Origin of the sequence: Arthrobacter sp. YAF34 (assembly GCF_052113245.1) — a bacterium.
In the GTDB taxonomy this organism is placed as follows: domain Bacteria; phylum Actinomycetota; class Actinomycetes; order Actinomycetales; family Micrococcaceae; genus Arthrobacter.
This window is the reverse complement of record NZ_JBFRCV010000011.1, coordinates 1-55,773: the sequence shown is the minus strand read 5'-3', so window position 1 is coordinate 55,773 and position 55,773 is coordinate 1. Positions and strand designations below refer to the sequence as shown.

General features: G+C 64.2%; 56 protein-coding genes and 1 pseudogene. 28 read left to right on the top strand and 29 right to left on the bottom strand.

Annotated elements, in window-relative coordinates; genetic code table 11:
- The first annotated feature begins 137 nt into the window (after positions 1-137).
- Entirely contained in the window at positions 138-1,136 is a 999-nt protein-coding gene (locus AB4Y72_RS14345; protein WP_441426830.1) for an NADP-dependent oxidoreductase, read from the top strand.
- A 198-nt stretch (positions 1,137-1,334) separates the two neighbouring features.
- On the opposite strand, the gene AB4Y72_RS14340 is transcribed toward AB4Y72_RS14345, so the two are convergent.
- Positions 1,335-2,048, bottom strand: a complete 714-nt coding sequence (locus tag AB4Y72_RS14340) for an SDR family oxidoreductase (protein ID WP_441426829.1) — start codon at positions 2,046-2,048, stop codon at positions 1,335-1,337.
- Positions 2,049-2,263: 215 nt separating this feature from the next.
- On the opposite strand from AB4Y72_RS14340, the gene AB4Y72_RS14335 reads away from it, so the two are divergent.
- Both AB4Y72_RS14335 and AB4Y72_RS14330 read left to right on the top strand, forming a co-directional pair.
- The gene (locus AB4Y72_RS14335) at positions 2,264-2,866 is read left to right on the top strand and encodes a TetR/AcrR family transcriptional regulator (RefSeq protein ID WP_441426828.1); all 603 of its coding nucleotides are present in this window, start codon (positions 2,264-2,266) and stop codon (positions 2,864-2,866) included.
- Between the two features lie 206 nt (positions 2,867-3,072).
- Positions 3,073-3,930 carry a prephenate dehydratase gene (locus AB4Y72_RS14330; RefSeq protein WP_441426827.1) on the top strand — a complete coding sequence of 286 codons (858 nt, stop codon included), beginning with the start codon at positions 3,073-3,075 and terminating at the stop codon, positions 3,928-3,930.
- Positions 3,931-4,013: 83 nt separating this feature from the next.
- Here the strand turns inward: AB4Y72_RS14330 and AB4Y72_RS14325 are convergent, their stop codons facing one another.
- Positions 4,014-4,835, bottom strand: coding sequence for an alpha/beta fold hydrolase (locus AB4Y72_RS14325; protein WP_441426826.1), 822 nt, complete (start codon positions 4,833-4,835; stop codon positions 4,014-4,016).
- 55 nt (positions 4,836-4,890) lie between these two features.
- Positions 4,891-5,463 (bottom strand): hypothetical protein, encoded by a 573-nt coding sequence (locus tag AB4Y72_RS14320; RefSeq protein ID WP_441426825.1) that lies wholly within the window; start codon positions 5,461-5,463, stop codon positions 4,891-4,893.
- 71 nt (positions 5,464-5,534) lie between these two features.
- On the opposite strand from AB4Y72_RS14320, the gene pdxR reads away from it, so the two are divergent.
- Positions 5,535-6,932 carry a MocR-like pyridoxine biosynthesis transcription factor PdxR gene (pdxR, locus tag AB4Y72_RS14315; protein WP_441426824.1) on the top strand — a complete coding sequence of 466 codons (1,398 nt, stop codon included), beginning with the start codon at positions 5,535-5,537 and terminating at the stop codon, positions 6,930-6,932.
- A gap of 149 nt (positions 6,933-7,081) precedes the next feature.
- Here the strand turns inward: pdxR and AB4Y72_RS14310 are convergent, their stop codons facing one another.
- The 3 genes from AB4Y72_RS14310 to AB4Y72_RS14300 form a co-directional block, all read right to left on the bottom strand.
- The gene (locus AB4Y72_RS14310; RefSeq protein WP_441426823.1) at positions 7,082-7,492 is read right to left on the bottom strand and encodes a hypothetical protein; all 411 of its coding nucleotides are present in this window, start codon (positions 7,490-7,492) and stop codon (positions 7,082-7,084) included.
- A 340-nt stretch (positions 7,493-7,832) separates the two neighbouring features.
- Entirely contained in the window at positions 7,833-9,074 is a 1,242-nt protein-coding gene (locus tag AB4Y72_RS14305) for an NAD(P)/FAD-dependent oxidoreductase (protein WP_441426822.1), read from the bottom strand.
- 198 nt (positions 9,075-9,272) lie between these two features.
- Complete coding sequence (locus AB4Y72_RS14300; protein ID WP_441426821.1) at positions 9,273-9,728, bottom strand: SRPBCC family protein; 456 nt, start codon at positions 9,726-9,728, stop codon at positions 9,273-9,275.
- Between the two features lie 941 nt (positions 9,729-10,669).
- On the opposite strand from AB4Y72_RS14300, the gene AB4Y72_RS14295 reads away from it, so the two are divergent.
- The 6 genes from AB4Y72_RS14295 to AB4Y72_RS14270 all read left to right on the top strand — a co-directional run bounded on the left by AB4Y72_RS14295 (position 10,670) and on the right by AB4Y72_RS14270 (position 20,310).
- Complete coding sequence (locus tag AB4Y72_RS14295; RefSeq protein WP_441426820.1) at positions 10,670-11,482, top strand: MBL fold metallo-hydrolase; 813 nt, start codon at positions 10,670-10,672, stop codon at positions 11,480-11,482.
- 260 nt (positions 11,483-11,742) lie between these two features.
- On the top strand, positions 11,743-12,528 hold the full coding sequence (locus AB4Y72_RS14290) for an isocitrate lyase/PEP mutase family protein (RefSeq protein WP_441426819.1): 786 nt from the start codon (positions 11,743-11,745) through the stop codon (positions 12,526-12,528).
- 197 nt (positions 12,529-12,725) lie between these two features.
- Positions 12,726-16,004, top strand: coding sequence for an ATP-binding protein (locus AB4Y72_RS14285; protein ID WP_441426818.1), 3,279 nt, complete (start codon positions 12,726-12,728; stop codon positions 16,002-16,004).
- Between the two features lie 75 nt (positions 16,005-16,079).
- Positions 16,080-17,486 (top strand): FAD-binding oxidoreductase, encoded by a 1,407-nt coding sequence (locus AB4Y72_RS14280; RefSeq protein ID WP_441426817.1) that lies wholly within the window; start codon positions 16,080-16,082, stop codon positions 17,484-17,486.
- Between the two features lie 846 nt (positions 17,487-18,332).
- Entirely contained in the window at positions 18,333-18,977 is a 645-nt protein-coding gene (locus AB4Y72_RS14275; RefSeq protein WP_441426816.1) for a trimeric intracellular cation channel family protein, read from the top strand.
- 46 nt (positions 18,978-19,023) lie between these two features.
- Entirely contained in the window at positions 19,024-20,310 is a 1,287-nt protein-coding gene (locus AB4Y72_RS14270; protein WP_441426815.1) for a M20 family metallopeptidase, read from the top strand.
- 165 nt (positions 20,311-20,475) lie between these two features.
- Here the strand turns inward: AB4Y72_RS14270 and AB4Y72_RS14265 are convergent, their stop codons facing one another.
- The 11 genes from AB4Y72_RS14265 to AB4Y72_RS14215 all read right to left on the bottom strand — a co-directional run bounded on the left by AB4Y72_RS14265 (position 20,476) and on the right by AB4Y72_RS14215 (position 32,626).
- Positions 20,476-21,663, bottom strand: coding sequence for a 4-hydroxybenzoate 3-monooxygenase (locus AB4Y72_RS14265; RefSeq protein ID WP_441426814.1), 1,188 nt, complete (start codon positions 21,661-21,663; stop codon positions 20,476-20,478).
- A 140-nt stretch (positions 21,664-21,803) separates the two neighbouring features.
- Positions 21,804-23,309: an aldehyde dehydrogenase family protein gene (locus AB4Y72_RS14260; RefSeq protein ID WP_441426813.1), complete on the bottom strand. Its 1,506-nt coding sequence runs from the start codon at positions 23,307-23,309 to the stop codon at positions 21,804-21,806.
- Positions 23,306-24,046, bottom strand: a complete 741-nt coding sequence (locus tag AB4Y72_RS14255; RefSeq protein ID WP_441426812.1) for an HD domain-containing protein — start codon at positions 24,044-24,046, stop codon at positions 23,306-23,308. The genes AB4Y72_RS14260 and AB4Y72_RS14255 overlap by 4 nt, the downstream gene beginning before the upstream one ends.
- A 29-nt stretch (positions 24,047-24,075) precedes the next feature.
- The gene (locus AB4Y72_RS14250; RefSeq protein WP_441426811.1) at positions 24,076-25,401 is read right to left on the bottom strand and encodes an NAD(P)/FAD-dependent oxidoreductase; all 1,326 of its coding nucleotides are present in this window, start codon (positions 25,399-25,401) and stop codon (positions 24,076-24,078) included.
- Positions 25,402-25,403: 2 nt separating this feature from the next.
- The gene (locus tag AB4Y72_RS14245) at positions 25,404-25,724 is read right to left on the bottom strand and encodes a 2Fe-2S iron-sulfur cluster-binding protein (protein WP_441426810.1); all 321 of its coding nucleotides are present in this window, start codon (positions 25,722-25,724) and stop codon (positions 25,404-25,406) included.
- A gap of 49 nt (positions 25,725-25,773) precedes the next feature.
- Complete coding sequence (locus tag AB4Y72_RS14240) at positions 25,774-26,550, bottom strand: SDR family NAD(P)-dependent oxidoreductase (protein WP_441426809.1); 777 nt, start codon at positions 26,548-26,550, stop codon at positions 25,774-25,776.
- On the bottom strand, positions 26,543-28,417 hold the full coding sequence (locus tag AB4Y72_RS14235; RefSeq protein ID WP_441426808.1) for a PEP-utilizing enzyme: 1,875 nt from the start codon (positions 28,415-28,417) through the stop codon (positions 26,543-26,545). The genes AB4Y72_RS14240 and AB4Y72_RS14235 overlap by 8 nt, the downstream gene beginning before the upstream one ends.
- A gap of 67 nt (positions 28,418-28,484) precedes the next feature.
- Positions 28,485-29,648: a PEP/pyruvate-binding domain-containing protein gene (locus AB4Y72_RS14230; RefSeq protein WP_441426807.1), complete on the bottom strand. Its 1,164-nt coding sequence runs from the start codon at positions 29,646-29,648 to the stop codon at positions 28,485-28,487.
- 5 nt (positions 29,649-29,653) lie between these two features.
- Positions 29,654-30,931, bottom strand: coding sequence for a cytochrome P450 (locus AB4Y72_RS14225; RefSeq protein ID WP_441426806.1), 1,278 nt, complete (start codon positions 30,929-30,931; stop codon positions 29,654-29,656).
- Between the two features lie 153 nt (positions 30,932-31,084).
- A complete protein-coding gene (locus AB4Y72_RS14220) occupies positions 31,085-31,879 on the bottom strand; it encodes an IclR family transcriptional regulator (RefSeq protein ID WP_441426805.1) in 795 nt (264 codons plus the stop codon).
- Positions 31,880-31,939: 60 nt separating this feature from the next.
- A complete protein-coding gene (locus AB4Y72_RS14215; protein WP_441426804.1) occupies positions 31,940-32,626 on the bottom strand; it encodes an HD domain-containing protein in 687 nt (228 codons plus the stop codon).
- Positions 32,627-33,014: 388 nt separating this feature from the next.
- Between AB4Y72_RS14215 and AB4Y72_RS14210 the strand changes: the two genes are divergently transcribed.
- From AB4Y72_RS14210 to AB4Y72_RS14190, 5 genes and pseudogenes are all read left to right on the top strand, one after another.
- On the top strand, positions 33,015-33,206 hold the full coding sequence (locus AB4Y72_RS14210) for a GNAT family N-acetyltransferase (RefSeq protein ID WP_441426904.1): 192 nt from the start codon (positions 33,015-33,017) through the stop codon (positions 33,204-33,206).
- Positions 33,200-33,376: pseudogene (locus AB4Y72_RS14205) on the top strand (transposase); the annotation flags it as partial. The gene AB4Y72_RS14210 and the pseudogene AB4Y72_RS14205, both read left to right, overlap by 7 nt.
- 11 nt (positions 33,377-33,387) lie before the next feature.
- On the top strand, positions 33,388-34,236 hold the full coding sequence (locus AB4Y72_RS14200) for a DUF1254 domain-containing protein (protein WP_441426803.1): 849 nt from the start codon (positions 33,388-33,390) through the stop codon (positions 34,234-34,236).
- Complete coding sequence (locus tag AB4Y72_RS14195) at positions 34,175-34,711, top strand: polysaccharide deacetylase family protein (RefSeq protein WP_441426802.1); 537 nt, start codon at positions 34,175-34,177, stop codon at positions 34,709-34,711. Before AB4Y72_RS14200 ends, AB4Y72_RS14195 begins: the two co-directional genes overlap by 62 nt.
- Positions 34,712-35,594: 883 nt before the next feature.
- Positions 35,595-36,509 carry a DMT family transporter gene (locus AB4Y72_RS14190; protein WP_441426801.1) on the top strand — a complete coding sequence of 305 codons (915 nt, stop codon included), beginning with the start codon at positions 35,595-35,597 and terminating at the stop codon, positions 36,507-36,509.
- Positions 36,510-36,739: 230 nt separating this feature from the next.
- Here AB4Y72_RS14190 and AB4Y72_RS14185 read toward each other — a convergent pair whose 3' ends face one another.
- Positions 36,740-37,045: a hypothetical protein gene (locus AB4Y72_RS14185; protein ID WP_441426800.1), complete on the bottom strand. Its 306-nt coding sequence runs from the start codon at positions 37,043-37,045 to the stop codon at positions 36,740-36,742.
- Between the two features lie 78 nt (positions 37,046-37,123).
- A complete protein-coding gene (locus AB4Y72_RS14180) occupies positions 37,124-37,270 on the bottom strand; it encodes a hypothetical protein (RefSeq protein WP_441426799.1) in 147 nt (48 codons plus the stop codon).
- Positions 37,271-37,366: 96 nt separating this feature from the next.
- Here AB4Y72_RS14180 and AB4Y72_RS14175 point away from each other — a divergent pair, with 96 nt between their 5' ends.
- Positions 37,367-37,504, top strand: a complete 138-nt coding sequence (locus AB4Y72_RS14175; protein ID WP_441426798.1) for a hypothetical protein — start codon at positions 37,367-37,369, stop codon at positions 37,502-37,504.
- 316 nt (positions 37,505-37,820) lie between these two features.
- On the opposite strand, the gene AB4Y72_RS14170 is transcribed toward AB4Y72_RS14175, so the two are convergent.
- The gene (locus tag AB4Y72_RS14170; RefSeq protein WP_441426797.1) at positions 37,821-38,972 is read right to left on the bottom strand and encodes a peptidase M10A and M12B matrixin and adamalysin; all 1,152 of its coding nucleotides are present in this window, start codon (positions 38,970-38,972) and stop codon (positions 37,821-37,823) included.
- Entirely contained in the window at positions 38,965-39,264 is a 300-nt protein-coding gene (locus tag AB4Y72_RS14165; protein WP_441426796.1) for a hypothetical protein, read from the bottom strand. The genes AB4Y72_RS14170 and AB4Y72_RS14165 overlap by 8 nt, the downstream gene beginning before the upstream one ends.
- A 169-nt stretch (positions 39,265-39,433) precedes the next feature.
- On the opposite strand from AB4Y72_RS14165, the gene AB4Y72_RS14160 reads away from it, so the two are divergent.
- On the top strand, positions 39,434-39,742 hold the full coding sequence (locus tag AB4Y72_RS14160) for a DUF4190 domain-containing protein (protein WP_441426795.1): 309 nt from the start codon (positions 39,434-39,436) through the stop codon (positions 39,740-39,742).
- A 249-nt stretch (positions 39,743-39,991) separates the two neighbouring features.
- Here AB4Y72_RS14160 and AB4Y72_RS14155 read toward each other — a convergent pair whose 3' ends face one another.
- Complete coding sequence (locus tag AB4Y72_RS14155) at positions 39,992-40,282, bottom strand: hypothetical protein (RefSeq protein WP_441426794.1); 291 nt, start codon at positions 40,280-40,282, stop codon at positions 39,992-39,994.
- A 291-nt stretch (positions 40,283-40,573) separates the two neighbouring features.
- The gene (locus AB4Y72_RS14150) at positions 40,574-41,098 is read right to left on the bottom strand and encodes a GNAT family N-acetyltransferase (RefSeq protein WP_441426793.1); all 525 of its coding nucleotides are present in this window, start codon (positions 41,096-41,098) and stop codon (positions 40,574-40,576) included.
- A gap of 619 nt (positions 41,099-41,717) precedes the next feature.
- On the opposite strand from AB4Y72_RS14150, the gene AB4Y72_RS14145 reads away from it, so the two are divergent.
- The 4 genes from AB4Y72_RS14145 to AB4Y72_RS14130 all read left to right on the top strand — a co-directional run bounded on the left by AB4Y72_RS14145 (position 41,718) and on the right by AB4Y72_RS14130 (position 44,466).
- Positions 41,718-42,407 (top strand): hypothetical protein, encoded by a 690-nt coding sequence (locus AB4Y72_RS14145; RefSeq protein WP_441426792.1) that lies wholly within the window; start codon positions 41,718-41,720, stop codon positions 42,405-42,407.
- 253 nt (positions 42,408-42,660) lie between these two features.
- Positions 42,661-42,870, top strand: a complete 210-nt coding sequence (locus AB4Y72_RS14140; protein ID WP_441426791.1) for a hypothetical protein — start codon at positions 42,661-42,663, stop codon at positions 42,868-42,870.
- Entirely contained in the window at positions 42,860-43,069 is a 210-nt protein-coding gene (locus AB4Y72_RS14135) for a hypothetical protein (protein ID WP_441426790.1), read from the top strand. Before AB4Y72_RS14140 ends, AB4Y72_RS14135 begins: the two co-directional genes overlap by 11 nt.
- Before the next feature lie 506 nt (positions 43,070-43,575).
- Positions 43,576-44,466 carry a hypothetical protein gene (locus tag AB4Y72_RS14130; RefSeq protein ID WP_441426789.1) on the top strand — a complete coding sequence of 297 codons (891 nt, stop codon included), beginning with the start codon at positions 43,576-43,578 and terminating at the stop codon, positions 44,464-44,466.
- A gap of 657 nt (positions 44,467-45,123) precedes the next feature.
- Here AB4Y72_RS14130 and AB4Y72_RS14125 read toward each other — a convergent pair.
- Together AB4Y72_RS14125 and AB4Y72_RS14120 are read right to left on the bottom strand one after the other, a co-directional pair.
- Complete coding sequence (locus AB4Y72_RS14125; RefSeq protein WP_441426788.1) at positions 45,124-45,564, bottom strand: hypothetical protein; 441 nt, start codon at positions 45,562-45,564, stop codon at positions 45,124-45,126.
- Between the two features lie 42 nt (positions 45,565-45,606).
- Positions 45,607-46,641 (bottom strand): LysM peptidoglycan-binding domain-containing protein, encoded by a 1,035-nt coding sequence (locus AB4Y72_RS14120; protein WP_441426787.1) that lies wholly within the window; start codon positions 46,639-46,641, stop codon positions 45,607-45,609.
- A gap of 278 nt (positions 46,642-46,919) precedes the next feature.
- Between AB4Y72_RS14120 and AB4Y72_RS14115 the strand changes: the two genes are divergently transcribed.
- A complete protein-coding gene (locus tag AB4Y72_RS14115; RefSeq protein ID WP_441426786.1) occupies positions 46,920-47,645 on the top strand; it encodes a class I SAM-dependent methyltransferase in 726 nt (241 codons plus the stop codon).
- 339 nt (positions 47,646-47,984) lie between these two features.
- On the opposite strand, the gene AB4Y72_RS14110 is transcribed toward AB4Y72_RS14115, so the two are convergent.
- Entirely contained in the window at positions 47,985-48,548 is a 564-nt protein-coding gene (locus AB4Y72_RS14110; protein ID WP_441426785.1) for a GNAT family N-acetyltransferase, read from the bottom strand.
- A 124-nt stretch (positions 48,549-48,672) separates the two neighbouring features.
- Between AB4Y72_RS14110 and AB4Y72_RS14105 the strand changes: the two genes are divergently transcribed.
- Complete coding sequence (locus AB4Y72_RS14105) at positions 48,673-49,128, top strand: DUF6176 family protein (RefSeq protein WP_441426784.1); 456 nt, start codon at positions 48,673-48,675, stop codon at positions 49,126-49,128.
- 253 nt (positions 49,129-49,381) lie between these two features.
- Complete coding sequence (locus AB4Y72_RS14100; RefSeq protein ID WP_441426783.1) at positions 49,382-49,675, top strand: hypothetical protein; 294 nt, start codon at positions 49,382-49,384, stop codon at positions 49,673-49,675.
- An 83-nt stretch (positions 49,676-49,758) separates the two neighbouring features.
- Here the strand turns inward: AB4Y72_RS14100 and AB4Y72_RS14095 are convergent, their stop codons facing one another.
- Positions 49,759-50,214, bottom strand: coding sequence for an AAA family ATPase (locus AB4Y72_RS14095; protein WP_441426782.1), 456 nt, complete (start codon positions 50,212-50,214; stop codon positions 49,759-49,761).
- A 75-nt stretch (positions 50,215-50,289) separates the two neighbouring features.
- Here AB4Y72_RS14095 and AB4Y72_RS14090 point away from each other — a divergent pair, with 75 nt between their 5' ends.
- The gene (locus AB4Y72_RS14090) at positions 50,290-51,075 is read left to right on the top strand and encodes a hypothetical protein (RefSeq protein ID WP_441426781.1); all 786 of its coding nucleotides are present in this window, start codon (positions 50,290-50,292) and stop codon (positions 51,073-51,075) included.
- A gap of 119 nt (positions 51,076-51,194) precedes the next feature.
- Here the strand turns inward: AB4Y72_RS14090 and AB4Y72_RS14085 are convergent, their stop codons facing one another.
- The gene (locus AB4Y72_RS14085) at positions 51,195-51,398 is read right to left on the bottom strand and encodes a tautomerase family protein (RefSeq protein WP_441426780.1); all 204 of its coding nucleotides are present in this window, start codon (positions 51,396-51,398) and stop codon (positions 51,195-51,197) included.
- A gap of 210 nt (positions 51,399-51,608) precedes the next feature.
- Between AB4Y72_RS14085 and AB4Y72_RS14080 the strand changes: the two genes are divergently transcribed.
- Positions 51,609-51,935 (top strand): hypothetical protein, encoded by a 327-nt coding sequence (locus AB4Y72_RS14080; RefSeq protein WP_441426779.1) that lies wholly within the window; start codon positions 51,609-51,611, stop codon positions 51,933-51,935.
- A gap of 256 nt (positions 51,936-52,191) precedes the next feature.
- Here the strand turns inward: AB4Y72_RS14080 and AB4Y72_RS14075 are convergent, their stop codons facing one another.
- Positions 52,192-52,767 carry a recombinase family protein gene (locus AB4Y72_RS14075; protein WP_441426778.1) on the bottom strand — a complete coding sequence of 192 codons (576 nt, stop codon included), beginning with the start codon at positions 52,765-52,767 and terminating at the stop codon, positions 52,192-52,194.
- A gap of 225 nt (positions 52,768-52,992) precedes the next feature.
- On the opposite strand from AB4Y72_RS14075, the gene AB4Y72_RS14070 reads away from it, so the two are divergent.
- Together AB4Y72_RS14070 and AB4Y72_RS14065 are read left to right on the top strand one after the other, a co-directional pair.
- The gene (locus AB4Y72_RS14070) at positions 52,993-53,520 is read left to right on the top strand and encodes an RNA polymerase sigma factor (RefSeq protein ID WP_441426777.1); all 528 of its coding nucleotides are present in this window, start codon (positions 52,993-52,995) and stop codon (positions 53,518-53,520) included.
- Positions 53,517-54,737: a hypothetical protein gene (locus AB4Y72_RS14065; protein WP_441426776.1), complete on the top strand. Its 1,221-nt coding sequence runs from the start codon at positions 53,517-53,519 to the stop codon at positions 54,735-54,737. The genes AB4Y72_RS14070 and AB4Y72_RS14065 overlap by 4 nt, the downstream gene beginning before the upstream one ends.
- The last annotated feature ends 1,036 nt before the right edge of the window (positions 54,738-55,773 follow it).

Genomic DNA, 55,773 nt, shown 5'->3' with positions numbered 1-55,773 from the left:
AGACCGTCGCACACCCCCTGCACAGATGAGACCGGCCAAGCAACTGAGCCGATCCTCCTTGACAATATTTCTGAGTAGACTCACAAGCGAGTAGACTCATTTTAAGCAAGACGGACGTCATAGAGGAGCAGTACGCCATGAGGGCATTCGTCGTCACCAAGTACAAGGAGCCGCTGCGCGCAGCAAACGTCCCTGAGCCGACCGTTGGCGACCGCGACGTGCTGGTCCAAGTCCGGGCAGCTGGCCTCAACCAGTTGGACGAAAAGATCCGCCTGGGTGAGTTCAGGCAGATCCTCCCGTACAAGCTCCAGCTGATCCTCGGCAATGATGTCGCCGGCACCGTCATCCGTGTCGGGGCGAAGGTGCGCGGATTCAAGCCCGGTGACCAGGTCTACGCCCGCCCCGACAAGGACCGCATCGGCACGTTCGCCGAGCGCATCGCCGTCAGCGAGGCCGATCTGGCACTGAAGCCCGCATCGATAAGCATGGAGGAGGCCGGTTCGCTGCCGCTGGCTGCACTTACGGCGTGGCAGGCCCTCGTTGAGCAAGGCAAGGTGCGGCCGGGGCAGAAAGTTCTCATTCACGCCGGGGCCGGCGGGGTCGGGTCGATCGCGGTCCAACTCGCCAAGCACCTCGGCGCCACCGTCGCGACCACCGCAAGTGCCTCTAATGCCGACTTCGTGCGCGAGCTCGGCGCGGACACGGTGATCGACTACCGCACGCAGGACTTCGAGCAGTTCCTCACCGGGTACGATCTGGTCCTCGACAGCCTCGGCGGGGAGAACCTCGTGAAGTCACTGCGCGTCCTGAAGCCCGGCGGGAAGGCGATCGGGATCGCCGGACCGCCGGACCCGGCATTCGCGCGCAAGGCCGGTCTGAACCCTGTGCTGCGCGTGGCCATCGCGGGGCTCAGCAGTAGGATCCGGCGGCAGGCGAAGAAGCTCGGCGTCAGCTATGAGTTCCTCTTCATGCGTGCCAGCGGCGACCAGTTGCGCCAGATCACAGGCCTGGTTGACGACGGCGTGCTGCGCCCGGTTGTGGGGCAGGTCTTCGACTTTGCCCAGGCCCCACAGGCGTTCGAGTCGCTGGCCCAGGGCGGCCTCCGCGGCAAAGCCGTCGTCACCCTTCCCTGCTGACTCCCCGGCCGGCAAGCCCGCCGCGAAGGAGTTCATCAAGCGCCTCCAGGAGCGCAAGCCATTGGCGTGGGCCCCCGGCTGGTGACTGCCACGGCGGGTCAGGCCAACCCCGGATCCTCCGTTATTCAGACACTCCCCACGGCAGGGGTAGCGCCACCGCGCTCACTTTTGGTGAACGCAGTGGCGCCGGTTGTTCGCTTATGCGTTCGTGTCCACCAACTGCGGGTAGACCGCTTCGAGGGGTGCGCTGAGACCGGCCTTGAGCTGGACAGACGTGTCGTCGGCGAGGACCTCATACTCCCCCGCCTCCATGGCCTCGAATACGGTGCGCACCAGCACGGCCGGGTCGAGCTTCGGGTCGGTGGCGTGCGCGGCCATCGCGGTGTCGACGTAGGCGACGTGGACGCCGACAACGTGGACGCCGGCGGGAGCGAGTTCGAGGCGGAGGGAGTTAGTCGCGGACCAGAGGGCGGCTTTGGTGGCGCTGTAGATGCCGGCGACGGCGTACCAGCTCAGGGCCGAGTGGATGTCGATGATCGTCGCTTCGTCCTTTGCGGACAGGACCGGAGCGAACGCGCGGGCTACGAAGAGCGGACCGAGGAAGTTCGTCTCGACGTTGCTGCGGATTTCCTCGTCCGTGTGGGTGAGGATCCCGGGGCTGGAGACCGAAGCGCCGGCGTTGTTGATCAGCACGGTCACATCCGGTGCCGCCTGGACCGCCGCCTGAATGGAGGCCGGGTCGGTGATGTCCAGGGCCAGCGGAACAATGCGCTCGTCGTTCCACGTGCGGGGTGCGCGGGCGGAGGCATAGACCTTTGCAGCTCCCCTGGCGAGGGCTTCGTGCACGAACTGCGTGCCGATTCCGCCGTTGGCTCCGGTGATGAGGACGACAGCTCCGTTGAGTGAGGGCATGAGTCTTTCTTCTTTCTGAGAACAAGGCCGCATGGACGAAGTCATGTGTGCGGTCCTTTGCGTCGTGAGGTAATGGCGCCCCCACTGTGCCGGGAGGAACACTGGGGGATCGGCCCTTGCGTGGGAGAATGATCGAAGGAACATTCGAGCCCACACAGTAGTGACTATACTCATAACTGACTGCAGTCAGAATCTATTCCGGAGGATCCATCATCATGTCTCTCGCCTCTCAACCGGTCGGACGGCGCGAGCGGAACAAGCAGCAGAAGCTGGACCGCATCACGGCCGCGGCAAGCGAACTGCTGGCCGAACACGGCATCGAGGACGTCACGACCCAGCAGATCGCCGACAAGGCGGACATCGGCACCGGGACCCTGTTCCTATACGCGAAGACCAAAGGCGAACTCCTCCTCCTCGTGCAGAACGCCCACTACGCCGAAGCGCTTCAGCAAGGTCGGGCCGATGCCGAAACCACCCCGGACATCCTCGACGCGGTGCTGGCAATCGTACGGCCGATCGTGGAATGCAACCGCGCCCAGGTCGACAACGGACGCACGTACCTGCGGGAAATGGTCTTCGGTGATCCCGCCGAGCCCCGTCACGCTGAGGCCCTCTCCATCGTCGCGCAGACCGAGGAGGCCATCGCTGCCGTCCTGGGCAGGCACGAGCTTGTCAGCGCTGATGATGCCGCAACGACCGCACACGTCGTCACCGCCATCATGTTCCTCAGCATGGCGGTGAGCGTGAACGCCGCAGCGAGCATTGATGAGATCGTGCAGGACATCCGGACCCAGGTGGGCGTGCTGCTGTCTCGCTGAACCCTCCGGCAAGAACGTCGACAGAATTCGGCATGCCAATCCGTGCGGGTGCATCGTAGGACCCTCATCTTTAGCCGAGTACTCGCCACACGCTACGGCGTCGACAGTCGACCAACAGCGCATTTTCAGCCCGGACGGAGGACCCGAAGGGACACAGTGGGTGCCCAGTTGGGTGAGCTGGCCCCTGAGGTGACAGCATACGGACCATGGCCCAGAAGATTGCGTACCAGGGTGAGCCCGGCGCTAACTCCAATATCGCGTGTCAACAGATGTTCCCCGAGTTGGAAAGCGTTCCCTGCGCCAGCTTCGAGGACGCTTTCGAGCTGGTTTCCAGCGGGGAGGCCGAGCTGGCCATGATTCCGATCGAGAATTCGATTGCCGGCCGCGTGGCGGACATCCATATTCTGCTTCCCCAGTCGCACCTGCAGATCGTGGGCGAGTTTTTCCTGCCCATACACTTCGACCTCTTGGGCATCCCGGGCAGCACCATCGAAGGTGCCACCGAGGTCCACAGCCACATCCACGCCCTCGGACAGTGCCGCCGACTGATCCGCGACGCCGGGCTCCGGCCCGTCATTGCCGGCGACACCGCCGGTTCAGCCCGGGAGGTGCGGGAATGGAACGACCCCGCCAAGCTGTCCCTCGCTCCCCCGCTGGCGGCCCAGATCTATGGTCTGGAGGTGCTGGCATCGCGCGTTGAGGACGACCCCTCCAATACCACCCGCTTTGTGGTCCTCGCCCGGGAAAAGAACCTGCCCACCCGGGATGAGGTGGCCGGGCCGGCAGTGACCAGCTTTGTGTTCCGCGTCCGGAACGTCCCCTCGGCGCTCTACAAGGCGCTGGGCGGGTTCGCTACGAACGGTGTGAACATGACGCGGCTGGAGAGCTACATGGTGGGTGACGAGTTCGCCGCCACCATGTTCATGGCGGACGTGGAGGGCCACCCCGAGGATGTGCCGCTGCGGCTGGCCCTCGAGGAGCTGGACTTCTTCACCACCGAGGTGCGCATCCTGGGCGTCTACCCCGCCGCCGACCATCGGACCGCACGGGCACTCGGCAGTTGAGCGCACCTGGCTGAAGGGCCACCGGCCGGCATCGTTGACCAGCCCAAAACCCGCCCGGCACCGCCGAGGACGTTGGCCTCCGGCTACGGCCTGCCGCTTCCGGGGTTCAGTCGCCTTGTCGCGGCGTGGAACTCTGTGATGGCGCGGGCAAGCTCGTCTGGTGCCCTTAGATTGGCGGAGTGGCCCTGCCCGCGCAGCACGTGCCTCTCGGCGAGGGGCAGGGTCCGGGCGAGGACGTCCAGCCTCCGGCCCAGGTGGCCGGGGCTCTTGTCACCGCCGATTAGAAGGATGGGAGTCTGGATTTCCTTGTACAGGTCAAGTCGGTGGCCGAGCTGTTCCAGGGCGGCGTTGTCGTCCATCTGCCGCGGCGCCAGGCGGCGCATCCTGGGGCTGGCTGCGACAAACACGCGGATGATTCCGGCCTGCCAGGCCGGTAGCCCGACCATGTCGCGGGTGAAAATCTGCATGGCCTTCCCGGGTTTTCCGGCTGCGATGGCAGCCTTGGCGCTGAGCAGGGCGACCCCGCCGACGGGGCCGTCGGTTCTCAGCGGGGGCTCGTACAGGACGCCTCCAATGAACGACGTCGGAAGCGCCGACAGCGCTTCGAGCGCAACGACCGCCCCGGACGAGTGCCCCACAATGAGCATGGGTTTCCCCACCCACTGGGCCAGAGCCTTGATGTCGGCGACCTCCTCGGCGATCGACGCCGGGACACCGGAGGTGATGTCCAGCCGGTACTGTCGGCGCAGCAACGTTAGGACCCGGAACTGTCCCGCGAGGACGGCGGCAACCTTCTGCCAAGAACTGCCGTCATCCATGCCCGGATGGACGACCAGGATGGCCGGTCCCTGGCCCGAGTCAAGCGCGCGCACGTCGGTGCCGTCCGCGGAAATCGTTGTGATCATGGGGATGCCTCCAATGAATGCTTGACAATAACCGTGGGGAAGTGCCGAGAGGAGATCACCTGGCGCTGTGAACGGGTAAGTCGTAGGTGCGCCGGATGCTGTTGCCGATGCGGTTGATGTCGGTGCCGTATATGTGGAGCGATATGCCTAGCCCAACACCTGAATTGGTCACGCGGTGAATGTCACCTGGCGGGGCGAAACCGGCGACCGCGCCGGCGTCGTCGATCCGGGTTCCGGTCAGTTCGAGGAAGCCGCTCGCGCCGGCCACGCGAAAGCTCTCTTCGCGCTCCTGTCCCGCCACCACGCCAACCACGCACCAAGACGTGTGATCGTGAATGCTCGTCGCATACCCCGGGCGTGTGACCAGCGCAACCACGGAGAACGAGCCATCAGACTCCACATGGAGTACCTGCCCGCGATCGGCGCCGTGCCGTGCATCTGCGGGTACGGCCAGCAACACCTCCCTGGCGGACGGGAGAACGGGCCTCACCGCCTCGGCGACCGTTTCGGCCACGCGCTGCCAGTCGCCCGGGGAGCGCGTGTCAGCCCTGATGGCGGCGTAAAGATCCTCCAAGCCGGGCACGGGCGTCGCCCGGCGGGCGTCGTAAGGGACTGCAACTGGCTTCATTCTGGGTTCCTCTCCAATTCCGTTGCTGAAAGGCTAGGCCCCAGGGCGGCCCACGTGTAAGGTCCGATTCCATGGCAGTTGATTGGTCCGGTTCATCGCCGTCGTTCCTAGTGGGACTTGACCGCAGCAAGCGGGGGACGGTCGGAGTCCAGCTGCAGGGGGCGCTGCGGTCAGCAATCCGGTCAGGGCGCCTCAGCCCCGGCGAGCGGCTGCCCTCAACCCGCAGCATGTCCGAGGCGTTGGGCGTCTCCCGGGGCCTCGTCCAGGCAAGCTATGAACAGCTGGAAGCCGAGGGCTACCTTCTGGCCCGCGGAGGTTCGGCGACCCGCGTCGCACTGGGCCCCCAAGCGGTTGACGTCGAAGCCGGAGCGGACCCGCCGGCACGCGCCATGGCGATCGATTTTTCCCCGGGAAGGCCCGACCTCCACAGTTTCCCTACGCGAGACTGGTTGTGGGCCTGCGGCGAAGTGGCCCGGTCGGCGTCGGCCGACGACGCGGGCTACGCCGACCCGCGAGGGCTCGTCCAGCTCCGCGAAGTCGTCGCGTCGTACGTCCGGCGAGTGCGGGGCGGAGTCGCCGGCGCAGCCAACGTCGTGATCTGCAGTGGGTTCACGCAGGGCCTGGGCCTGACGCTCGCCGTATTGGCGCAGCGCGGCGTGCGGTGCGTCGCCGTCGAAGATCCTGGTCATCTGGAGATGGCCGGGCTGGTCAGGCGTGCGGGGCTGCAGCCGGTGTTCGTGCCGGTTGACGCCGAGGGCATCGTGGTCGATGCCCTCGGCGCCACTGACGCCACTGCCGTCATCGTCACACCCGCCCACCAGACTCCGACCGGTGTTGTCCTGGCGCCCGCGCGACGGCAGGCGCTGCTGAAATGGGCACAGGACCGCGAAGGGATCGTCATCGAGGACGACTACGACTCCGAGTTCCGGTACGACAAGAAGCCCGTCGGATCGCTCCAGGGGCTCGCGGCGGATCGTGTGGTCAGCATCGGGTCGGTGAGCAAGTCACTGGCACCTGCCCTGCGGCTCGGCTGGGTCATCGCTCCAGGAGGACTCGTCGCGGAAATCTCCCAGGAAAAATATCAGGCCGACCGGGGGTCGCCCGGCCTCGATCAGCTGGTGCTCTCCCGTCTCATGGCATCCGGCAGGTTCGACCGTCATCTGCGGCGCATGCGCAGCGTCTACGCCGGCCGTCGTGCCGCATTGGTCGAGGCCCTGGCAGTTCACGCACCCGGAACGCCGCTGACCGGGCTGGCCGCAGGCTTCCACGCAGTGGCCGGACTCCCGCCGGGCACCGACGAGGACACGGTTGTGGCCGCGGCCGGGGAGCGATCCGTCGGTCTGCAGGGCTTGGCCCGTTACCGGTCAGATCGACGCAGCGGACCGCCGGGGATCGTATTCGGCTTCGGCGACCTCCGCGAAACCTCGATCAGAAGCGGAATTGCCGCCATTGCCGACCTCCTGTGTTGAGGCATCCACCTCGGAGGTCCTCGTGTGTTCCGGCCCGGACAGTGTCACCGTTGTTCAGACATTCCCGGTCGATGGGCGCCCGTCTCATATGGAATTGCGTAAGCAAAGTCGTGGCCGTCCCATCGTGGTCGTCCGGTGATCCTGTCGAGTCAGTGCCGACCAAGGTGGGCTGCGTCTTTCCAGAGGCCATCTGCCGGCATTTCGAGCCGGTCGGTCAGACCCTTCCGCCATTCCGGGGTCTCTACCGGTTCCCCCCAGTAGTCCGTGATGTGGGTGACTGTGCCGTCGACGAGCTCTCCAATGGTGACGTTGCGGTAGAGGCGTCCGTCACCGTAGTTGCATGTCCATTCGACGACGATGGTGGTGCCCAGTCGGTGCCGGCGGCCGACTTCCAGGGTGAGTTCGGGGAAGTTACCTTCGACGTCTGCAATGAGTTGGCGGCCTCGGACGATTTCGCGCATCTGCGGCCATTGGCGGACGGCGTTCTCGTGGAGGGGAGCGCCGAGGAGGTATTCGACGCGGGTGGCTCCGTTGTAGTCATCAGTCGTAATGTCGGTCATGCCGGGGTTCCTTCGGTCGTGGTGAGTGAGCGCCAGAACAATGCGGTAGCGTAGCTGCGGCCCGGTGCCCATCCTTGTGCGCGCTGACGAACCTCGTCAATGGTCGGTGCCTCGTTGAGCGTCCAGGTGATTGCACGGCGAGCGCCGATGTCGCCGGCAGGCAGGATGTCCCTGCCGATGCAACTGATGGATCAGGAACATTTCCGCCGTCCAGAGGCCAACCGTATCGAGCGCGCGTTTCGTGCGTCGGGCGATGCCGGCGTGAGAACGTCACCAGCGTGGTGACGGGCGAAGATGCCGTTCCAGTCTTCAACGACGGTCCGATGGAGCGTCGCCGCCTTCACTCCGGGCGGCCGACGACGACCTGCGCGGGACTGTGGGTGATGTAGCCGTTGAGCCAGGAAAACAGTGCCCGGACCTTCTGCTGGAATCCCGACAGGAGGGCCAGATGCACCAAAAGCCAGGACACGAAGGCGAGCGGCCCTTGCAGCTGGATCCGCTTGCGGCCGATCTCGGCGACGGCAGCGCCCCGGCCGATCATCGCCATGTATCCCTTGTCGAAGTATTCGAACGGTCTCCGGGTGCCGCCGGTGAGGTCGGCGTGGATGTTGCGGGCCGCCCACTTCCCTGCCTGCTGCGCGACGGAGCCCAGTTGTGGCAGGTTGGCCCCGGTCGAGTCGGTCATGTTGGCCGCGTCGCCAAGGACATACACGCCCTCGACATTCGGGGCGGTCAGGTCGGGGCGGACATCGATGCGACCTCCTCTGCCCTGCGTCAGGCCAGAGCCGGCGATGATCCCGCCTGCCTTCAGGCCGCCGGCCCACACCACGACCCTTCCGGGGATGAAGGTCCCGTCGGCGAGTCTCACGCCGTCGGTCCGGACTTCCGTGACGCCGACTCCCAAATGCAACTGGACGCCGATCTTCGTCAGCCGCTGCCTGGTGTAGTCCTGCGACTTTGGCGAAAAGGCATTCAGGACGGTCGGGACCATGTCGACCAGGTGAATCCGGCACCGGGCTGCGAGTTCCGGAGAAAAGTACTTGGGCACCACGAACTTGACGTTTTCGGCCAGGGCGCCGGCGGTCTCCACGCCGGTGGGACCGCTACCGACAACAACGACGTCCACGGAGCCAGCGGTCTCACGGTCGGCCTGGTCCAGGAGATGCATCAGCCGGGAGCCCAGCCGGGTGGCGTCGGTGACCGAATACAACGGGAAAGTATGTTCCTCCGCGCCGGGCGTGTTGAAGAAGTTGGGTACGGCGCCTGCTGCAATGACCAGAATCCGGGCCTGGTATGTGTCGCCATCGACGGTGGTGAGGGCGCGGTTGGCTGCATCGACGGATGCCACTTCCGCCGTGAGCACCCGCACGAACTTGAAGCGGCGGAAAACGGACCGAAGCGGCCGCGCGATGGCCGACACCCCGATTTGTGATGTCGCGACCTGGTACAGGAGCGGCTGGAACTGGTGATAGTTGTTGGAGTCGATCAGCAGCACCTTCACGCCCTTGCGACCAAGTTCCTTGGCCGCAGTCATGCCGGCAAACCCTGCCCCGACCACGATGACTTGGTATGTGTCCTCCATCCGAGCAACCTACTCCGCCTGAAGCCGGCGCAACAGTGCCCATGGGAACACAGGCCGCCAAAAGCGCTGAAAAGCTGACGATAAATTTGGCGAGTGACGGAACTGACCCCAAATCTCTGCGAGTGCGTGAAAGGACTGCCGTCGGCTTGGATGCGAGAGGTGCCCCGCGTGGGTGCGGTGACGGTCATTGGGGTGGTTCTAGGAGGACCTCTCGAGGTGTGACTTGAGGCTGGACCAGATCCGCTGTTCCTGCCTGCGCCCCACCGCAGCGAACAGCGGGGTGGCAAGTTTCAGCATTCCCTTGGGCCTGAGGTCCCAGGACCAGCTCATCCGTGTTCCGCCGGCATCGGGAACAAAGGTGACGGCTCCATAGATGTCTGCGGCGGCCATACGGGTCATGGATCCGAGGCGGCTTGGCCGCGTGTACTCGGTGACCTCCAGTTCGAAGGGCGTGCTCCGCTTCCCCGAGGTTGCCACGACATGCCATAGGGTGCCGACACCGATTGGTCCGGGAGTGGTCTTCTCGACACTTCGCAACTGTGGGTTGTAGCCGGGTTCGTTGCGCTCGTCGGCGACGAAGTCGAAGACTTCCTCAACTGGGCGTCGGATGAGGATGGAGCCCTTGATCGTCGTCATGCCGTTCTCTGCTTTCATCTGTGCGCACCCTGGGTTTCACGCCCAAGCTGCACCGTCGTCTTGCGGGCCGGGTCGTCGGAGTTCGTGGGCGAGCTGGCGCAGCGCCATTCCACGGATGAGGGGACTGAAGGGGCCGACGAGCGCCCAGTAGCGGCGGAACCGTCGGCGGCTCTTCTCGTCCCGCATGGCCTCAACAGCCGTCGTCACGAATGGCCGGATGTGACCCGCTCATACGTTAGTGACCACGGGTCCCTTCCCCGGGAGGTCTGTCCCCAGCCGTCCCTGGCCAGATCCCGCTGCAGTTCTTCCAGCGCGGCCGTCATCCCCGGAGCCCATTGCTCTTGAGGGGAGACCGGGCCGACCGATCCAACAACGGGAAAGGTCGAGCTTTTGTACCGGGTTTTCCCGTCAATCTGGCCCACAAAACGCCGCTGGGTGCTTCCGTACTGGGACCCAAGGATTGTCAGGATCCTGGCCCACCATGAGGTATCGCCCACATCTTCCAGAGCTACGGTGAGAGTTTCTGCCGGTCGGGTCATCACCAATGGTCACCCCGGGACTCCCCCGTGTAAAGGCTTGCCGCCGATGGCGGACCCGTGGTGTGGTCCGCAAACCGGAGGATCCAGAGATCTCCAGGTCACTGATGCGGGTGCGATTCTCTTCGGGCAGAATCCCTCAAGCCGGCGGCTACGCTGTTCCCCTCCTCCCGGGATCACCTGCCGGACGGTGCACCCGCCCCCGGTTTCCATAGAATCCCGACGGCGGACCTCACCGACACGCCGGGACCCGGCACGCCTGCTTCACGTGTCCGGAAGCAAACAGAACGGCGGCCCGCCAACGCAATTGATGCCGCGGATCGCTCTTCCTGGGACGCTTTCGCGTGCCATAGTCTGGGCACGCCAGCCCGAACGTCAGGAAGGCGGGAAGGCAGGACACAAGACGCTGAGGAGGGACCGACCATGCTGATCTGCGCCACCTGTGCCGTCGAGCACGATGAACCTACGCCGATGGTCTGCCCGATCTGCGCCGATGAGCGGCAGTATGTGCCCGAGGACGGACAAAAGTGGCTCACACTGAGCTGGCTGGCGCGGCAGGGCCAGCAGACAGTGTTGAAGGAGAACGAGCCGGGACTAATCGGGGTCACAACGGAGCCAAGAGTCGGGATCGGTCAGACCGCTCAGCTTGTGGTGACACCCAAGGGTTCGCTGCTATGGGATCCGATCGGATATGTCGATGACGGCGCTGTGAAGGCAGTCCTCGAGCGGGGCCCCGTCCTGGCCATCGCCGCCAGCCATCCACACATGTTCGGTGCGCAGGTCGAATGGTCGCATCGGCTCGGCGGCGTCCCGGTGCTTGTGGCCGACGCAGACCGGCGATGGCTGGGACGCAACGATCCGATCATCGAATATTGGTCCGACAGTCAAACTATCGCCGAAGGGTTGACACTGCACCAGACCGGGGGGCACTTCCCGGGCAGCGCGGTGATGCACTGGGCCGCGGGGGCGGGCGGCAGAGGAGTTCTGCTGACCGGCGACAGCGTGTTTCCTAATCCAGACCGACGCTCCATCGCCTTCATGCGCAGCTATCCGAACCATTTGCCGCTATCCGGCGCGGTGGCGTTACGAATCGCCGCGCAGCTGGAAGAGCTCAACTTCGACCGGATCTACGGCAACTTCAACAATCTCATCGCGTCCGAAGCCAAGGCCATTCTGCACGATTCCGCCCAACGGCACGCTGCTTGGGCGCGAGGAGACTTCGACCATTTGACCTGAACCGTCCATGTCCCGTTAGCCTGATTTTGGGATGAACTGGCTCGGAGCAGGTACCTGCGAAGGATTCACCCTAGCCCCCGACAGCTACCACGACCGGTATCGATTCCTTCGTCGACGAGGACGTTCCCATCCTGCAGGAACGCCGCCCGTTCCGCCTCAAAGACGAATAGGTCCGGGAAGGATGATTCGTTGCACCGCTCCGCCGCGTTTGTAGACTGAACTGGTATTCACCTATTCGGTTGGCAGGGATGGGAATGAAGATGGCCACTTTTCGGGAACTCCACCACACTACGGCACCACTCCTGCTGCCCAATGCGTGGGACGTCGGATCCGGCTTGGCATTTGCGACGGCGGGATTCCCTGCCGTCGGCACCACCAGTTTTGGCATTGCGGCAAGCGCCGGCCTGCCGGACGGAGGCCGGTCCAGCAAAGCGGTCACCACCGCGCTGATGGCGCAGCTGTGCCGCCTGCCTGTCCACGTCACGGCTGACATCGAGGACGGCTACTCCGATGACCCTGCCGAGGTCGCGGAACTAGTGGCCCAGCTGGCTACCCTGGGCGTGGCCGGGGTCAACCTGGAAGACAGCACCGCCGGGCACCTGATCGATCCGGCAGTCTTTGCCAACAAGGTTGCCACCGTCAAGCGACGCAGCCCGGCTATGTTCATCAACGCCCGGGTGGACAACATATGGTTCGGCGAACAAGCCACCGTCGATGCCGTCCTGCTCCGCGCCCGTGCCTACGCCGACGCCGGGGCGGACGGGATCTTTGTCCCAGGACTTGTGGATCCGGCGGACATCCAGGCCGTCACCGCCGGCATTGGGCTGCCGGTCAACGTACTGGCACATCCCTCGCTGACTGTTGCCGAACTGGGTGAGCTGGGCGTCCGGCGGGTGAGTTCCGGCTCCCTGCCGTACCGCGCGGCCGTTGATGCGGCGGTGAATGTGGCCACCGCCCTTCGTGACGGCCAGCCAACGCCGGCCGCCACTCCATACTGGGAAATGCAATCGCGACTCGTATCATTCAGCCAGCGCCACACGGGCTGACCCCCGTCAGCGCCACCGCCTAGGTCCGGCTTGTACGGGCTTGCCCGACGTGGGACTCGGACGGGGGCGATTGACGGCTGTGGTTCTGGTGGCTTGCTTGCTACTAATCGGCCGCTCACAGAGTGAACCCAGGCAGGCTGCGGGCGGGAAATTTCGTTGTTCGACAACGCCGGTTCGCGAGCGGATACTGAAGAACCATGAAGCCTACCCATAGCGGGTTGCGCATCCAGCTTCTCGACTCATTTACCGTGTACGTCAACGGGAACGCCGTTGCGAACAGCCACTGGCGGCTGCAGAAGGCAAGGGCCGTGGTGGCGATGCTAGCGCTGGCGCATGGTCAGCGTGGCCGTCGCGAGCAGGTATTGGACCGCCTCTGGCCTGACATGGAGCCGATGGCCGCCGCACGGAATCTGCATCAGACCCTGTACGTCGCTCGCCGTGCGCTCGCTAGCGCTGGAGCCAGCAGCGACGGGCTGCTCGCCATCCGCGGTGAAGTGGTCGTGCTGGATGACACTGGTCCGGTCGATGTGGATGTGCTGCGGTTCGAGCGTTCCGCCGTGGCAGCGTTGGCTGCAGGTGACGAGGCAAGCCTGCGCGATGCGGCCGACTTGTACAGTGGTGACCTACTGCCGGAACTGCCGGATGCGGATTGGCTGACGGCACGCCGCGATGAGCTCCGGGAAGTCCATCGCGAGGTACTGGTGAAACTGGCGTCAACGGTAGCGCAGCGCGCGCCGGAGGAAGCGTTGGTCATCCTCAACCATGCACTCGAATCCGATCCCCTCCATGAGGGAGCCGTGCGGGCGCAGATGGTGGTTCTGGCTGGGATGGGCCGCCGGTCGGAAGCATTGGCACGATATGAGCGGCTGGTCGAGGAACTCCTCGACGCGTTGGGGACCGACCCGGACACCCTGACGACGGGATTGTTTCGCGAGTTGCTGACCGGCTCGCCGCCCGAGGAACGCCTCCACCAGCCCGCCGGCGTGACCGGCAGAGACGATGCCATCGGTTACCTGCCATCCCCCTTGACAAGCTTCATCGGGCGCGAGCGTGAGCTGGTTGACGTCGAGCGGCTGATGCGCCATGCTCGCCTGCTCACCCTCACCGGCGCTGGCGGCAGCGGCAAGACCAGACTGGCCTTGAAGGCCGCGAGGACAGTTCGTCCTGAGTACGTGGACGGAGTCTGGTTCGTCGACCTCGCGGCCGTTGGGGAGTCGCTGCTGGTGGCTGATGCCGTAGCAGAGGTCCTCGGGTTGGATTCCGGCGCGGCACCAAGCGGCGTGCAAGCGCTGGTCGACCAACTCCGGCGACGCTCGCTGCTCCTCGTGCTGGATAACTGCGAACACTTACTCGCGGCCTGTGCGCAACTCGTCGTCGCGTTGCTTGACCGATCCCCTGGGGTTAAAGTGCTGGCCACCAGCAGGGAGCCACTCCATGTCGACGGGGAGTACACCTACCGGGTGCCGTCATTGCCCCTGCCCCCGCCCCTGCCCCTGCCCCTGCCGGCCGACGCTCTCGACCTGGCCGTGCTGGGCCGTCTGCCCTCTGTCCGGCTTTTCGTTGAGCGGGCAGCGCAGGTCAGGCCAGGTTTCGCGCTCGACGCCGACAACGCGCAGGGGGTGACAGAGTTGTGCCGACGGCTCGACGGGATGCCGCTGGCCCTGGAATTGGCTGCGGCCAGGACGGCCGTACTCGAACCCGCCGAGATCGTCCAGGGATTGGGCGGTGCTTTGTCCCTGCTCGGCAGAGGAACCAGCGGCGTCACGCGGCACCAGACGCTGCGTGGCACCTTGGAATGGAGCCACGAGCTGCTCACCAAACCGGAGCAGGTTCTGCTGCGCCGGCTGTCTGTGTTCGCGGGTGGGTTCACCCTCGACGCTGTGGTGGCAGTCTGCGCTGATGCGCCCCTCCAGCAGATCGAAATGCTCGACCTGCTGGCCAAGCTGGTAGACAAGTCATTGGTGATCACCGAAAGGACGGGCGCCGGGACCCGATACCGGCAATTGGAGACGGTCCGCCAGTTTGGCCACGAGAATCTCGATCACGCAGGTGAGGCGGCTCAACTGTCGGCTGCGCACTGCGCCTACTTCCTTGCCGTCGCCGAATCCCACAATCCGGAAGGGGCCACCGGGGTGGTCATCGAACAACCGAAGTTGCTCGACCGCGAGCACGACAACCTGCGCGCTGCGTTGCGTTGGTCGTGCGCCCGCGAGCCCGAGACCGCGCTCCGGCTCGCCGCCAGCCTGTGGCGGTTCTGGTTCCTCCGCGGTCACGCGGTCGAGGGAGCACGTTGGGTCGAACGGGCCCTGGCGGTGGCTCCCGACTCGACCCGGCCCCGCGCGGCTGCTCTGATCGGCCTGACCGGGCTGGACAGCCGGCAGGGCCGCGGCGATCGGCATCGGGCTCTCGGCGCGGAGGCCTTGGCAATTATGCGGGAGATCGGCAACCCCGACGAGGTGACGATGGCCCGCCTCATTGAGACCTCGCTCGCCTGGAGCACTTTCGACTTGGACGAGGCCGAACAGCTGGCAGCCGACGTGCACACGGAGGCAGTCGAGGGTGGCAGAGCCGAGCATTGCGCTGCCAGCAGTTGGCTCCTCGGCCAGTGCGCGTTGTCCCGGGAGGACGGACCACTCGCCGCCCGTCACCTAAACACCTGCCTGAGCGAACTCGCACAGGCTGAGACAAGCACTCCGCCCTTCCTGCCGGTGATCACGCCCAGCCTGCAACTGGTCCCGATCGCCGAACGGTTGGTCCCCTGCGTCGAGGAGACCCTGCTGTTGGGCCGGCGGGTTGGCGTCGTCCAAGCCAAAGGCTACGTGCTGTCCGCGATCGGCTACGCGGCCAGGCTTTCGAACGACACGCAGTCTGCGATATCCGCCATCACGGATGCGACCGAACATTTCGCCGAGTTAGGAGATGACCTGGCTAGGGCGCAAACACTTCACCAACTTGGCTGCATTCTGCGTGACTGTGGCGACCACAGCGCGGCCGATGAGGCCCTTTCCTTGGCGCGGGAGCTTCGGCTCGGCCTGGGCGACCGACGCGGCGAGCTGCTGACCGAGATTAATATCGCCCTGCTCCGCGCCATGGGTGGTGATATCGACCGCGGCCTGACAGACGCTCGGCGTTGTCTTTCAGGGTTTGAGTCCGCGGGAGATCAGGTGGGGATGGGCGCCACGCTGACCGTTCTCGGTGCCGTCGAACTGATCTCCGGGGAGGTCCGGGCAGCGCGGGAAATGTACAGGCAGGCAGCGGAAAAGGTCGCCCCCTGGCGGCGACACACGGGCTGGCAACGGTTGATGGTGGCAGAGCTATCCAACGAGCTCGGCGACCCGCAACGGGCGGCCCGCGAAATTGACAGGGCTGGGGCGATTTTCGACCGAACGAGATGCGTCATCGCCGGTCAGCGGCTGGCCGCACTGCGCAGGCGGGACTCGGATGATGATGTTGAGACGGCGTTGAGTGCTCGTTGAGTACGGTTCACTAGCGTGATTCCTGGATCTGACAAACGGGTCTGACAAACCAACAGCAATCAGGAGGAACGCATCGTGACAACGACGCAGACTAGGCCGACCCGCATCGGAGAGGCCACCATCGCCGAGTTCGCCGCCGGGCTGCGCGGCACGGTCGTCCGGCCAGGGGACGCGGACTACGACCACGAACGCAGGATCTGGAACGGGGCCCACGACCGGCGCCCGACGCTCATCGCACGCTGTGCGGGTGTGGCAGATGTGATCCGCACGGTCGATCTCGCGCGCAGCGAGGGGTTGCCGTTGTCGGTTCGCGGCGGTGGACATTCGATCCCCGGGTTTTCCACCGTCGACGACGGTATCGTGCTGGACCTTTCGCTGATGAAGGGGGTCCAGGTGGACCCTGCCCGCCGCCGCGTGGCGGCACAGGCAGGGTGTACCTGGAAGGACTTGGATGCAGAGACCCAGCAATTCGGGCTTGCGGTGACCGGTGGCCTGGTGTCCTCGACCGGCATCGCCGGCTTCACCACCGGCGGCGGCATCGGCTGGCTCGTGCGCAAGCACGGGCTGGCCAGCGACAACCTGGTCGGCGCCGACGTCGTCACCGCTGACGGGCAGTATATTCACGCCAGTGCCGATGAGCACCCCGATTTGTTCTGGGGGCTGCGCGGCGGCGGCGGCAATTTCGGTGTGGTGACGTCCTTCGAGTATCAATTGCACGAAGTGGGGCCCATCGTCCTTTCCGGCCTGGTTTTCTACCCCGCAGAAGAGGCGGAGCAGGTGTTGCGCGGCTATCGGGCGGCCTGCGCGGCGGCCCCCGATGAGCTGACCACGCTGGTCAACATGACCATGGCGCCACCGGTCCCGTTCCTGCCAGAATCAGTGCATGGCAAGCCGGTCATCGCTGTGGGAGGGTGCTGGTCCGGCGATCTCGATGCCGGCGAGGCCGCCACCGCGCCCTTCAGGTCATTGGGCACGGTCATCGCCGATGTGTTCGCGGCCAACCCGTACGCGGGGTGGCAGCAGGCACTCGATCCGCTGTACCCGCGCGGCGTGCACAACTATTTCCGCTCGGCATTTCTGCGCGCCGCCGACGACGCGTCCGTGCGCGTGCTGCTGGACTCGTTTGCGGCATTGCCCAGCGCCATGACGCAGATTCACCTGCACCACCTTGGCGGCGCACTCGGCCGGGTTCCTGTCGACGCAACGGCCTTCGCACTCCGCGACCAGGAATTCATCGTCAATGTTGTGGCGCGCACGCCGACGGCGGAAGGCTTCGCGGATGTCGTCGAATGGGCCCGTGGCGTGACGTCCGCGCTCGGTCCGGATGCGGCGGCCTACGTGAATTTCACAGGTGAAGGGAATACGACGCTCGTCCGGGCGTCGTACCCGGCGGATACATACCGGCGGCTCGTGGCACTGAAGAACGAATACGACCCCACCAATCTATTCCGGTTGAACCAGAACATCGCCCCCACGGTGTGACAGCGCTGCCTGCGTGAGTTGAGACAGGAAGATCCCCGGGTTTCCGGGGATCTTCCTGCCCGTCTCGTGGGAAGCAGGCAAGGAGCGAGCCACAAGCAGCAACGGCAGGAAGCTCGCTCCGGTGTGGACAACGTGCACACCCCTCTTGGCGGGACAAAGCGGCGTTAACCTCTCCCCCAGGCCCTCAGTAATAAGGAAACCGGAGAAGAATCTTCAAGATTCTTCTCCGGTCATGTAGCCCACCAAAGAAGGAGGCCCGATGACCCCAGATCCAAGCACCCGACGGCCCAACCAGCCAGGGCCCTCAACCCGCCACCCACACAACTTCACAGGCAAACCACTGCGGCAAGGCACCAGCCGCGGACAAACGTCAGAGGAACCCAAGCAGGGTCAATGTCCATCCGTTAAAGCAAAAAACCCCTCTGACGAGGGGTCCAGCTGTGCCAGAGGTGGGACTCGAACTGCATTCCTCCCCCGCAAACACTGGAAAATCCCGGCATCGTGCGGAGTCCAGCCCGATCCGGCACCCGTACGACCGGGCCCGAAGTCTCAAGTGTGTACTTTGCACACACCCCAAAGTGGCCAATTCCACGGATCAGGACGAAGCCCCGTCCGAGCTCCTTCGATCGCAGGAAGAGCCCGCTGAGCGTGGATCTTATGTAAAGCTTCCACCAATTTGGCCTGTCCTCGGGCATACGAAATCGCAACCGCTTTAGGTTAACTTCGGTAGCGAGGAGACTGATGGCCAAAGACGCAGCCGCCGCTCAGGGCGCCGAGGAAAGCGCTCCCTAAGAAAGCGCCGGTGGGTGCGGGCACACGAGAGAGGCGGCGGATGTGATTTGGTCGTTGGTTCTAGATCTTTTGGGAACGTTCTTCTTCGCCGTCTCGGGCTGCCTGCTGGCCGCGCGGCGGGCCTTTGACATAGTGGGCTCGCTCTTGCTGGGATCGCTGACCGGGCTCGGCGGCGGCGTGGTGCGGGACCTGATCATCGGCGTTACCCCGACGCCTTTCACTCAGCCGGTGTACCTGGTCCCGCCGGTGGCCGCTGCGCTGCTGGTCTACTTTTTCGCACGCCGTGTCCAGCGGTTCCCGCGGACACTGCTGGTCTTCGACGCCGGCGGCCTGGCACTGTTCTGTACTACCGGAGCAGTCACGGCCCTGGACGCGGGCATGAACCCCGTTTCCGCCGCCCTGCTGGGCGTCACCACAGGGGTCGGCGGGGGGCTGCTGCGTGATGTTGTCGCCAACCGGGACCCGCAGCTCTTCAACCCCCGGGACATCTACGCCGTCCCGGCCCTCCTGGGAGCGGCCCTGATCACAGCCCTGTGGCAGCTGAGCCTGTTCAACGCCGTGACGGAACTCTGCGTCGCGGCCGTGGTCTTCACCCTGCGGGTGCTCTCCCTGCACTTCCGGTGGCGGGTTCCACACGCTGCCCGGTCCCGGCACGGCGCGACCGGGCAAGACCTAGCAGGTCGGACCGGCCCGGCGTAGGTTGGGTGGCAGGGCAGGACGCTCGAACCGGACGAAAGGAGACCTCGTGGCCGCGACCGAACAGATATTGCAACACTATGAGTCAATCCGCCCGGAACAGGAGGACTTCTACAAGGACCTCCACCAAAACCCTGAGCTCTCACACCAGGAACACCGCACCGCCGCCAACGTGGCGCGCAGCATGAGTTCCTACGGCTTCCAAACGGAGACCGGGATCGGGGGAACAGGAGTCGCTGCGGTGCTGCACAACGGCAACGGGCCAACGGTTTTACTCCGGGCCGACATGGACGCGCTGCCCCTGCAGGAACGGACCGGCGCGGACTACGCAAGCACCATCACAGCCCAGGACCGGGGCGGGGACCGGGTGCCCGTCATGCACGCCTGCGGACACGACATCCACGTCGCATGCCTGCTGGGCGCCTCCAGACTGCTCGCCGAGCACCAGGACCAGTGGCGAGGCACGCTCGTGGCCCTGTTCCAGCCCGCCGAGGAAACCGGCGACGGAGCCCGCGGCATGCTCGACGACGCTCTCCTTGATCGCATCCCCTTGCCCGACGTCGCACTCGCCCAGCACGTGCTGCCCGGAGTCGCCGGCCACGTCGCCACCCGGTCCGGTCCGGTCTTATCCAGCGCCGACAGCATCCGCATCACAGTCCACGGCCGCGGCGGCCACGGCTCAATGCCGCAGAACACTATTGATCCTGTCGTGCTGGCCGCCATGATCGTCCTTCGCCTGCAGGCAATCATTTCCCGCGAAACCCCGCCCACCGAACCTGCCGTCCTCACCGTCGGGAGCCTTCACGCCGGAACCAAGAGCAACATCATCCCCGACCAAGCAGTCATGGAACTGAACCTGCGCACCTACACCGACGCCACCCGGCAGCGGATTCTCGACTCTGTCCGACGCCTCGTCCAAGCCGAGTGCGCCGCCAGCGGCTCCCCCAAAGAGCCGGACTTCGAAACCTTCGACAGTTTTCCGCTCACCGTCAACGACGAGGCAACAACCATGCGCGTAGCCGGGGCATTCAGCACCCACTTCGGCGAGCGGGCCGGCAGCCTCGAGCTCCAGACCGCCAGCGAAGACTTTAGCGATATTCCCCGGACCGGCAACATCCCCTACACCTACTGGGGCATCGGCGGAACGGACCCGCAGACCTACAGGGCTGCCGTGCGGGACGGCCGGGTGCTGGAGGACGTTCCGGCCAACCACTCGCCGATGTTCCTGCCCGTCCTCCAGCCGACCCTACAGACCGGAACCGAAGCCCTCGTCACCGCAGCCTTGGCCTGGCTCGGCCTTGATGATTCACCACCGGCCAACCCGGCGGCGCCCTAATCAAAGGATTGGTACGGCAAAGTGTGGGTCAATTCTCCGGCGGTAGGCAGTTCTGCAACACCATGCGCGTCACGTAACCCGTGCAGGGCTCCAGGTAGGCCTGCACTGACTGCAGAAGCGCCAAGCCTTTCTATGCCATGCTGTTTACCGCCGTGAAATAGCAGCCTAGGCGGTGGGCCAGCCCGTGTAGGCCTCGGCGAGGTAGGCACGCCCGTGCCGGGATGACACCACCGAGTTGAGCTCGCCGAGCTGGCGGGCGCGGGAGAAGTCGTCCGCATCTGCCGGGGTGTGCAGCATCGAGGTCATCCAGTAGGAGAACTGCTGCGCTTTCCAGACCCGGTCCAGGGCGCGGTTGCTGTAGGAATCCAGCAGCGCAGAGGAACCGGCGTTGTAGAAGCTGTCGAGGCCCTCGAACAACATCTTGACGTCGTGGATGGCTAGGTTCAGACCCTTGGCGCCGGTGGGAGGGACGGTGTGTGCGGCATCCCCGGCCAGGAATAGCTTGCCGTGGCGCATGGGCGTGTGTACGAAGCTGCGGAACTTCAGGACCATCTTGTCGAGGACCGGCCCTTCCTTGAGTTCGAAGCCGTTGCCGTTAACCCGGGTCCGGAAGGCCTCCCAGATCCGGTCTTCGCTCCAGTTGCTCACGTCCTCGTTGGGATCGCACTGGAAGTACATCCGCTGTACCGTTTCGGTGCGCTGGCTGATCAGCGCGAAGCCCTTCTCCGAGTTTGCGTAAATGAGCTCGTCGGAGCTCCTGGGCGCCTCGGCGAGGATGCCGAACCAGGCGAAGGGGTATTCGTGGAAATACCACTTGCGGTGCGCTTCGGGGATCTGGAAGCGGCAGTGGCTGCGGGAACCGTCGGCGCCCACAATGAAGTCAGCCTGCAGTTCGCATTCGGTGCCGTCCGCGTCAGTGAACCAGACCCGAGGCGCGCCCTCAATGTCGTAGACGGTAGTGTCGCTAACGCTGTAGCGGACGTCGCCGCCGTCCGCTTCCCGGCGTGCGGCAAGGTCCATGAACACATCTGTCTGAGGGTATAGCCAAACGGACTCCCCAACGAGGTCCTTGAAGTCAATGCGGTGGCTCTCGCCATTAAACCGTAGTTCAATGCCGTCGTGCCTGTCCCCCTCACGCAGCACACGGTCCGAGACGCCGCTGTCTACCAACAGGTCGACTGTTCCGGGTTCCAAGATGCCTGCACGGACAGTTTCGGAGATCTCCCTGCGGCTCCGAATTTCAAGGACGGTGGATTCGATGCCCGCCTTCGACAGCAAATGCGAGAGCATCAGCCCTGCGGGACCTGCCCCCAGGATGGCTACCTGCGTGCGGATGATCTTGCGTGACGTCATCGTTTTCCTCGCTTCTAAGATTGTTTTTGCTAGCACCGCGGCAAGGCGTTGTTGGCGCGGGGGGCCGCGAACCCGTAGCCCGCTTGAACGCGCTGCCCTAGGTCCCGGCATGCATCGCCGGGGCTTTCGCGGCTGCTGCGTTAGACACGTCGGTGAATGGACTTGTAGCTCAGGTAAGCGTTGAGCCCCTCAACCCCGTATTCCGTCCCGAGGCCGGAGTCGTGCCGACCGCCGAATGGTGCGGCGTGGTTTGAGGCGAAGAAGTTCAGGCCCACGGAGCCGGTGTCCATGCGGTCCGCAACGTTTAGCGCTGCGTCCGGGTCAGAGCCGAACACGAGCCCGCCCAGTCCGAACTCCGTGTTGTTGGCCAGCGCCACCGCCTCATCGACGTCGTCGTACTTAAGAATGCAGATCACCGGCCCGAAGATCTCTTCGCGGGCGATCCGCATGTCCGGGGTGACGTCGGCGAACACCGTGGGTTCCACGAAGTAGCCGTTCTCCAGCCCGCCGGACAGTGTCGCGGCGCGGCCGCCGGTGGTGGCGCGGGCGCCTTCGGCCAGCCCTGACTCAACGTATTCCAGCACGGTCCGGTACTGGGACTCGGTGGCGCAGGGGCCGAACACCGTGTCGGGCGCGAGCGGGTCCCCCTGCTTCCCGGCAGCGATGGTGGCCGTGACCATGTCCACCACCTCGTCATAGCGGCTGGCGGGGGCAAGGATCCGGGTGGAGATGTAGCAGGTCTGGCCGGTGTTGCGCATGGAGGACTTGATGATGACCTCGGACATGGCGTCCAGGTCCGCGTCGGTCAGCACAATGGCGCTGGATTTCCCGCCGAGCTCCAGCGTGACCGGGCGCAGCAGCTCGCCGCAGGCCGCGGCAATTCTTCGGCCCACCGGAGTCGAACCCGTGAACGCAACCTTGTCCACGCCCGAGTGCTTCACCAGCACGTCCCCCAGCCGGCCGGATCCGGTGACGAGGTTGACGACACCGGCCGGGACCCCCGCCGCGGCGACAGCGTCCATGATCACGCGGATGGACAGCGGAGTGGGCGACGCTGGTTTGATTACCACCGTGCAGCCGGCGAGCAGTGCCGGTGCCAGCTTGATGATCACCAGGTTGATGGGGAAGTTCCAGGGCGCGATCAGCGCGCAGACTCCCAGCGGGTCGCGCCGGACCACGGACTCGCCGCCGCCGCGCGGGAATGGGCGAACATCGTCCCGTTCGAGGTACTCAGCGAGGGTCGCAAAGTAGCGGAGGATCCCCGCCGCGTTCGCAGCCGCGCCAGCGGATTCGGAGACCGGCGAGCCGTTTTCCCGCGAGTTGGTCAGGGACAGCTCCCCGGCCCGCTTTTCCACCTCCTCGGCAATCCGGAGCAGGTAGGCAGCCCGCTCGGAGGGAGCAAGCCGGGGCCACTCCCCCTGGAAGGCCCGCTGGGCAGCGCCGACGGCGGCGTCCACGTCTTCGGGAGTTCCGTCCGGTACCGAGCCCCACACTTCGCCCGTGGCCGGGTCGGTCACTGGGTTCCGGCCGGTGCCCCGCGAAGGTTGCCAGGCGCCGTCGACAAAAATGGTGTCCACATGCGTGTGCGGCAGGGACAGTCCTTGCCTGGCAGCCAGGGCAGGAGCATCGTGGGTGGCGGAAGTCAACGGATTACTCCTGTCTTGAGCAGGGCGTTGGAGCGGTTGAGGTCGGCCGCCGCCATGTCCACGGCAGCCTGGGTGATGAGTTCGGGCACGATTTCGGTGGCCAGCCTGTCGGTGTAGGTGGCAGGGTCCATGGTGAACCACGAGGAAGCCAGCGCGATTCCGGCGCGGTCGAAGCGCCACAGTCTGTCGGCGTCGCGCATTAGCGCGTCCTCCAGGGACCGGGCCACCTGCCGGGTGTCATGACCGTCGATGATTTCGCAGACGCGTTCCACGAAATCAGCCGAGTAGCCCAGTTCCGGCAGCACCCGGCGTGCCACGTTGCAGCCCTGTTGCTCGTGTTCGTAGCGGATGGTGGCTTTGCGCCAGTCACCGGTGAAGCCCTCGGAGATGATGCGGGATTCGTCAACGTGGGCCCAGCCGGTGTCGTGCAGCAGGGTGGCTACACGCACCAGTTCGGCATCGGCGTCGGGGTACGCCCGGCATAAACGCTCGGCGTAGGCCAGGGAAATCGGCAGGTGGATGTCGTTGCCGCGGGTCCGGGTCTCAAAGACCACGGCCTTCCACAGCGCGTCGAGCTCCTCCAGGGCAGCGGGCGTGGTGCAGATGGCGGTGGTGTCCACGGGGCCGGCGGCAGGGACGGGACGGACGCTGTATTCAGCGGCGAAGGCCTCGGCCAGCACGTCCGCCGGTTCAGTGGTGGGGCCGGCTGGGGCGGCCGGAGTCTTGGGGGTGCTCATAATGCTCCTTCGGGTGGCCGGCCGGGTGGCTAGCTGTCCGTGGTGATGGTCTTGAGTTGCGTGGCGGGGTCCGCCGCGGCGTCGGCCGGGATGTTCTGGCCCTTGGCCAGGGCGTTCTTCACGGCCATGAAGTCCAGTGGTGCGTTCACGCAGTCCGCGGCGATGATCTGGCCCTGGCGGTAGTAGAGGACGCTGAACTTGCCGCGCTCCTCATCCCGCCGGAGCACGGTCTGGTCGTAGCCGTTGCAGAGACCCGCGATTTGCAGCTTGAGATCGGCCTGGTTGGACCAGAACCACGGGATGCCGGCGTATTCCTCGCGCCTGCCGGTGAGCGAGTAGGCGGCCACCTTGGCGTGCTCGATGGCGTTGTTGACGCTTTCGAGCCGGATCCGCTCCCCCGGCTCCGAGCCTGGGACGGGGTTGGGCATGTTGGCGACGTCGCCCACGGCCACGGTGGTGCCGTCCGAAGCCAGCGCGAACCGGTCCACCACCACGCCGTTGTCCACGGCCAGACCCAGCTGTTCTGCGAGTCCGGTGTTGGGGATAACGCCGATCCCGATCAGGACAATCTGCGCTGGCAGGACCGTGCCGTCCTGCAGCTCGACGGCGACGACTGAAGTGCCGCCGTCGTCCGCGGTAAAGCGTGCAGCACTGGTGTTGAGCCGGATGTCCAGTCCGCGGGAGCGGTGCGCCTGCACGAAGTACTCGGCAGTCTCCTCCCCCACCGCCCGGCCAACCAGCCGGGGACCGAATTCGAGCACGGTGACGTTCTTGCCCATCTTGTGCAGGCTGGACGCGGCCTCCAGACCGATGAACCCGCCGCCGATCACCACCACGTCCGTGGCGTCGCCCACGCGGGCCTTAAGCGCTAGGGCGTCGTCGGCATTGCGCAGGTACAGCACGCCGTCGAGGTCGCCGCCGTCGAGGTCCAGCTTGCGGGCGCGGGCGCCTACGGTGAGGGCCAGCTGTTTGAAGGGGAACTCCCGGCCGGAGGACGCATGCGCCACCCCGGAGCCGTTTGCCTCCTTGTCGATCCGGACGATGTACTCACCCTTGACCAGGTCCACGTTGTGCTCGGCCCAGTACTCGTTGGAGCGGAAGATCAGGGATTCGCTTTCCACGGTGCCCTGCAGGAACTCCTTGGACAGGGCCGGGCGCTGGTACGGACGGTGGTCCTCATCGCCGAGCAACGTGATGTGCTCGTCGAAGCCGAGAGCGCGCAGCGATACCGCGAGCTGGACGCCGGACTGGCTCGCCCCGATAATCAGCAGCCCCGTGCGGGCCGGGGTGCCCGACGACGCCGCGTCCTCGGCTGCCGCCGCCGGGGCGGCCTGCTCAACCGCGTTGGTGCTCATGGCTACACCTGTGTTTCCGGGGTGGTGACGAACAGTTCGGTCTCGTCCGTCAAGCGCAGCTGGCAGGATAGCCGGGAGGTGTCTTGGCGGTCCACTGCGGTGCCGTAGAGCATCTCATCCTCCATGTCCTCCATGGGCGGGAGCTGCGAAAAGCAGTCTTCCCGGACGAAGACGTGGCAGGTGGCGCAGGACAACGAGCCGCCGCACTCGGCCACGATTCCGGGAACGCCGTTGCGCACCGCGGTTTCCATGACCGAGTCGCCTGCGTTGCCCTCGATGTCGCGGACGGCGCCTTCTGCGTCGGTGAAGTGAACCGTTGGCATGGGTCCTCCTTGGGGTTGAAGTTGGTTAGTGGGCGGATGGCGTGGCCGGTCAGATGAACTGCCGGCCGCCGTCGACCACCATGGTCTGGCCGGTGTAATACGAACTGTCCGGTCCGGCGAGGAAAAGCGCAGCCCCCACAATGTCCTCAGGCTGGCTGGCCCGCTTGATGGCTCCACGGTCCACGCCGTAGTTCTCGGCGTTTTCCATTAGCCCGTAGCTGGCCTCGGTCAGGGTGAAGCCGGGGGCGATCGCGTTGACCGTGATCCCCCGCCGGCCCAGTTCCTTGGCCAAGACCCGGGTCAGGGCCACCACGCCGCCCTTGGAGGCGACGTAATGCAGCCACTGCTCCGAACCACTGAAAATGGTGGCACTGGAGAGGTTGATGACCCGGCCACCCTCCGGCAGGTACGGACTCGCAGCGCGGGTGACCAGCCAGGGGCCCTTGAGGTTCACGTTCATCACCAGGTCCCATTCGGCCGGGTCAATGTCCTCGAACGGGGTACGGGTCACCGTCGCGTACACCGCTGCGTTGTTAAGGACGACGTCGATGCTCCCGTTCCCGAAGTCCGCGCAGCTTCTCGCGAGCTCCTCCGTGGACTCCACACTGGTGACGTCCGCGGAGAAGGCCGCCGCCTCGGCGCCAATTTCGCGGACCAGCTTGGCGGTCTGCTCGGCACCCTCGAGGTTAATGTCCGCCACCGCCACGCGGTAACCGCGGCCCGCGAATCCGAGCGCGAACGCCCGGCCCAGCCCGCCGGCGGCACCGGTGATCAGGACGGTCTTTCCTGTTTCTTGTCCTGCTGCAGGCCTGGCCACCTCAGACATGGCTGTGGCTGTGGCTGTGAGCACCGGGGCCGGACACGAGCAGCTCATCCTCGGCGTCCAGGATCTGTACCGTGCCCTTGGTCCCGTCCACACGCAGCCGCTGCCCGGTCTTGATCGTGGTGGACGCCGAGCCGGTCCCGGTCACGGCCGGGAGCCCGTATTCGCGGCAAACGATGGCCGCGTGGCTCATCATGCCGCCGATGTCCGTGACCGTGGCCTTGATCTTGCCGAAGATCGGGCCCCAGGACGGCGCGGTGACGGTGGCGACAAGGATTTCGCCCTGCTGGACCTCCGAGAGCTGGTCCGCGTCGGTGATCACCCGGGCCAGACCTTCCACCACACCGGGCGACGCGGCCATGCCCCGCAGTCCCCCGCCTTCGACCGCTTTGCCGGCGCCCAGCCACTGCTGGACCTGCTCGGTGGTGATGCCCCAGAGCATCCGGGTGAAGGGTTCGGTGATGGACTCCGGCGGGGTGTTCAGGGCCGGGGCCGGGCGGGCGGTCTTCAGCGCATCCACGATGCCGCGGCGACGTTCGATTTCCTCGGGCCAAAAGTCCGGGCCGATGGGCTTGGCACCCACGCCCCAGCCGGTCACCAGGTCAAAGAGCGCGTCACGGACCTCGTTGCGGCCCAGGTAGAGCAGGTCGTCCGGTTCGGTCCAGAAACCCTCGGCGGCCATCATGCGCGACAGTTCGCGGATCTTGCGCCAGAAAACGCCCATGGTCCAGTGCTCGATGTAGAAGTTGTGGTTCTCCACGTACGGGTAGGCGGTGGCGGCGAGCCCGCGCTTGGCGTCGAAGAGGGCCTGGTTTTCACCTTCCAGGAGGTCCCGGTATTCCTCGATGATGCGGTCGCGTTCGGTGATCAGGGCCTCGACCGGGCGCATGATTTCCTGGCCCTCGTCCACCCGGCGGATGTAGTCCGCGATGTAGCCGAGCGGGATTTCCTGGTGTTCGTTCCAGTACTTATCGTGGCCGTAGAACCCGTTGCCCACGGTGAAGTTGAACCATGGGTCCTTCGCGCCCTCGTACTGGGTCATCCAGCGGTCCCCGCCGGGGGCGCCGGCGACGGCTCCCAAGGTGGCATCGACGTCGTCCGTGTTCCCGAAGTGCGGCTGCAGCTTCAGTTCGACGGCGAGCTTGGCCAGCTGCTTGAGCTCGTCATCCGGACGGAAGAGCTCCATGTCCACGCCCTGCACCATGGTGGCGATGGACTGGTCCGGGATGTTGGGGAACACCTGCTTGCAGAAGTTGAAGAAGTCCAGGTATGCGATGTAGCCGAGGTTGAGGAACTCGAAGTGGTACTGCCAGTTCTGGTAGGCCAGCTGGATCAGCCGGTCGTAGCTTTCCAGCAGCTTCTCGGAGCCGTCTTTGCCCTTGCCGGAGAGGATGTCCTCCATGGGGACCATGTCCGGGAGCTTGGGGAAGGAGATGGTTTCCATTTCGTCGATGGTTCCCTTGACCTTGACGTGCCACTGCTTGAGGAGCTGTTCCCAGTTCTGGAAGTAGTGGCCCACGCGCTGTTCGAACAGGGGCACGCGGGCGGCGATCTGGTCCGCCGGGACCGGGATGGGCGACATGTACAGGTAGCCCAGATGGATGCGGAACTCGATGCCGTTGGCGTTGGGGATCATCAGGTGCCGGGCGTTGTACTGGCCCAGGCATTTGACCGCGAACTCACCGCCGATTGTCTCGAAGGGCTTGAACACGGTAGGCCAGTGCTGGCTGTCGCAGAACCAGAACTTGGCGTCCTCCTGTTCCTTGAGCTTGTCCTGGAAGACCAGATAGTACGGGTAGATCTTTTCCCAGCCCTCGGCGCCGGCGGGAACCGGAAGCTCGGAGGGCTTGGGGAAGGACTTCAGGGACATGGCGGTCCTTTCAATACGGGCTCGGCGTTGAGCCTGGGTGACGGAGCGGACTAGCGGGTCAATACAACTAGAAGGAGGGCTTGAGCAGCGAGGCGGTGATGCTGCCGAGGTTGAATCCTGAAGTGGACAACGGCGTGTTGGCGGCCGGAGGCTGCGTGGCAGCGGGTGCTGCGGCGGAGGGTGCGGGGCTGAGCCCGCTGAAGTAGCCGCCGGCAACGGCCGAGGACGGGACAACTGGTTTGGAGGAGTGCACGGTCTCCGGGCGGGACTGCAGCAGCAGCAGGTTTTCGCCGCCGGGCAGGTCAGCGTCGAGGGCCCATTCGATGTCCTGCGGGCACTTGTAGTGCTTCTCCGCGCGCTTGGCCATCTGCGCGACGGCGGTGAGCTCGGCATCGGTGAGGCTGCGGCGGCCGCGGCGTTCGGCGTCGACCTCACGCTCCACCAGACTGCCGGCTGCGGTGTCCGGGACGAGTTCGGCGTGCTTGTCGCCGAGGTGTTCGGAGACGACGGCCAGGGTGACCTTGTCCAGCATGATGTTGTCCGGCGTGACCTGGCCCGAAACCACCATCTCCCCGACCCCGTAGGAGGAGTCGATGGTGATCTTGGAGCGGTCGCCGTTGGTGGGGTCCATGGTGATCGCGACGCCGGAGACGCGCGCGTTGACCATCTTCTGCACCACCACGGCCATCGAGAGACCCTCGTTGGGAATGTTGTTCTTGAGCCGGTAAATGATGGCGCGGGAGGTGAAGAGGGAGGCCCAGCACTGGCGGATGTGCTCGGTGACCGCCTTGACGCCGTCGAGCCAGAGGTAGGTGTCCTGCTGGCCGGCAAAGGAGGCGTCCGGGAGGTCCTCCGCGGTGGCGCTGGAGCGGACGGCCACCGGGACCGGCGCCTCGAAGCGGGACATCAGGGACTCGTACGCGGTGACGGTGAGTTCGCGCAGGGCCTGCGGCACCGGGCGGGAGCGGATGTCCTCGCGGATGGCGGCGGCGACCTTGTCCACCTGGGCCATGTCCTCCGCGTCCAGGCCGGCGAGGAGTTCGTGGATATCCCGGGTGATGCCGGCTTCTTCCATGAAGGCGTCGAACTGGGCGGTGGTGACCACGAAGCCGGGCGGGACGGGCATGCCGGCGGAGGTCATGGTGACCAGCGAGGCGCCCTTGCCGCCGAGGATTTCGAGCTTCGGTTCGATGCCGCCGTCGAAGAACTGTATGTATTCGTTGCTGTGCATATTTCTCAGGCCTTCCAGCTGACGGGGACGGTCTCGGGGACGCGGAAGGAGAGGTTTTCGCGGAAGGCGATGGCTTCCGGGTTCTCCAGCTGCAGCTCCGGGGCGAGCCGGGCCACTTCCTCGAGCGCGATTTTGGCCTGGAGCTTGGCGAGCATGTTGCCCAGGCAGTAGTGGATGCCGAACCCGAAGGAGAGATGCTCGCGGGCGTTGGGCCGGGTGATATCAAAGTCCTCGCCGGCGTCAAACTTCGTGTCGTCCCGGTTGGCCGAGCCCATCAGGAGCAGCAGCTGGGCGCCTTCCTTGATCGCGACGCCGCCGACTTCGGTGTTCTTGAGGGCCTTGCGGCGCCAGCCGACGATCGAGCCCGCGTAGCGCAGGACCTCGTCGATGGCGGCGGGGATCTTCTTGGAATCCTCCACAAGCTGCTGCCACTGCTCGGGGCGGGCCAGCAGTTCGCGGAGGGCATTGGAGATCAGGGTGGTGGTGGTCTCGTGGCCGGCAAAGAGCAGGCTGTAAAGGACGGAGGCGATCTCGTGGTCGGAGATTTCGGCGCCGTCCTGCTGCGCCTTGACCAGGTCCGCGGTGAGGTTATCGCCGCCTTCCTCGTGGGCCACCCGGACCAGGCGCAGGCACTCCTGCCAGTACTCCACGAGGTTGTGGGCGTGCGGGATCTGTTCCTCGTCGCTCAGGTCGCCCCAGGTCATGGCGGCACGGGAATCGCTCCAGCGCTTGAAGGTGTCCACCTGGGAGACGTCGGCGCCGATCAGGGTCAGGATGGTGATGGTGGGGACGTCATAGGCGAGGTCCTTGACCATGTCTCCGCGGTGTTCCGGCCGCGCGAGCATCGTCTCGAGCAGCTCGACGACGTTCTGCCGGATGAAGGGCTCCAGGGCCTTGTAGCGGCGGGGCGTAAAAGCCTTCTGGACCACGGCGCGGATGCGGGTGTGCTCCGGCGGGCGCCGGGCGGAGAGGCCCGAGTAAGCGGTGAAGCCGCCGTCGTCCATGATCTTCTTGGCCGCGGCGCCGCGTTCGCGGACGGGCGCCTGGGCGTTTTCGCTGGAGAACGTTTCCCAGTCCTCAAAGACGGCCTTGATGTCGTCATAGCGGGAGACGACGTAGAGGCCGATCCGCTCGTCGAACATGACGGGCTGCTCGGCCCGGAGTTCGGCGTAGGCGGGGAAGGGATTCCTCATCTGGAACGGCTCGTAGCCGTGGTGCCCGGCGGGGGCTTTGGCGCCGTGCCCAAAGGGACAGCGGCCGGCCGTTTCAGTCGACGATGACATCTGGGCTCCTTTGTTTTCCGGTCCCGCCGGCAACGCCACTGCTTGCCGCGGGTTCTTACTCACCAGTGTGGCCCGCATCACTGGCGACCGACAGGGTTGGCTTCCACTGAGCGGAAACCAGTTCGTGGAAGGCCGACTGCTGCAGAGGCCGGTTCAGTGTGCTCCCGTAACGTGGCTGCCCAGCAGCGTTTCCAGCGGGATCCGGGCCGTGGCGCGCTCGATCTGCGTCGCGATGCCTCTCAGGACCGGCAGGTGGCGGGTCATCGTGGCGGCCTGGTTGGTGGGGAGCACCAGCCCGATCGCGGCGCCGATCCTGCCGGTATGGAAGACCGGGACGGCGATCGAGCAGGATCCCAGCCGGACCTCCTCCAGAGTGGTGGCGTACCCCTGCTCCCGGATCTGCGCAAGTTCGGCCGCCAGCTTCTGCGGGTCAACGTGGGTGTGGGCAGTGTGCCGCTCGAGCTGCCGGTTCAGGTAAGCGTCGCGGACCCAGTCCTCCTCAAAGGCCAGGATGACCTTTCCGACGGCGGTCGCGTGCATGGGCAGCCGGCCGCCGACCCGGGACGCCCGCGGCACCCGCTTGGAGCCGTAGACCCTGTCGATGTAGAGCACCTCGTGGCCGGCCCGGACCGCCAGGTGCGCAGTCTCGCCGGTCAAGGAAAAGAGGTCCTGGACGTACGGACGGGCAGCATCGCGCAGTTGCCGCCCGGTGTTCTGGGCGAGTTCCCACAGTCGGATGCCCAGCTGGTACCGGCCGTTGGGCTCCCGGGAGAGGAAGCCCCAGTCCGTCAGCTCATTGACCAGCCGGTGGGTAGTGCTTAGCGGCAACCCGGACTTCTCGGCGATGTCACTCAAGCTCAGGGCGCCGCGGGACTTCTCAAATGCCTCCAGGATGGCCAGAACCTTGGAGGTCACGCTCCGGCCTGGTTCGCGGCTGCCGCCGGCCATCGCGACTCCTTATCCAGTAGGTGCAAGTTGCAGACCACCTCCCGGCAGCCCGATCAGAGTCTAGTCCCGGCTCAGGAGCGCACGCCGTTGGGGCCAGAGCGTGACGAATTCCAGTCCGGACAAGGCACGGGCCATCGCTTTCGCTTCCTGTGTGAAGAGGTGGCCGTGGACACGCTGACTGCACAGCCGCAGGGCTTGGTCCCGGTCCAGGCCGAACCAGTCCATGACGGTGTCAACGCCGTGCGGGCTGAGACGCCAAGTCTTGTCCGAGTCTTTGACGATCGCATCCTCAATAGAAAGCGCGGTACGCCGGGAGTCGTGCCCGTCAATGATGGCAAGGATTTCCGCGACCTTCGAGGGGTCATAGCCCGTGTGGGCCAAGATGCCTGCGGCCAGCCTGGCACCTTCCTTTTCGTGAAGAAGGACCAGATCCGGCCTTCCGCCTCCCGGCGCAATCGCCTGCAAAACCTGGTCCGGCGGCACTTCAGACCAGCCCACATCGTGAAGCATCAGGGCAGGAAGGACTACAGCAGCGTCGGCCTCAGGGTGCGATTCAAGCAGGGCATAGGCAAGACCTAGTGCATACAGGGTGTGCGCGTCATTGTCTCGCACACGCAGCAAGGGAGCAGCGAGCTCCCACACGGCAACAAGACTTTGGTCCAGGGCAATGACACCGTCGGGTTCCGCTTCGATGCTGGCGGTGACGTCCTGGCCGTAGTGGTTTGCAGCAGGCAGCAACTTAGTCATAATGCAATCATCTTTCGTCACTTAGGACGGCGACAACAACAGTCTCCCGCTCAGTGGAACTCAGCCAGACGGAACAGCTGGGTGTAGAAGCTCCGAACGGCAGGATCGAAAACGGGTAGCCGCTCCCCGCAAATCAACGGCTGACCGGCTAGCCGTCCAAGACGCGTCCGGTGTTGACGGCCTCGAGCTCGCGGACATCTTCCCTGCTGGCGCCTGTGTCCAGTAGCTGGCCGAGGACGCGTTCTTAGGAGTCGATGGGAAGAGATTGTTCTTCTGCCCGAGGTCGGAACCGTTCATTGTGTTGTCGATTCCCACCGCGTTGATGAAGCTGAGCATGGTGTCAACGTTCCACTGGAAGAAGGGGGTGCGGTCGTAAGATCCGCCGGAACTGGGCTACCGGCTACGCCATGCGGCCTGGGGAAAGGGCCACGCGACGGAGGGATCGCGGGCGCTGATCGCCAAGGGGTTCACCGAGTTCGGAGTACAGCGGGTTGCAGCCTCGACCATGGCAGTAAACACAGCCTCCCGAAGGGTGATGGAGAAATCCGGGATGCGCCTCGTGCGGGCCTCACAGTCCTGACATCCATACCGGCGGTGGGCGTCAGGACAACCGAACGGGTCGTCACCGACGTCGTCGGTAAGAAATTCACCACCGCAGGCCACCTCGCCTTATGCGCGGGCCTGTCCGCGTCACGTGGCGCTCCGGATCCTTCGCCCGCCGGGACCCACGCCTTCCGCACAGGCAACAAGGAGCGGAGCAGGTGAAGCCCCTTCTGACCGGGCGGGTGGAGGACTGGCGGGCCGCGTATGCCTACACCGCCGGCATGCAGGCATTCATCTATGGCTTCCCCTACATCTACAATGCCAGGTTGCGGCACGAGTGGGTGACCAACCCCCGCGATCCCGAGGTGGTGCCGTACGCCGCGGTGAACCACTTCTGGCATGCCGGCCGGCTGCTGGATGCCTCCTACCGGGATGGTGGCTGCCCGAACAACGACACGCTGTATTCGCTGGCTTGGCTGGGCCTGCGGGAGGGCCCGGTCGTGCTGTCGCACCCGGGAATGGGCGAGCGGTACTTCACCTTTGAGATCATGGGCTTCACCTCCGATAACGTTGGCTACGTCGGGCAGCGCACCACCGGCAGCGGGGCTGGCAACTTCGCGATCATTGGCCTCGGCTGGCACGGCACCCTGCCCGACAACGTACGGAGCACCCAGCCCTCGCCGACGCCGTGGGTGCTCCTGCTCGGCCGCACCCTGGTCACCGGCCCGGAGGACCTGCCGGCCGCCCGGTCCCTGCAATCCCAGTACCGGCTCACCCCGCTGCACCTGTGGGGACAGGCTGGCGCCAAGGTCCCCGAACACCGGGACGTCTACGCCCCGACCCCGCCCACGGAGGATCCATATGCTAGCGGAAAACCCGCCACCGTCCCACCACGCTGTCCTGCTCGAGCAGTTCGCCCGTATCGGCATCGGCCCAGGCCTCGACGTCGAAGACCAGCCGAAGTCGGCGCAACAGGGCCGTGCCGCCGCCGTCGGCACGGCCCTGTTGCGCCGGCATTTCCTCAGCGGCGACTGGGCCACCAACATCAACGGCTGGCGCATCGCTAACCCTGCCCTCGCCCTAGACCTGGCCGGTGACCCGCTCTTTGAACTCGGTAACCACGGAACCTCTCACTGCCCGCTCTCCGTCACGGGCCAAAGCGCATACGGGATCCCGGGCACCAGGAACCCCGGCGAGGTCTACGACGAGATCATGACCAACCACGCCCGCCTCACCCACCTCACCGGACGACGGCCCCGCTACTTCAGACCCGGAACCGCGTACCTGGATGAAGTCGCCGCAGCAATAGTCCATTCCCTGGGTCTCATACCGGTCGGATTCACCATCAACGGTGACGCCGGCGCCACCTTCCCCGCCGCCACAGTCACACGCGAGATCTCCCGGGCACGGGCGGGCGACATCGTCATCGCCCACGGCAACCACCCAGGCGGCGGGACAGCCCCCGGCCTCGCGCATGCCTTGAAAGCCATGAAGGACCGCGGCGAAACGTTCCTCCCGCTCCCCCGGACGACCAACACCTGACCCGGCCCGGCCCTCCACTGACAGATGCTGACCGCCTTGGTACCGGACCATCCGGCGGCCCTCCGCCCCATAAGGTGTGAGCATGGTCAACAACCTTCCGTGAGCACCCGCTCACCCTGTAAAAGGAGGCAACAAGACCGGTGGCAGCCACGGGCTCCAATGCGTCAAGCTTCCGGGGGCGGGTGACTCGTTCGCCTCAGGATTCCATGCCCGGGTACCCATACGCGTGGCTCGGCCCCCGATGAACTACGACCTCGCGCCCGACTGGCTCAACTCCAACGCCGCAGCGTCCGTCCCCGATTACGCCACCTTGGTTGAACTCGAACACTTCGACGGACTCACCATCAGCACCCCCGATGGCCGTTACCCATCATCGACGACGCACTCGACGCAGCCGCGACCCTCAAGCCCGAAGCTGGGGAATGAATCCTCGGCCACACGAGATCGACACTCAATGGACACCAGCAGCAACCGTGGGCACTTCAGGAGCAAGCCGCGGGGCGACTCCAACTGACCAACGCCTCGCGACCACGCCGCTGGAGATTCTGCAGGAGCTGAAGGAACTGGCGACCACTGAACGCCATGGCGCCATCGATCCTGCAGGCGCCTGACATGCACCCGTTGTCCGGATGAGGCAACGGAAACACGTGCTGGTCCTCTTACGCACCCGGCTCGTTGCCCTGGGCCAGACCCCCGTTCAAAGCAGAAGCACCACCCCCGCTGTGGATGAACACCGTCCGGGCCATTTTCTGGGCCGGGGAATCCGTGCGCACACCGGGCCAGCTCGAGAAACCTCGGAAAGGCTTCAGGATCTTCGGGCGCGTTCGCAGGAGGGCGCTGAGGCGGTGCAGTCAGCGCTGCAAGCCACCTGTAGGGTCGGATCATGATCCAGACCGTCGCCGTGCCGACCTTGTCGTCCTATCACTGGCTTGGCATCCCGATCGCCGTCGCCGGAGCGATCCTGCTGGCCCTCGGCACCCTCTTCCAACACAAAGCCGTGGACGAGCAGGGACCCGCGTCGGGGCGCGCCGCCGGGAGCATGGGCGGGGGCCGGTTGCAGACCCTCCTGGGCAAACCGGCCTGGCTCGCCGGCACAGCCATGCTGGGAGCAGCAATACTCCTGCAACTCACCAGTCTGAGATTCTCACCCCTGATCGTTGTGCAGCCCATCGGCGCGGTCGCCCTTGTGGTCACGACCCTGGCCACCGCCAGAATGACCAGGAGGTCCCCGGGCCGCCGCGCGCTCACATCCGTGGCCCTGTGCATTGCCGGTGTCGGGGTGTTCGTTGCAGTCGCTGCAGTTTCCGCGCGGGACGTTGAAATCAATGACCGGCACCTCATCACTATTCTGATACTGCTCGGCGCCGTCCTCGCCGCGCTCGGCACAGGTTTCGGTCTCTGGCGCCACCGCTGGGGCGCCGTCGTGTTCACCGCCGGAGCCGGGATCCTCTTCGGGTTCGTCGCGGTCCTGGCCAAAACCGTCATTGCCCGACTCTTCCAGGGCGACTTCGAATGGCTATCCCTGACATGCCTGGCAGGGCTAATCATCGCCGCCCTGTTCGGGACATTCCTGGTCCAAAACGCCCACACCCGAGGGACATCCGAACTCGTCGTCGCAGGCCTGACAGTAATCGATCCGCTCGTCGCCGTCACCCTTGGCATCACCGTCCTCGGTGAGGCCGACACAGCCCCGGCAGAAGCATTCATCGCATTCCTACTCGCCGGCGCAACAGCCGTCGCCGGAGTCCTCCTGCTGGCGACGGTCAAAAAGGCACCGGCCAGCGCTACGGCCGAATAACCCGGACCCGGCACAGCTGTTTCAGAGTGGAGACTTGGATGCGTCTGCCCGGGCAGATCAGTACGGCGTCGGCCACGGTCGGAGCCGGACCCGCCTGCAGTCGCCAAGATCGACGAGCCTCCCGGTATTCCTCACACGCTATTAAGGGTGGGTGGGAACATTCAACCTAGGAGGTCTTCACCATTCCGCGGTGTATGTCATGTCTCATGACCTCGTGGACACTTCATGTCTCAACTGATCGTGGACAGTTCATGTCTCAGGACTTCGTGGACAGTTGCTTGGCCGTGCCGTTGAGGCCCGATGTAGACGGTTCCTTTGGGCGGGCGCGGGTGGCTGATGATTTCGGTTCCCCGTGCGTCGAAGAACATGATGGTTCCGTCGTCGTAAAGGACGTGGATCTGTTCTCCTGCGTGGTTCGTGCCGATGTAGAAGTGCATGCCGATGACGGTGACTTCGCCCTGACGCCCCACCTTTCGTTGCACGCTCTGGCGCGGTGTGGGCTTGCGGGTTTCGGGGGTCGGGGGTTCGGGCGGCAAGACTTTCGCGGTGGCGTTCCAGGCCTCGGCCGGCGTCGTGCCCGGCGGCAGCGCCTGGGGTTCACGCTCGGTGTTGTACTACGTGTCGAAGACATCGACATGGGCCTGCAGTTCGGCGATGGCCCCGGCCCGGGGATGGCGGTTCAGGTAGGTGTGCAGGGTCCGGTGGAAGCGCTCATTCTTGCCCTGGGTGGTGGGTTTGTAGGGTTTGCCGGTGATCGGCACGACGCCCAGGGTCTTGAGGTACGTGATGGCGGTCGGACTCCTTGGCGTCGCAGTTTGGCGGCGACGCTCAGCGGTCCGTAGTCATAGCCGAGGCCCTTGAGGGACTCCCGGGTCGCGAGAGCCAGTTCCGCCAACGACGTCTCGACCTTGGCCGGGCTGGTCGCCGGCCTGGTCGAGGCCGTTTCCATGGCCTTGACCGTCCCCACGGCGGCAGCAGCGGCCCTAATCTTGTAAAACCAGGCCCGGGACACCTTATGACGTTGGCAGAACCGGGTAACCGCACCCCTCTCCGCGTCGTCAGGCCATGTCGCCACCAAATGCCGGATCTTGATATCGGGGTGCATTTTGCTCATGACCCGAGCAAAACCGCTCCGAGTGTCCACGATGTCCTGAGACACACTGTCCACGATGTCCTGAGACAGAAATGGCCATTAAGTCATGAGACTCAACAGGTCGCCACGGCGACACGCAGACTTCTGAACAGAGGGAAGACGGACAGGTCCTGGACTGGGCCGGCATGCGCGCGGCTGGCCCGTCCCCGCTCCCCCGCTCAGACTCCGGGCCGGCACTCCCCCATGCCGAGAAGGAACAGACCGTTAAGGTCTCCGGCTTGGTAGGTGGTCACTCCGAGGGTGGCGGACGGATACATCAGCTGCGTCGGGTCCTGGACGTGAGCCAGTCCCACGAGGTGGCCGAGTTCATGTTCGATGGTGCCGCGGGCCTGGGCCAGACCTTCCTGCTGGATCATGGCCTGCAGGCCGGGCGCGTTCAGTCTCAGCTGACCGCTGACATAGGTGAAGCCGGTGGTTCCGTTGCGGACCGCCTCACTGCCGCCCAGGCCCAGGACGGTGTGGGGATCCCTGGCGGCGGTGAAGCGGGGCTCCTCGGCGGTGGTTTCCCAGGCGATGAGCACCGGCGCCCAGCGGTCCCCGTACCGGTCCGGCTGGTAGGCCTCGCGCTGCGCGGACGGGGCCTCGGAGGTGGCCCCGTCGTGGAGGAACACCAGCCCGGTCGCCTGGGATACCGCGGCGATGGCTTGTTCGATGAGTTCGGGTCCGTCCGCCGGCTCGTTCGCGGTACGAACGACGTAATGGATCGGCCGGCACGGGTCGTACGTGACCGGCTGACCGCTCTTGTCCTTGTTCGTGAAAGCGTAGGCGGAGGACGTGGCGGCCACCGGTGCGGGCCGGCCCAACTGGGCACGGGCCTCTTCGTGGCCCGGAGTCGGGCTGGCAATGAGGGGTACGGACCCGTTGATGTCATCCGGGGCAGGAGAATCGGCAGGGTGCGGGCCGGTCTTGTAGATCAGTGGGCCATCGTCGCCGCTGTCGCTGGTGGGCGGAGCTTTCGCGGGGACGGGAGCGGGGGCGGAGGCGGAGGCGGAGGCGGAGGCGGAGGCGACAGGGTACGCCGGCGGCTTCAGGTAACCATGCATAAAGAGGTTGAGGCCGAACAGTAGTGCGCCGGCGGTGACGGCCGCGGTGACCTTGACGCTGCCCCGGTAGGGCCGGGCCGGCCCCGGGCCGATGCGCGAACGGGTATCCCGATAGAAGGGGTGGGTGTAGGCCTGATATGCGTCCCAGCCCGGCGGCGGAACATATGCGGGGTCGTTCCAGTTCTCGGGCGCGACCGGGGCTCCGGCCTGACCATGCGTCCACAGCGGAATCCGCTGCTCTTCCCCTGGCTCCCCCGGTTCATTCATCGGCGCCTGCACCCCCATCGTCGTCGGTTCCGGTGTCAGCGTAAGGGAAACCGAGCCGTCGCACCACGTCCAGGGCCGCTTTTACCCCGGCGTCGTAGCTGTCCTCGATTTCGCTGCTGCGAGGTTGGCTCCGCAAACCCCACACGGCGGCAGCGTATTCACGATGAACCCGGCCGCGCACCTCGGTGAGCTCGTGCTCGGCGGCCATCCGCAGCCCGTGCGGGGTCTGGTTCCTGGACCGGCAAAAGGTCAGCAGGTACCGGTGCCCGTCGGACGGGTCATGGATCGGCATTTCCAGAGGTGGATTCTAACCATCGTCGCAACACCTGAGCATTTCAGGAGTTGCAATGGCAGTAGAGAAGAAACGGCAGCTGAAACGCCGGGCGGCCCGGTGCACTGACGCGGCGCGAAGTGTGCCGTAGGCTCACCGCATCCAATCTTCCCGAGAAAGAGCAGACCACGTGACAAGTGTTCCCCCGCCCCCAGAGAACTACTGGCCCTCTGGCCAACCGCAGGCGCCCGGTCCGTCCCCCAGGGTGCAGGCGGGGCCGCCGTTCAGTAAGGCCGCGATCGCAGGGTTCGTGCTCGGCTGCGCCGGGCTCGTCGTCTTCGCCTTCGTCGGCCCGCTCGCGACGGTCATATCACGCGTCGGCCTGCGGCACACCAGGGAACGCGGGCTCCGCGGGCGCGGCCTCGCCATCGCCGGCATGATCCTCGGGGTCGCCGACTTCGCGTTCTACCTCATCAGCCGGTACGTCATGCACCCCTGAATCCACCTGCTGCCGCCAAGCCTCCGGCGTGGCGGTGGACAAATCGAACGGGCACAGTCCCATCGTCATCCCGACCCCCAGCGGACGAACTCCGGCACACCACACAACGCCCCATTTTGGGATCAAATAGTAGATGCCCCGCCGACCGCAGACCCTCACTCTGCTGGAGTTCGGTTGGCGCGTCGTCGCACCCGGCTCGAACATTGCGGAACACGTGAACTTGCCGGGCCGTCCGCGTCGCCGCCAGCGTCAGTCGACTGGGAGGCCGGCCTTTCGCCGCTTCGCGTCGGCCCGCGTAAGTTTTATCAGGCCGCCGAGGCGGGAGACAACATAGACCACGAAGCAGCACGCTGCAGCGATTAACCAGCCAAGGACCTTGAACAGCGTTCCGTCACCAGTATTGGCGTGAATAAACGACAGAAACATGAAAGGCACCATGAGACTGAGTCCACCCAGACCCACGAGGAATTGATACTTTCGAAAATACTCCAGCGTCTTCTTGCTGTACTTCCCGGATCTCTCGAATGCGTCCATGCTCATCTGCTCTGGCAGCCTTCCTTCGCTGTGGTCCGGATCATCCGGTCTCCAGGCCCCGTCCGGGCGGTGGCACCGCCCACATTGTTCCGTCAAAGAAGTCCTGCCCCTACCGTTTGCATTCCGCGGCGCATTAGCGATTGAGTCCACATCTTCCGCTATGGACCCATCGAATACTCCCGCAAGCATCGAAGAGTTCAGCCGAATCCTGCCCAGAGTGGGTACCGATCGGACCGTCCTTGCGGGGCTCCAATCAAGTTGCGCACTCACGGTAGAGGATCCTCCCTGGCACACCGCTCAGAAAGCACTCAACGAGGATTGGTACCGCACTTCGTTTAGTACGGAACCACCCATCGTCAGTTCTTTGATGGTGCCGTCCATTGTCATGCCCATCCGTTCGTAGAAGTGCCTCCCACGCTTATTCGTCTCGAGAACCCAAACGGTGAGTGCGGTGTGGCCGCTGTTGCGTAGCTGATTGAGTGCCGCGTCCCATAACTGACGTCCGACTCCGGCACCAACGTGCTCCCGAACGAGGTACAGGGCAGTCACCTCTCCGGTTAGCGCGTCGGCGTCATTATCCCGGCTGCTGTCTGCGTGGACGAAGCCAACGATGTCCCCGCCAGCCACGGCGACCAAAGGACGAGGAAGCATCTCCTCGTGCAGCATTTGGTTCCAGCTTGCCGCTCGCTGATCAGCATTGAGTCTTTCCAGAACGACATCGGAGATTAGTCCGCGGTAGGCCCACTTCCACGCGTGGACGTGTACCAGCGCGAGGTCCTGTATGTCCTGATCTTTGGCAGGGCGGATCTCAATCGTCGTCATATGCCTATTCAACAGGGGTAGAGCGGGTCAGTAGAGAATCTGGCTCGGCACAACTCACCGCCGGTCACGAATTTTCACCTCGAAGCCGTCCGCAAGACGATCGCTGTACGTACAGCGCAGTATGTCGTCTTGCGAGGAGTGACGGTTCGGGTTGGCCCCTGTGACTACGACATCAAACTCGACTTGTCCAAGCAGTCGGTGTGTCGGAGGCCGAGCCCGTTCCTGGGCGTCGTGGTGGCCCGCTCCCCCACAATTTTGTGCGACCTGCAGCCAAGCCTGCTTCGCTTTTGTCGCTCTGATCTTCATGGTGCTGGGCCGTTCCCCGCCGAGAGTCAGCGCGCCACATGCCGCTCGTGATCCGAAATTCCCACGGGGCTCCCATAAAGCAGGCGAGAGTGTTGACACTGTCCACACCCCCTTTGGCAGGACAAATGGAGCCCCTGCTGCTCCCGCGCCGCAGACGAATCGATCGTGATCGCAGCTGACTCTTCCCGCAGGCCCATCCTTTACCGAACACTCCAGCCGGTAAATCAGGTCCTAAATGCTCACATGCCGATGGAACTACCCGTTCGGTTTGCAGTTCCGGTCATCGGACACGCGCCGGCAGTAGGGTCGAGCTGTGAATCCTACAGAGAGCCGACAACCATGGACCTTCGCGGCGGTGTGCGTGATGGTCGCCGCGCTGACGCTCCTAATGTTTGGCCTGCTTTGGGGGTCGGTGATCGAGCTGCTGCCTGGCTATGTTGCGGCGTACCTGCTGATCGGAGTGTGCATATTCGGTCCCTCCCGGAAGTTGCCGTCGCTGCGGCAAGCCGTGGCGTTCCTGCTGCCCGGCGCCGTGCTGGTTCCCCTGGCACTTCTGAACCTGGGTTTCTGGGGCGGCGGCTGGCTGCTCGGCCTGCCCGCCTGGGGACTCCTGCTCAGCCGATGGACACCAGAGGACCAGCTCAAGCCTGTCCAGCTGCTGAAGTTCCTAGGGCTGATGGTGCTGGGCTTGGTAATCTTCACGTTCAACGTCATCTACCCGGTCTTTAGCCTCGGCCTGTTCCTGCTGCCAATCATTCCGCTCACCCGGTTGGCCTACTCCGAGTACCGGGCAAGGCTACTGCAGGCGGCCGCGGAGGTTCTTGTGGCCATAGCTGCTGTCGTGCTAGCCCTAGTGATCCCCGCACCTGACGGCTCATGGTCCTCGCCCCTGACCTACGCAGGCGGAGCGGCGACCGCAGGCCTGATGATGGCCTATTGGGCCTGGGGACTGCCGCGCAGATATTCCCGGCTACGGCAGTTCGATGACGGGGCAGTTGTCTAAGCACTGATTCTCCTGCTCACGGTGCCCGTTAGCCCTCTGCGGGACGCCTGCGCGACGAGATGGTGCCTTCGATGGTTCGGACGGCGTCGGCATATTGCCGCTTAAGCCCAGGAACTCGGACCGATCTTGTCGTCTGGCATGGAGCCCTAGCTGTGAGTTGCGTTCGCTGACCCGGTGGGTAGGCTCGCGGCATGTCACAAGGTCGGTCTGACTCAGCAAGCCCGGTCCGGGCTCCGCGCCGAAGGAGAAATCAATGAGCAGTTCCGCATTGCCGGTGCTAATTGCCGGAGTATTTTTCCTGCTCTGGGCGGCAATCTTTCTCACGTGGGCGCCCGTGGACACTCTCCGCATGGTCACTGGCATCATCTTCGTGCCGATCGGCCTGGCACTGATCCTCAAGCACTTCATCGGCCGCCGACCCGCGAAACGCGAGCACTCCATGGCCTCAGCCGATGACCACTAGGACCCGAGCGCTCCGTAGCTTGGCCGTCTACACGGCCGGGTTCCTGCCGTTCGCTCTCTTTTGGCGTTCCATCGGCTTCGTGCCGTCCGTGCTGGTCGGCGTCATAGCCACGTTGGTGGTCGCTCTGATGTTTCGCCGGCACGATCCAAAGTCCCGCGCAGCCCGCACGCTCGACCAATCCACCGAACGGGCGAAATGATGGGCGCCGGACGATGGGCATTTCTCGTGTTTGCCGTAGTGCTCCTGCTCGTCTCGGTAACTCTTGCCCTGCAGGGATCTGCGGGCCTGTGGTTCACCGCAGTGGCCATGGGAATCGCGATTTTCACTACCCTGCGCTCAGGACTCAAGCAACGTCGCCAAAACCAAAGCAGCTCGGCGTCAGAAAGCTAGCGCGGCGGCTGTGTGAGTTTCCCGCGGCGCAACCAGAACGGCGCTGAGGTCAGCCCCACCACCGTGTGGATAAGTCAGCTTGAGTCAGGACCGGCCGGTCGAGGTCATGGCCCAATCTGGGGACGTCGGGTGCCCAGCCAGCCCGACAAGCGTCAGTAAGCCGGTGGCCCAACGGACGCTCGCGTTCGCTAGGGGGCTCCTTCAACGGACACTGCATTCATCAGCTCGCCATCACGGCGTCGCACCAGCTTCAACCCGTATGTGGTTTGCTACTCTTGCCCGTCGCTGCCCCGTGCCAGCTACTAGGCTGGCGCCATGGAATCGTTGCCCAATGCTGCGCCCGGTGAATGGCTCAAGCCTCTGTTGGATATCGTGTGGCACGACATGCACGCTGTCGTGCCACGGGGCTTTCCCGCCTACGCCAGGATCTTCCATCCGGTTGTTCGGGCCCGCCCTCAGGACACCGGAACGTGGCACGGGCATCCCCGAACGGACGTCCTCCCCCTCGACGAGGAACCGGTCCGCTGGTCTGTCGTGGCGGGTGCTTTCGGGACCAAGATGCACCCGTTGGCCCAATTCCACCGACTCCTTGGGCAAGTACCGAACCGGCAGGAAATCTTCGACAGCGAGGGCTGGCGTTATTCTGAACCCCTAACCGGCAATCTCGCACCGAACGTACTGGCAGCAGTGGCTGCCCGCCTCTGCGAACACACCTCAACGCCGGACAAGGGCGTGTCTGCGATATGGGAGGGATGGGGAGGCCTTACAAGCTCCATCGGCTACGCCCGGCTCACTTTTTCAGACGACTCGACTTCCGTGGAAAATACTCCCGATTTTGCCGCACTCGACGGTGGGTCTGGTTCCGGCCTGCTACCGACAGAGGTGATCAACGGCGGAACACTGAACCTGCCGGGCCGCGCCTATTACCTCTTCAATGCCGCGCCACAGTTTTACCGTGACCCGGGTTGGGTGAATCACGTGCCCTGGCACCATTCCCCACAATTCCCGCAGTCACCGAGCGTCCTTTGGCCGGCGGACAAAAGCTGGGTCCTGGTTACGGAAATAGACTTCGACTCCACGGTGGTTGCGGGCAGCCATGAACTCGTATCGGCACTAGTGCGGGACCCCGCCATCGAGGCACTGCCTCTGGACGAGGGAGCAGACCTGACATGGGACGCCGACGTTCCCAACCGTCCTAGGCAATAGCCGAACCCTTCACTTCAGTGCGGCCCATGGTGCTGGCACCGTTGCTTCTAAATGCGTAGACAGCCCACTGAGGCTATCCCGATGAGGGATCGGCGGATTCAGGCGGTCATTGCAACAGGAGTCCTTCGATCAACAAGCGACTTAGATCCGGTCTCATCCAGTTCCCCCTGTATGTACTTCGTCGACCGTACCGTTTTCAGCACTGCACGCTGCCCCATCCGCGTCCGAAAGGGGATCCTCTTACGGGACAGTGAATCCGCGCGTGTCTTTTAACCCAAGGTTTCGCGATGCTCTGGAGCGGAGCAGCGTGCCTCGAGTTATCGGCGATGGCCTGTGTTATCAAGTCCTACGAAATGCGATTGGCCCAAGGTCTGATCGCGGTGAAAGTCACGAAGCTCCCGCTCCGTATCCGGGTCCGATCCCGCAGGGGGCCGGAGCGACTTCCGTGAGATGTCGCGCCAGATAGACGCAACGACTATGACCAGAGCGCCGATACCTAAAATAATCCATTCCATGGTTTCCCCTAAGGTGCCAGTCTAGCTCGCGGCCTTTGCCCCGCGCTAAGAACTTAATGCCCCCACGGATGCCCGTTGAAGGATCCCTCAACGTGCGTCACCGGACTCTGCGCTTGGGGCTCATCCATCGTGGCGCGAGTTCTCAATAAGCCTCGGACATGTGCCGGTATGACACCGCGGCGAACGCACTGCCCACCAGGACTCCCGTGACCGCCCCGACAACCGCTGGCACGGCTGACATCGGAAGAATGCTGAAGAGCACATAGCCCAGCGCGCCCGAGCTGATGAACGCCACGACCCCGGTGACGAGGGCACGGGTTTTACGGGTCGCCGTGGTTACGAGGAATCTGGCCAACAAAACAGCGCCAGCAACGAGCAGTCCCAGGATTGCTATAACGAACCCTTCGAGGACCAGGAAGAACAGACCCCAGACGAGAGCATAAGCATTGATTTCGTGGCCCCATGCGTGACTCAGAATGTGAACTGCGGCTCCGGCCGCGCCCAGGACGGCACCGAGGCAGAGCAGTCTGACCGATACGTTTCCGGTGCGCCACCACCCCGGCCGGGTGCTGTTTTCCGCCATCCTTATCCCTGTCTGTTGAAGAGTTGCCTGTGCCGGGAGGACCTATTTGTTGATCGGCTTGTCCAAGTCGAGGCTGATGGTCTGGCACGGGGCGAACTCATCCCGCGACGGGGCGAGGTCGTACCAGGCTCCCGCGCCGCCGGTGAGCGGGCGGTTCGCTGATCTCAGATCAGTGACACCGAAACGGAACTCCACCTGACGTTCGTTGTCACCGGGTGCGGTGGTGTAGGTCAGCGGGATCCCGGCCGCGTCGGCGGTGAAAGAGCCCCGGGCGCCGTCGATCTTGAGTCCACCGGGTATCAGCCGCACCCTGGTGCCCGCCGGCACGGGCCGGTCCGCGGCCAGCGACGGGTTGTACTGCAGCAGCTGGGCCGTGCTGCAGCGGAACTTGTAGCCCAGGCTGTCGAGAGAGTCGCCGTCCACAGTGGTGTAGAAAATCGCCTGCCCGAATGAATTTTTGACGGCGGTACCCGTGCCGGACCTGCTGTCGACCGGGTTTTTCTGCAGCCGCAGGTGCTTCCCGGCGAGGAGAAAATACACGCCGCCCTTCTCGTACGTAATGGCGACTTTGTTCGCTTCTGCCAGCTGCTCGTCGGTCAGTCCGAACCGGTACGTGATCCCGCCCACGGTGTCGTTGGGTGCAACCACATAGCTGGTGGGGATGCCCTTGGCATCGACGACGGCCGTTCCCTTCGCGCCGAGGATCGGACCAGGGGCGGGGATGAGGCGAAGTTTTGTCCCCGTTGCCAGGGTTCCCTGTTGGTGGAGGGCGTTGAATTCAGCGAGCTTTGCCTCGGAGAGCCGGAAGGAGTGGGCCACCATCTCAGTCGTGTCCCCGGGGAGGGTCGTGTAGAAGTCCGCATTGCCGAACGAATCGGACACCACCGGCCCCAGCGCCGACTGCAGTCCGACGTCGGCCGCGGCGGCCGTCGCTGATCCTGTTGGAGTGCCGACCCCAGAGGCGACCGGTTGCGGAGACGGATCGTAGGAGCATCCCGCCAATCCTAACGAGAGCAGGACGGCGGTTATTGCGAATTTCCAGACCTCTTTCGGGCCTGCTCCTTGCTGCGTTTCCACGGTCCCCCTGTACTTTGTGCGCCTGCTTACGAACATGCGCAGACCACCACCGTGGGTCTCACTCATCGTGGTTCAACTCCCCCAAGCCGGGCCGCACTGCGGCGCTTCCGACTGATCCTATGCCGTGTGCCGGTTCGAGGGCGTTGAGCCTCGCGGTGAGCCAGCCGAGCGGCTGGCCGATGCCCCGACCCTGCATCGGAACAAATACCGGCCACGGCCGTCCGGTTGAGGATCCTTCACCGGGCAGGTTCGATGCCCGACGTGCAAGGATGGGGGCCATGTTGGCAGATTTCGTGAAGGCCTTGAATCAGGGCAAGAACCCTGACTTGTACGAGCTGGAAAACGCGGCCATGGACCGCAAAGGCATCGTTTGGGACGCGCTCAGCGCCGCCGCACCATGGGCCGGGAAGACCCTTCTGGACCTTGGTTGTGGAACAGGATTCTGGCTTCCGCGATATGCGACCCACGCCCGCGAAGTATTTGGGGTCGAACCCGACGTCGATCTCTTGCCCTGGGCACGCTCACGGACGCCGGAAGCCCGGGTCCTTCACGGTTCTGCAGAACACATCCCACTCGGCGACGCGTCAGTTGACGTCGTCCACGCTCGATTTGCATATTTCTTTCCAACACCCGGAAATGACTGCTCGGCCGGGCTCGCAGAGGTCATGAGGGTCCTGCGTCCGGGCGGCACGCTGGTTGTCGTTGACAACGATCAAATCAACGGTGACTTCGCCGACCTCCTCGCTGTTAGTTCCGCTGCCGAGAACCAGGGCCATGAAGACTATGTACGGGAGTGGTGGTCAGCCCAAGGAGCACACACCACCGCAGTAATGAGCACTTGGGAGTTCGACACACCACAAGACCTTCGTGCTGTCGTTTCTATGGAGTTCCCGGATGGCACCGCACAGACCTGGCTGAACGCCGATCCGGATCGGTGCCAGCTGACTTACGGATACTTGCTCCATCATCTCAGCCGCCCTGCAGCCCAGGGCGGTACACGGTAAGCGCAGCGGCACCTGTGTTTCCGTTGCCCGACGAGCGCAACGTCGCCGACCTTGATTCCCGACGGCACTCGCACAAACGAACGACACTTATCCAATGAGCAGGCCTCATGGGAGACGCTTCGGAGAACCGCCTGTTAGTCGGTGGCCCAACGGGCGCTCCAGCGTTCGATAGGGGATCCTTGAACGGACAATCGCCGGTGGCGTCCGGTAGCCGATCGTATTTGAGATGCCCGCGGGAAGTAGGCGGCGTTAAGCCCGGCTTACCGTAGGACGCATGAGCAACGAGCCGAGAAATCACAATGCCTGGCACGGGTTGCTGGACACGCCTCGACTTGTAGTTCAGCGAGCCAGCCACTGCTCGCGTGTGATGGCGTACTCGACCTCGCCCAGCTCGCTGCCGGGAAGGGACTGATCGAACTCCGCGCCGAACGTGCGGATGTGGCGCAGGCCCACGGCGGCCATCGTCGCCCGCGACGCCGTATTGACGACCATCGTCTCGGCGAATACCCGGTTCAGCCCGAGGTCTTCGAAGCCGTGCCGGAGGAGCTCCCGGGCTCCCTCGCTGGCTAAACCCTTCCGCCAATGCCGGCGCAGCAATCGGTAGCCGAGCTCAGCCTGTCCCTCCACGGGGCCCTGGTCGGCTCGCTCAGGGGGCTCAAGGATCCACCACCCCACGAACTCGCCGTCGACGAACCCAGCCCAGAAGCCGAGGCCGGGCACAAGCTCCGCAACCGCTAGCCGGTTCAGGTGTAGTCCCTTGACCTCGTCACGCGTTCGCGCGCGGCCCGCGCCCAAGTATCTCATGACCTCAGGATCTGAGTCGAGCTCCACCTCATACTCAAGATGGTCGTCCAACAGAGGGACGAGCCGGATGCGATTGGTCTGTAGCGAAGCTTGGCCCATGAAGGCAGCCTAGCCTGCGAACTCGACTCCTTCGCGAGGACAGAGGAACGGTAACCCATCCTTGAGCGAGACACGTCCGCACTGGAAGTGCCTCCGCGCGGTCTAACGCCGCGAGAATACCTTCATGACCTCTCACGACGATGACTTCGAGATGCCTTTCACCCCGGTGCCGCGCGACTTTCCTGGGCACAAAATGCCGCCATCAGTCCCGCCCGGAATGCGACTTGAACTGAGTCGCTCGCGCATCGTCAGCGGTAAGGAGCACGCGTTCGAGGAGTGGATGAACATGCTCAATTCGCGACCCGACGAACTGCAGAAAGGCCTCTCGGCGGAGCGTGCGGTCTTTGAGGCATCGTTCCGTAGTGTCGAAGCCGACGGTTCGACCTGGATCTATCATTTAGCTCTCATGGGCGAGGAATCGGGTGGCCTCGACGAGTCCATCCCCATTGACGCTGGCCATGCGGCGTACAGCCGGAGCGTCAAAGAACCGGGCTGGGAGGAACTAGAACCTCGCTTTATGCTCACGCCAAATCATCTCCTCGAAGCGATGAAGCGCTGGGCCGCCACCGGACGCGAATGAGATCTGGACTGTGGCGGGCGCCGTAGGCTCGACTGGTTCTTGAGCGCCCGCAAGCGGATCCCTCAACGGACACTTTGCGGGACTGGTCTAGCACGCCAGGGCAGCCACGGTCCGGTGTACCTGTTGCATCGGAGAACAATGTACTTACTGGCAACAAAACTGCTGTACTGGCTAACGAGGCCCGCAGCGCCGGTCGTCGGTGCTCGAAAATGCGCCGACCACCTCAGCGCTTCCAAATCAAGGAACTGACACCATGACCGTTTCTCACAACCACACAGACTCACCCAATGTGATCCCGGGTATTGTTCAAGCCTCCATCTTCATGGTGGGGGCTGTCGTCTACGGCATCATGACCGTCTCGGCGGGAAGCCCTCTCCTGTGGGCGCTCTACGTTGTCCTCCTTTTCTTGGCTGTGGCCCTCTCCGTCGGGGTGCTGCGGTTCCGGATCAAGCGAGAACCAAAGCCTCGATGGATCATCCCGCTGGCGTCTGCCGCTCTCATCGTCGCCATCATTTTCGGCGCCGCGCACACCGCTCTCGGCCACTAGATCCCGGATCTCAAAGGGTCAGCGGGCGACCTCGGCCATCAGCTCCGTCCAGTAACGTCCGTATGGGGATCCTTTACCGGGCGTCAGATTTGATCGGCCGCCGCGATTAGACGTTCAACCACATCCGCCAGTTCTGAGACCGGTCGACGACCATCGAGTTCGAGTGTCGCTCCGTTTCGAAGAAGCGGTTCGACGTCGAGAACGTATCGGCGGATCACGGACTTGTCAGCCTCTGAGTTGCCGTAGGGATTGTTCGCACGAACCGAGACTCGCTCGATGAGGACTTCTACCGGTGCGCTTAGGAGAACAACCGCGGCGAAACGGTCATAGAAGCGACCTTGATTCTCGACAGTCCCCGAGACGACCAGGGACGAATCAGATGCGAGAAGTGCCGACATGCGCGGTTCATCCCATGTTCCGTCAGGAAGCACCCAGTCGTCGTAGTCGGTGTCGATCGTTCGGTAGCCCCGCTTGGACAACTCGCGCAGCACAGTTGTCTTTCCCGCCCCTGACATGCCGGTGATCAGAACTTGAGACATGGGAGCCAGCGTAACCGGCGCGCCAGTGTGTCCATAAGCCGATGGGCAATCGGCATCACGAGTTAGGCTTCGCGTATGCATGCGATTGAAGACCCTGTGGAAGCTGCGGAACTGGCAGTCTTTGCGCGCAAGTCGCAATCGCTTGCCGCAGCGGCGGCCGAGGGGTTGCCGGGGAAATTCGAATCCCACCGACTCGGTGGATTGAAGGCCACCATCGCAACCGCAGATCAGTTCGATTTCCTCAACACCATTGAAGGCGTCACCGATCAGTCCGTAGCGTTCGTGCCCGACTTGCAGATGAGATTCGCTAACCCGCAACGGACAACAATCATCGCGACCCACCCGTCGCAAGAACTCGTGCACCAGCTGCGAAACCAGGGATACGAGCCGACGGCACCGCGGCCCATCGCGTACCTGAGCCAGAATGATGACTTTCGAGCCGGGAAACTGGACGTTGCCGGGTGGCAGGTGCATGAAGTCTCGACCAAAGACGAGGCCACACTCTTCATGGAAATTCTTGAGGCAGGATATGCGGCAACGAGCGCTGTCGCGGCTCTCATTCGGGCCGAGCATGCACTTCCGTCAATCCGTCGTTTCATCGCCCGGCGCGACAATCAGCCCCTCGCCGCAGCGGCAATGTCCATACACGCCACCGGCGCTGTGCTAGGTGGAGCATGCACACTCTCAACAGCGCGAGGCGCGGGAGCACAGAGCGCGTTACTGTCACACCGACTTCGCCTCGCAGAAAGCCTGAATATTCAGCTATCTGCGGCCACAGCGGCACCCGGATCGCCAAGTATCCGAAACCTCGCAAAGCTGGGGTTCACCATCGTTGAACGAACCGCCTGGCGTCGCAGGTGAATACGACGAATTATCGACCCGTAAGGCGAACCTTGGGTTCTTTACCGGGACATCAGAGTGATTCACAAGGGATTCAGAACGTCGGATCTCCTGCGGGCTCCGGATTACGCCGTCCCGTTTCAAACGGACTCGTTCTGACCAGATTCCGCCAGGGTGATCCCGGCGACAGACCAGTTCTCGCGGGGGAGCTCGTGCAGGATCACCCGGATCGTGTCGGGACGGATTTCCATGACCTCGGCGTAAGTAGCCGTTAGCGCAGCCAACAGCTGACGCTTCTTTTCAGTGGAGGCAGGGGAAGCATTGAGAACCTGAATGAGGGGCATCCACAGATTGTGACATCGTCTCCAACGGAACATGTGGACGTCGAATCGACACGATGTGTCCGGAAGTGAGCATTTCGTTGGGGCCGGCCATCGCGGTCACGCTGGACCCGCCCATAGGCGCGTCCGGTGACGGATCGTTGTCAGGAAAGACGAGCTCGACGCCGGGAAGACGGGACTCCCCGCTGGATTAGGCTGTGAACAATGACATCGATGAGAGTCGTGCCCCGCGAGCAGTGGTCACAACAGCCCATTCAACCGACCGCCGGGTCCTACTGGCTTCGATGCAACCGAATCATCAAGGTGGTTCTCGTGATGCTGGCTGGCGTGGTTGCTTTCGCCCTTGTGGCCCGCGGGATCCACCCGACACCATGGTGGATGGTCTGGATTCCACTCTCCATTTTTGTGCTTTCCTGCGTCTATCTCATGACCATAAGTGCCTTGTCCCTGCGCCCCTACCGTGCAGAACGCCGCCTCGGATATACGACATGGCCCTCAGGTCAGGAAATTGAAACCTATAAGGGCAAGCGCCCCAAATAAATGGGCCTTCCCTGGTAAGTGTCTCGCCCCCGCCAAGAGGTCTCAGCTTGGCTGCTAACGGGGAAACGAGGCCATTTAAAGCATCAGCCACACCTCGCTGTCATGCCCGTTAGCCGGTCGATCACCGTGCCCAGGAAACGCGCCGCTACGTTCCGTGCAGGTGCTGGCTCAGTCCATGTATGTGAATCGCAACGCTAAATGGCGTTCTTTTTGCAGCGCTAAGTGGCGCTCCTAGCAGTCGGCGCCGCGTCGGTCTTCAGAGGGTGCGCCTTTGGAGCTCGCGGTACACCGTCGTCCGGGACACCCGGAACAGCTCAGCCAGTTCGGCCTGCGTATGTTCGCCGGCATCGTGCAGGGTCAGAAGGTGTGTCCGCTGCGTCTTGGACAATTTGGGCTGCTTGCCTTTCAGCCGCCCCTTCGCTTTTGCGACCGCCATACCCTCGCGGGTGCGCATCCGGATCAGATCCGCCTCGAACTCGGCCACCATTCCCAGGACGTTGAACAGCAGCCGGCCTACCGGGTCGATCGGGTCGTGACTGTTGCCGCCGAGACTAAGAACAACCCCTTTGGCTGTCAGCTCATCGGCAATGTCCCTGGCATCAGAAAGGGAGCGCGCCAGTCGGTCGAGCTTGGTCACCACGAGCGTATCGCCGGCCCGGCACGCCGCCATCCCCTCACGGAGCCCAGGGCGCACCCGATTCGCTCCCGTAAGTCCGTGATCGACGAAGATCTGGGCCTCCTCTACCCCCAGGGCAAAGAGGGCCTTGCGTTGGGCGGTAAGGTCCTGGTCGTTCGTCGAGACCCGGGCATAACCGATCTTCATTCCAGTCATAGGGAGCATGGTTGCAGTAATCCCCCCGTCACCGTGCATTTGATCGTGCGGGTCTTACGTACATGACCCAGGCCAGCAACTGCGCGGAACGTGGAGGCGGGCTTCCGCGGTACAGTGATCGACCGGCTTACGGGCGCCCCATGAAGGACACTTCTTGGCACTAGAGTTCGGAAATTGGTTTCAAATCCTCGTTACACTTTGTGCACTGCCGGACATTAACCGGGTATGAGCTTGCAGCCAGACTTGGGGGAACGCTTGGACTTGGAGCGGAAGAAGTTCTTTTTGGCAGCGCATGCGGCCTGCCATGATCGCATTTATCGTTATTTCCGCCGTCGAACGAACGATCCGGCTACCGCCGAAGATCTTTGCGCGGAAGTCTTCCGGATTGCATGGGAGAAGTCTGGGGACGAAGGCGACCTTTCGGTGCTCGTTCTTTTTGGTGTTGCAAGGAACGTCCTGCGAAACCATGCGCGATCCGCTATCAGGTCCGCAAATCTCCTGTCCTCCTTGCACAAGCAACGGGCCGAACGCTCCGATGACTCCGAATCATCGGTGCGTGAGGCCTTGGCTGGGTTGAAACCCGACGAGCGCGAAGTGCTTCTACTGACTTACTGGGATGGATTCACGTCCAAGGAAGTTTCGGATCTCCTTAATACCAGTGCTACGGCGATAAGAATGCGCCTTCATCGAGCGCGCAAGGAACTCAGCCATTTACTTGAGACAGAGCGACAGTCAGAGGAAGCACAACGATGAGTAAAGACGTACTCTCCGAACGCATCAACTCTGCCGATCCGGCACTGGAAATAACCGAGGCCGAGTTCGCCAGAAGCCGGGCCAAGAGCCTCCTGTTTATGGACTCGGAGGTCACCCATATCGCTGTGGGCGGGTCCATCAGTGAGTTTCACCGTCCTCCAGCCAAACGCCATTGGGGGCGCTTGTCCGGGGTAGGTATTGCTGCGGCTGCTGTCGCCGCCGTCGTCGTCACAAGTGTTCTGACGGCCTCAGCCCTGCAAACACCGCCGGCTGAGACAGCGGCCACCGCGGCTTCGCCGACAGCCAACGTCCAGGCCTTGTCCTCCGGTCCTATGCGCGATCTGTTCGCGGCGGCCGATGAGGTGCTGGTCCTCCAAGCACTGCCGAACAACCGGGCGTGGAACAAGGCCTACGAAGAATTTATGGCCTCACCGGACAACCTGGGTAAAAAAATGCCGGGACTCGGAACCGAGCCAATTAATGTCCTTCAGGTCCTGAAGGGTTCCCGCACCGTAGGGAAATCCACGCTGGATGTGGCCTCGGCCCCGGACTCGTGGAAGGACACCAACACCGTGACCCCCCTGACTTTCCTCGCCTTCGCGGCCCGGGGCAACGACGGCAAAATGCACCTCATGGGCCAGCCGAAGGCACTACTGGAAATCCAGAACCTCCGGAGACCGACCCTTGCCGACCCGGTCACCCACAAGCCTGTCGACGTAGGCGCCGAACTGCTCTCGCGCATCAACGCCGCACCTACCGGCGATACCCGAATCGCCACCTATCCAGCAGCTCCTCCGGTAGCAGCCGGCAACGATGTCATCCGCGAAGACAAGAAAAACACTGACGGTACATCTGAGGGGACCATCCACGGGCGCCTGGGCGCCGGCGAGGCGTGCTTCACCTTCCAGACTAGTAAGGAGACGGTCTACCTGCGCTGGCCGGCGGGCTACACGGCTGCCACCAGGTCCCTGCCACAGAACTCCGACGGCAGCTTCAGCATTGACGGGTCCTCCCGCGGCGACAGGCCGGTTGTACTCAATGACTGGGGCACCATCTATGCCTACGACGGTGACCCGCGGCCGCTGATCACCGGCACACGGACGACCGAGAAGGCTTCCTGTGGCAGTGAATCCCTGCCTGTTTTCGACGTCACACCCCCGTGGCCCGGGGCAAGCCCCTTCGGGAAAAACCCCCAAGGCGGACCTGCGCTGCCTTAGCGGCTGCGACGCGAAGTGCCCCATCGCCTGCCCCATAGCACGCGCGATCCCCGTCCAAATTAGAGGTCCCGAGGAACCGACGGCAAGAGTCGTAGTCTGCTGGGAAGAGAAAGGCCCGGGGAGGGTAAATCGTTTGCCACCTCGGGACCACAGCAACAGGAAGGGTCGACAGGCTCCATGAGTATGGACGCATTCGAGAGGTCCGGGAAATACAGCAAGAAGACACTGCAGTATTTTCGGAATTATCAATTTCTGGTGGGACTGGCTGCGATGGGTCTCATGTTCCCATTCATCCTTCTGACGTTCATTCACCCCGACACTGGTGGTGGAATGCCATTCAAAATTGTTGGTTGGATTATCGCAGCCGCAGCCTGCTTTGTCGTCTACGTTCTCTGCCGTCTGGTCGGTCTAATTCGACTTACGCGGGCCGATGCGAAGCGGAGAAAGGCCGGCCTCCCACTCGACTGATGCTGCGGCTACCCTCATTCCTCGAATGTGGGGGCGCTCCCTGAGGAGCAACGCCCGCGGAAGTTCCCGAGCCTACGGCACACGGGTAGTGCGTTCCATTAGCCGATCCCCTATCGAACGCAGGAGCGCCGGTTAGACCACCCTCTATCGGGCGGGCCCGGGGTCTGCTCTGGCCTGGCTTCACAAGAGAGTCGCCCCACATTCAACTCAGTGAAAACTGGTCCGTTGCAGTGGTATAGCGAATGACTGGCGCGCCGCTCGAGCCTTCGTCTCTAATCACAACATCTCGACGAAGCGTGGTTCCGAGCTTCTTCATCACGTGGGCTATGCCGGCTCTTCGTGGTTTGTGGGGAATTGATTCCGTGTCGTAGCTAAAGAAGGGGCCCGTGGCCCTGCTGGGATGAGTGTGTCTAGCATTCAACCAGGAACAGGACCACGAGCCTTGACTGAGCCTACCGGGGCGGCGCCTGACGCTGCCACCTGCTGGGATGAGTGTGTCTAGCATTCAACCAGGAACAGGACCACGAGCCTTGACTGAGCCTACCGGGGCGGCGCCTGACGCTGCCAC

Coding starts and splice junctions, on each gene's coding strand:
- AB4Y72_RS14345 (WP_441426830.1), top strand. CDS start 138: ATGAGGGCATTCGTCGTCACCAAGTACAAGGAGCCGCTGCGCGCAGCA.
- AB4Y72_RS14340 (WP_441426829.1), bottom strand. CDS start 2,048: ATGCCCTCACTCAACGGAGCTGTCGTCCTCATCACCGGAGCCAACGGC.
- AB4Y72_RS14335 (WP_441426828.1), top strand. CDS start 2,264: ATGTCTCTCGCCTCTCAACCGGTCGGACGGCGCGAGCGGAACAAGCAG.
- AB4Y72_RS14330 (WP_441426827.1), top strand. CDS start 3,073: ATGGCCCAGAAGATTGCGTACCAGGGTGAGCCCGGCGCTAACTCCAAT.
- AB4Y72_RS14325 (WP_441426826.1), bottom strand. CDS start 4,835: ATGATCACAACGATTTCCGCGGACGGCACCGACGTGCGCGCGCTTGAC.
- AB4Y72_RS14320 (WP_441426825.1), bottom strand. CDS start 5,463: ATGAAGCCAGTTGCAGTCCCTTACGACGCCCGCCGGGCGACGCCCGTG.
- pdxR (WP_441426824.1), top strand. CDS start 5,535: ATGGCAGTTGATTGGTCCGGTTCATCGCCGTCGTTCCTAGTGGGACTT.
- AB4Y72_RS14310 (WP_441426823.1), bottom strand. CDS start 7,492: ATGACCGACATTACGACTGATGACTACAACGGAGCCACCCGCGTCGAA.
- AB4Y72_RS14305 (WP_441426822.1), bottom strand. CDS start 9,074: ATGGAGGACACATACCAAGTCATCGTGGTCGGGGCAGGGTTTGCCGGC.
- AB4Y72_RS14300 (WP_441426821.1), bottom strand. CDS start 9,728: ATGAAAGCAGAGAACGGCATGACGACGATCAAGGGCTCCATCCTCATC.
- AB4Y72_RS14295 (WP_441426820.1), top strand. CDS start 10,670: ATGCTGATCTGCGCCACCTGTGCCGTCGAGCACGATGAACCTACGCCG.
- AB4Y72_RS14290 (WP_441426819.1), top strand. CDS start 11,743: ATGGCCACTTTTCGGGAACTCCACCACACTACGGCACCACTCCTGCTG.
- AB4Y72_RS14285 (WP_441426818.1), top strand. CDS start 12,726: ATGAAGCCTACCCATAGCGGGTTGCGCATCCAGCTTCTCGACTCATTT.
- AB4Y72_RS14265 (WP_441426814.1), bottom strand. CDS start 21,663: ATGACGTCACGCAAGATCATCCGCACGCAGGTAGCCATCCTGGGGGCA.
- AB4Y72_RS14255 (WP_441426812.1), bottom strand. CDS start 24,046: ATGAGCACCCCCAAGACTCCGGCCGCCCCAGCCGGCCCCACCACTGAA.
- AB4Y72_RS14250 (WP_441426811.1), bottom strand. CDS start 25,401: ATGAGCACCAACGCGGTTGAGCAGGCCGCCCCGGCGGCGGCAGCCGAG.
- AB4Y72_RS14245 (WP_441426810.1), bottom strand. CDS start 25,724: ATGCCAACGGTTCACTTCACCGACGCAGAAGGCGCCGTCCGCGACATC.
- AB4Y72_RS14240 (WP_441426809.1), bottom strand. CDS start 26,550: ATGTCTGAGGTGGCCAGGCCTGCAGCAGGACAAGAAACAGGAAAGACC.
- AB4Y72_RS14235 (WP_441426808.1), bottom strand. CDS start 28,417: ATGTCCCTGAAGTCCTTCCCCAAGCCCTCCGAGCTTCCGGTTCCCGCC.
- AB4Y72_RS14230 (WP_441426807.1), bottom strand. CDS start 29,648: ATGCACAGCAACGAATACATACAGTTCTTCGACGGCGGCATCGAACCG.
- AB4Y72_RS14225 (WP_441426806.1), bottom strand. CDS start 30,931: ATGTCATCGTCGACTGAAACGGCCGGCCGCTGTCCCTTTGGGCACGGC.
- AB4Y72_RS14220 (WP_441426805.1), bottom strand. CDS start 31,879: ATGGCCGGCGGCAGCCGCGAACCAGGCCGGAGCGTGACCTCCAAGGTT.
- AB4Y72_RS14215 (WP_441426804.1), bottom strand. CDS start 32,626: ATGACTAAGTTGCTGCCTGCTGCAAACCACTACGGCCAGGACGTCACC.
- AB4Y72_RS14190 (WP_441426801.1), top strand. CDS start 35,595: ATGATCCAGACCGTCGCCGTGCCGACCTTGTCGTCCTATCACTGGCTT.
- AB4Y72_RS14170 (WP_441426797.1), bottom strand. CDS start 38,972: ATGAATGAACCGGGGGAGCCAGGGGAAGAGCAGCGGATTCCGCTGTGG.
- AB4Y72_RS14165 (WP_441426796.1), bottom strand. CDS start 39,264: ATGCCGATCCATGACCCGTCCGACGGGCACCGGTACCTGCTGACCTTT.
- AB4Y72_RS14155 (WP_441426794.1), bottom strand. CDS start 40,282: ATGAGCATGGACGCATTCGAGAGATCCGGGAAGTACAGCAAGAAGACG.
- AB4Y72_RS14150 (WP_441426793.1), bottom strand. CDS start 41,098: ATGACGACGATTGAGATCCGCCCTGCCAAAGATCAGGACATACAGGAC.
- AB4Y72_RS14140 (WP_441426791.1), top strand. CDS start 42,661: ATGAGCAGTTCCGCATTGCCGGTGCTAATTGCCGGAGTATTTTTCCTG.
- AB4Y72_RS14135 (WP_441426790.1), top strand. CDS start 42,860: ATGACCACTAGGACCCGAGCGCTCCGTAGCTTGGCCGTCTACACGGCC.
- AB4Y72_RS14130 (WP_441426789.1), top strand. CDS start 43,576: ATGGAATCGTTGCCCAATGCTGCGCCCGGTGAATGGCTCAAGCCTCTG.
- AB4Y72_RS14125 (WP_441426788.1), bottom strand. CDS start 45,564: ATGGCGGAAAACAGCACCCGGCCGGGGTGGTGGCGCACCGGAAACGTA.
- AB4Y72_RS14115 (WP_441426786.1), top strand. CDS start 46,920: ATGTTGGCAGATTTCGTGAAGGCCTTGAATCAGGGCAAGAACCCTGAC.
- AB4Y72_RS14110 (WP_441426785.1), bottom strand. CDS start 48,548: ATGGGCCAAGCTTCGCTACAGACCAATCGCATCCGGCTCGTCCCTCTG.
- AB4Y72_RS14105 (WP_441426784.1), top strand. CDS start 48,673: ATGACCTCTCACGACGATGACTTCGAGATGCCTTTCACCCCGGTGCCG.
- AB4Y72_RS14100 (WP_441426783.1), top strand. CDS start 49,382: ATGACCGTTTCTCACAACCACACAGACTCACCCAATGTGATCCCGGGT.
- AB4Y72_RS14095 (WP_441426782.1), bottom strand. CDS start 50,214: ATGTCTCAAGTTCTGATCACCGGCATGTCAGGGGCGGGAAAGACAACT.
- AB4Y72_RS14090 (WP_441426781.1), top strand. CDS start 50,290: ATGCATGCGATTGAAGACCCTGTGGAAGCTGCGGAACTGGCAGTCTTT.
- AB4Y72_RS14085 (WP_441426780.1), bottom strand. CDS start 51,398: ATGCCCCTCATTCAGGTTCTCAATGCTTCCCCTGCCTCCACTGAAAAG.
- AB4Y72_RS14080 (WP_441426779.1), top strand. CDS start 51,609: ATGAGAGTCGTGCCCCGCGAGCAGTGGTCACAACAGCCCATTCAACCG.
- AB4Y72_RS14075 (WP_441426778.1), bottom strand. CDS start 52,767: ATGACTGGAATGAAGATCGGTTATGCCCGGGTCTCGACGAACGACCAG.
- AB4Y72_RS14070 (WP_441426777.1), top strand. CDS start 52,993: ATGAGCTTGCAGCCAGACTTGGGGGAACGCTTGGACTTGGAGCGGAAG.
- AB4Y72_RS14065 (WP_441426776.1), top strand. CDS start 53,517: ATGAGTAAAGACGTACTCTCCGAACGCATCAACTCTGCCGATCCGGCA.